The sequence below is a fragment of the Sunxiuqinia sp. A32 genome (genome assembly GCF_052690465.1).
This window is the reverse complement of sequence record NZ_JBQYLI010000020.1, coordinates 1-57,671: the sequence shown is the minus strand read 5'-3', so window position 1 is coordinate 57,671 and position 57,671 is coordinate 1. Positions and strand designations below refer to the sequence as shown.

46 protein-coding genes (1 of these 46 running past the window's edge) are annotated in these 57,671 nt (G+C 37.2%); 21 read left to right on the top strand and 25 right to left on the bottom strand.

Annotation, left to right across the window (positions count from 1 at the left end):
- Both ACUNWD_RS17485 and ACUNWD_RS17480 read left to right on the top strand, forming a co-directional pair.
- Positions 1–711: the 3' portion of a GNAT family N-acetyltransferase gene (locus ACUNWD_RS17485; protein WP_445589142.1), read on the top strand. The gene continues 117 nt to the left of window position 1, outside the view; the window shows 711 of its 828 coding nt (coding positions 118–828); its start codon lies off the left edge, out of view; its stop codon occupies positions 709–711.
- On the top strand, positions 692–1,129 hold the full coding sequence (locus ACUNWD_RS17480) for a GNAT family N-acetyltransferase (RefSeq protein ID WP_445589141.1): 438 nt from the start codon (positions 692–694) through the stop codon (positions 1,127–1,129). Before ACUNWD_RS17485 ends, ACUNWD_RS17480 begins: the two co-directional genes overlap by 20 nt.
- A gap of 6 nt (positions 1,130–1,135) precedes the next feature.
- Here ACUNWD_RS17480 and ACUNWD_RS17475 read toward each other — a convergent pair whose 3' ends face one another.
- Both ACUNWD_RS17475 and ACUNWD_RS17470 read right to left on the bottom strand, forming a co-directional pair.
- A complete protein-coding gene (locus ACUNWD_RS17475) occupies positions 1,136–2,020 on the bottom strand; it encodes a diacylglycerol/lipid kinase family protein (RefSeq protein ID WP_445589140.1) in 885 nt (294 codons plus the stop codon).
- A 115-nt stretch (positions 2,021–2,135) separates the two neighbouring features.
- Positions 2,136–3,479 carry an ammonium transporter gene (locus ACUNWD_RS17470; RefSeq protein ID WP_445589139.1) on the bottom strand — a complete coding sequence of 448 codons (1,344 nt, stop codon included), beginning with the start codon at positions 3,477–3,479 and terminating at the stop codon, positions 2,136–2,138.
- A 337-nt stretch (positions 3,480–3,816) separates the two neighbouring features.
- Here ACUNWD_RS17470 and ACUNWD_RS17465 point away from each other — a divergent pair, with 337 nt between their 5' ends.
- A complete protein-coding gene (locus tag ACUNWD_RS17465) occupies positions 3,817–4,284 on the top strand; it encodes an Lrp/AsnC family transcriptional regulator (protein WP_445589138.1) in 468 nt (155 codons plus the stop codon).
- Here ACUNWD_RS17465 and rlmB read toward each other — a convergent pair.
- Complete coding sequence (rlmB, locus tag ACUNWD_RS17460) at positions 4,275–5,042, bottom strand: 23S rRNA (guanosine(2251)-2'-O)-methyltransferase RlmB (protein ID WP_445589137.1); 768 nt, start codon at positions 5,040–5,042, stop codon at positions 4,275–4,277. The genes ACUNWD_RS17465 and rlmB overlap by 10 nt on opposite strands.
- Complete coding sequence (locus ACUNWD_RS17455; protein ID WP_445589136.1) at positions 5,043–6,989, bottom strand: ABC-F family ATP-binding cassette domain-containing protein; 1,947 nt, start codon at positions 6,987–6,989, stop codon at positions 5,043–5,045.
- Between the two features lie 109 nt (positions 6,990–7,098).
- Between ACUNWD_RS17455 and rlmD the strand changes: the two genes are divergently transcribed.
- The 3 genes from rlmD (at position 7,099) to yaaA (ending at position 10,505) form a co-directional block, all read left to right on the top strand.
- Positions 7,099–8,508 (top strand): 23S rRNA (uracil(1939)-C(5))-methyltransferase RlmD, encoded by a 1,410-nt coding sequence (rlmD, locus tag ACUNWD_RS17450; protein ID WP_445589135.1) that lies wholly within the window; start codon positions 7,099–7,101, stop codon positions 8,506–8,508.
- 94 nt (positions 8,509–8,602) lie between these two features.
- Entirely contained in the window at positions 8,603–9,604 is a 1,002-nt protein-coding gene (locus ACUNWD_RS17445; RefSeq protein ID WP_445589134.1) for an SMP-30/gluconolactonase/LRE family protein, read from the top strand.
- 127 nt (positions 9,605–9,731) lie between these two features.
- The gene (gene yaaA / locus ACUNWD_RS17440; RefSeq protein WP_445589133.1) at positions 9,732–10,505 is read left to right on the top strand and encodes a peroxide stress protein YaaA; all 774 of its coding nucleotides are present in this window, start codon (positions 9,732–9,734) and stop codon (positions 10,503–10,505) included.
- Positions 10,506–10,553: 48 nt separating this feature from the next.
- Here yaaA and ACUNWD_RS17435 read toward each other — a convergent pair whose 3' ends face one another.
- The 12 genes from ACUNWD_RS17435 to ACUNWD_RS17380 all read right to left on the bottom strand — a co-directional run bounded on the left by ACUNWD_RS17435 (position 10,554) and on the right by ACUNWD_RS17380 (position 31,406).
- The gene (locus ACUNWD_RS17435) at positions 10,554–11,978 is read right to left on the bottom strand and encodes a glycoside hydrolase family 125 protein (RefSeq protein WP_445589132.1); all 1,425 of its coding nucleotides are present in this window, start codon (positions 11,976–11,978) and stop codon (positions 10,554–10,556) included.
- A 43-nt stretch (positions 11,979–12,021) separates the two neighbouring features.
- Positions 12,022–14,172 (bottom strand): GH92 family glycosyl hydrolase, encoded by a 2,151-nt coding sequence (locus ACUNWD_RS17430; RefSeq protein ID WP_445589131.1) that lies wholly within the window; start codon positions 14,170–14,172, stop codon positions 12,022–12,024.
- Between the two features lie 10 nt (positions 14,173–14,182).
- The gene (locus ACUNWD_RS17425) at positions 14,183–16,171 is read right to left on the bottom strand and encodes a glycoside hydrolase family 97 protein (protein ID WP_445589130.1); all 1,989 of its coding nucleotides are present in this window, start codon (positions 16,169–16,171) and stop codon (positions 14,183–14,185) included.
- A 47-nt stretch (positions 16,172–16,218) separates the two neighbouring features.
- Complete coding sequence (locus ACUNWD_RS17420; protein ID WP_445589129.1) at positions 16,219–16,794, bottom strand: hypothetical protein; 576 nt, start codon at positions 16,792–16,794, stop codon at positions 16,219–16,221.
- 121 nt (positions 16,795–16,915) lie between these two features.
- Positions 16,916–18,058, bottom strand: coding sequence for a glycoside hydrolase family 76 protein (locus tag ACUNWD_RS17415; protein WP_445589128.1), 1,143 nt, complete (start codon positions 18,056–18,058; stop codon positions 16,916–16,918).
- Between the two features lie 72 nt (positions 18,059–18,130).
- The gene (locus tag ACUNWD_RS17410) at positions 18,131–19,270 is read right to left on the bottom strand and encodes a SusE domain-containing protein (RefSeq protein ID WP_445589127.1); all 1,140 of its coding nucleotides are present in this window, start codon (positions 19,268–19,270) and stop codon (positions 18,131–18,133) included.
- A 50-nt stretch (positions 19,271–19,320) separates the two neighbouring features.
- Positions 19,321–20,958 (bottom strand): RagB/SusD family nutrient uptake outer membrane protein, encoded by a 1,638-nt coding sequence (locus ACUNWD_RS17405; RefSeq protein WP_445589126.1) that lies wholly within the window; start codon positions 20,956–20,958, stop codon positions 19,321–19,323.
- An 11-nt stretch (positions 20,959–20,969) separates the two neighbouring features.
- A complete protein-coding gene (locus ACUNWD_RS17400; RefSeq protein ID WP_445589125.1) occupies positions 20,970–24,380 on the bottom strand; it encodes a TonB-dependent receptor in 3,411 nt (1,136 codons plus the stop codon).
- A gap of 105 nt (positions 24,381–24,485) precedes the next feature.
- A complete protein-coding gene (locus ACUNWD_RS17395) occupies positions 24,486–25,475 on the bottom strand; it encodes a FecR family protein (protein WP_445589124.1) in 990 nt (329 codons plus the stop codon).
- A gap of 76 nt (positions 25,476–25,551) precedes the next feature.
- Positions 25,552–26,136: an RNA polymerase sigma-70 factor gene (locus ACUNWD_RS17390; RefSeq protein WP_445589123.1), complete on the bottom strand. Its 585-nt coding sequence runs from the start codon at positions 26,134–26,136 to the stop codon at positions 25,552–25,554.
- A 107-nt stretch (positions 26,137–26,243) separates the two neighbouring features.
- Entirely contained in the window at positions 26,244–30,701 is a 4,458-nt protein-coding gene (locus ACUNWD_RS17385) for a lamin tail domain-containing protein (RefSeq protein ID WP_445589122.1), read from the bottom strand.
- Between the two features lie 276 nt (positions 30,702–30,977).
- A complete protein-coding gene (locus tag ACUNWD_RS17380; RefSeq protein ID WP_445589121.1) occupies positions 30,978–31,406 on the bottom strand; it encodes a hypothetical protein in 429 nt (142 codons plus the stop codon).
- Positions 31,407–31,682: 276 nt separating this feature from the next.
- Here ACUNWD_RS17380 and surE point away from each other — a divergent pair, with 276 nt between their 5' ends.
- From surE to ACUNWD_RS17345, 7 genes are all read left to right on the top strand, one after another.
- Positions 31,683–32,444, top strand: coding sequence for a 5'/3'-nucleotidase SurE (gene surE, locus ACUNWD_RS17375; protein ID WP_445589120.1), 762 nt, complete (start codon positions 31,683–31,685; stop codon positions 32,442–32,444).
- A complete protein-coding gene (locus tag ACUNWD_RS17370; protein WP_445589119.1) occupies positions 32,444–32,746 on the top strand; it encodes a hypothetical protein in 303 nt (100 codons plus the stop codon). Before surE ends, ACUNWD_RS17370 begins: the two co-directional genes overlap by 1 nt.
- Before the next feature lies 1 nt (position 32,747).
- Positions 32,748–33,878, top strand: a complete 1,131-nt coding sequence (lpxB, locus tag ACUNWD_RS17365; protein ID WP_445589118.1) for a lipid-A-disaccharide synthase — start codon at positions 32,748–32,750, stop codon at positions 33,876–33,878.
- Positions 33,879–33,919: 41 nt separating this feature from the next.
- Positions 33,920–36,334 (top strand): gliding motility-associated ABC transporter substrate-binding protein GldG, encoded by a 2,415-nt coding sequence (gldG, locus tag ACUNWD_RS17360; RefSeq protein ID WP_445589117.1) that lies wholly within the window; start codon positions 33,920–33,922, stop codon positions 36,332–36,334.
- A gap of 140 nt (positions 36,335–36,474) precedes the next feature.
- On the top strand, positions 36,475–37,605 hold the full coding sequence (gene dnaN / locus ACUNWD_RS17355; protein WP_445589116.1) for a DNA polymerase III subunit beta: 1,131 nt from the start codon (positions 36,475–36,477) through the stop codon (positions 37,603–37,605).
- A gap of 132 nt (positions 37,606–37,737) precedes the next feature.
- On the top strand, positions 37,738–38,544 hold the full coding sequence (locus tag ACUNWD_RS17350; protein WP_445589115.1) for an exonuclease domain-containing protein: 807 nt from the start codon (positions 37,738–37,740) through the stop codon (positions 38,542–38,544).
- A gap of 99 nt (positions 38,545–38,643) precedes the next feature.
- Positions 38,644–39,258 (top strand): fumarylacetoacetate hydrolase family protein, encoded by a 615-nt coding sequence (locus ACUNWD_RS17345; RefSeq protein ID WP_445589114.1) that lies wholly within the window; start codon positions 38,644–38,646, stop codon positions 39,256–39,258.
- A gap of 69 nt (positions 39,259–39,327) precedes the next feature.
- Here the strand turns inward: ACUNWD_RS17345 and ACUNWD_RS17340 are convergent, their stop codons facing one another.
- The 3 genes from ACUNWD_RS17340 to ACUNWD_RS17330 form a co-directional block, all read right to left on the bottom strand.
- The gene (locus ACUNWD_RS17340; protein WP_445589113.1) at positions 39,328–40,878 is read right to left on the bottom strand and encodes a beta-N-acetylhexosaminidase; all 1,551 of its coding nucleotides are present in this window, start codon (positions 40,876–40,878) and stop codon (positions 39,328–39,330) included.
- Between the two features lie 106 nt (positions 40,879–40,984).
- Positions 40,985–41,263 carry a hypothetical protein gene (locus tag ACUNWD_RS17335; RefSeq protein WP_445589112.1) on the bottom strand — a complete coding sequence of 93 codons (279 nt, stop codon included), beginning with the start codon at positions 41,261–41,263 and terminating at the stop codon, positions 40,985–40,987.
- An 11-nt stretch (positions 41,264–41,274) separates the two neighbouring features.
- Positions 41,275–42,276 carry a phosphotriesterase family protein gene (locus ACUNWD_RS17330; protein WP_445589111.1) on the bottom strand — a complete coding sequence of 334 codons (1,002 nt, stop codon included), beginning with the start codon at positions 42,274–42,276 and terminating at the stop codon, positions 41,275–41,277.
- A 171-nt stretch (positions 42,277–42,447) separates the two neighbouring features.
- On the opposite strand from ACUNWD_RS17330, the gene ACUNWD_RS17325 reads away from it, so the two are divergent.
- Complete coding sequence (locus ACUNWD_RS17325) at positions 42,448–44,406, top strand: alpha-L-arabinofuranosidase C-terminal domain-containing protein (protein WP_445589110.1); 1,959 nt, start codon at positions 42,448–42,450, stop codon at positions 44,404–44,406.
- Positions 44,407–44,600: 194 nt separating this feature from the next.
- Here ACUNWD_RS17325 and ACUNWD_RS17320 read toward each other — a convergent pair whose 3' ends face one another.
- The 6 genes from ACUNWD_RS17320 to ACUNWD_RS17295 all read right to left on the bottom strand — a co-directional run bounded on the left by ACUNWD_RS17320 (position 44,601) and on the right by ACUNWD_RS17295 (position 52,516).
- On the bottom strand, positions 44,601–45,509 hold the full coding sequence (locus tag ACUNWD_RS17320) for a DMT family transporter (protein WP_445589109.1): 909 nt from the start codon (positions 45,507–45,509) through the stop codon (positions 44,601–44,603).
- Between the two features lie 61 nt (positions 45,510–45,570).
- Positions 45,571–48,024, bottom strand: coding sequence for a phenylalanine--tRNA ligase subunit beta (pheT, locus tag ACUNWD_RS17315; protein WP_445589108.1), 2,454 nt, complete (start codon positions 48,022–48,024; stop codon positions 45,571–45,573).
- Positions 48,025–48,221: 197 nt separating this feature from the next.
- The gene (locus ACUNWD_RS17310; protein WP_445589107.1) at positions 48,222–48,788 is read right to left on the bottom strand and encodes a helix-turn-helix domain-containing protein; all 567 of its coding nucleotides are present in this window, start codon (positions 48,786–48,788) and stop codon (positions 48,222–48,224) included.
- A gap of 566 nt (positions 48,789–49,354) precedes the next feature.
- Entirely contained in the window at positions 49,355–49,801 is a 447-nt protein-coding gene (locus tag ACUNWD_RS17305; RefSeq protein ID WP_445589106.1) for a cold-shock protein, read from the bottom strand.
- A gap of 154 nt (positions 49,802–49,955) precedes the next feature.
- Complete coding sequence (locus ACUNWD_RS17300; RefSeq protein ID WP_445589105.1) at positions 49,956–51,467, bottom strand: alpha/beta fold hydrolase; 1,512 nt, start codon at positions 51,465–51,467, stop codon at positions 49,956–49,958.
- Positions 51,468–51,667: 200 nt separating this feature from the next.
- On the bottom strand, positions 51,668–52,516 hold the full coding sequence (locus tag ACUNWD_RS17295) for a lysostaphin resistance A-like protein (RefSeq protein ID WP_445589104.1): 849 nt from the start codon (positions 52,514–52,516) through the stop codon (positions 51,668–51,670).
- 185 nt (positions 52,517–52,701) lie between these two features.
- Here ACUNWD_RS17295 and ACUNWD_RS17290 point away from each other — a divergent pair, with 185 nt between their 5' ends.
- The 7 genes from ACUNWD_RS17290 (at position 52,702) to ACUNWD_RS17260 (ending at position 57,576) form a co-directional block, all read left to right on the top strand.
- Positions 52,702–53,400, top strand: a complete 699-nt coding sequence (locus ACUNWD_RS17290) for a hypothetical protein (protein ID WP_445589103.1) — start codon at positions 52,702–52,704, stop codon at positions 53,398–53,400.
- An 82-nt stretch (positions 53,401–53,482) separates the two neighbouring features.
- On the top strand, positions 53,483–53,893 hold the full coding sequence (locus tag ACUNWD_RS17285; protein ID WP_445589102.1) for a VOC family protein: 411 nt from the start codon (positions 53,483–53,485) through the stop codon (positions 53,891–53,893).
- Between the two features lie 123 nt (positions 53,894–54,016).
- Positions 54,017–54,907, top strand: coding sequence for a nitroreductase family protein (locus tag ACUNWD_RS17280; protein ID WP_445589101.1), 891 nt, complete (start codon positions 54,017–54,019; stop codon positions 54,905–54,907).
- Positions 54,908–54,968: 61 nt separating this feature from the next.
- The gene (locus ACUNWD_RS17275; protein ID WP_445589100.1) at positions 54,969–55,874 is read left to right on the top strand and encodes a hydroxypyruvate isomerase family protein; all 906 of its coding nucleotides are present in this window, start codon (positions 54,969–54,971) and stop codon (positions 55,872–55,874) included.
- A 157-nt stretch (positions 55,875–56,031) separates the two neighbouring features.
- Positions 56,032–56,574: an RNA polymerase sigma factor gene (locus ACUNWD_RS17270; RefSeq protein WP_445589099.1), complete on the top strand. Its 543-nt coding sequence runs from the start codon at positions 56,032–56,034 to the stop codon at positions 56,572–56,574.
- Positions 56,531–57,076: a hypothetical protein gene (locus tag ACUNWD_RS17265; RefSeq protein ID WP_445589098.1), complete on the top strand. Its 546-nt coding sequence runs from the start codon at positions 56,531–56,533 to the stop codon at positions 57,074–57,076. Before ACUNWD_RS17270 ends, ACUNWD_RS17265 begins: the two co-directional genes overlap by 44 nt.
- A gap of 2 nt (positions 57,077–57,078) precedes the next feature.
- Positions 57,079–57,576, top strand: coding sequence for a DUF4252 domain-containing protein (locus tag ACUNWD_RS17260; RefSeq protein ID WP_445589097.1), 498 nt, complete (start codon positions 57,079–57,081; stop codon positions 57,574–57,576).
- Positions 57,577–57,671 lie beyond the last annotated feature (95 nt).

Genomic DNA, 57,671 nt, shown 5'->3' with positions numbered 1-57,671 from the left:
GTTGATCAAATTGAAAAGCCAACTACTTTTTACGTAAAACATGCATATGGAATGTCATTATTGTTTGGAGATTGTCAAAACGAAAAATTCAATAACGAACTCACCTCATTTTTGCAAAACAAAGATAAAAAGAGAGAAATCCCAGAGTGGTTACAAGTATTCCCAACAAAATGGGATCAAGTACTTTCTGACCTCCTTAAGGAGCAAATAATTGACCTAAAAGATAAAACTGCTACCAACGAATCGCAAGTGATAAGAAATACACGGGTAAATTTTCGCTTTAATCGCGACAAATTTCAACCGATAAAAACAAACGGCCATGAAACTTTAAAACTGGTTAAACTAGATAAAAATCTTTTTGACCAAATACATGGAACTGTTGTTCCAAAATATTTTTGGCGAAACAAAGCTGAATTCGAAAAAATGGGTAGCGGACTTTGTCTGTTATTAGAAAACAAACCGATATCAACCGTATTTTCTGCATTTGTGCACCATCCAAAAATTGAACTCGGAATTGAAACTCTCTCCGAATATCAAGGAAATGGTTTTGCACAAATCACCTCCTCTGCAATGATAGAAGATTGTATTAAAAATGGTTTGGAACCAATATGGGCTTGTCGGTTTGACAACGTCGGATCGTTTAAACTCGCAGAAAAACTGGGATTCGAAGTAGAAAAAATGATTCCTTACTATGAATTACCAATCAATTAGCACCATATTTTTCGTATCAACTGATAAAGAACTACTGGATATCCCCTTGATCCATAATTTTTTAACCGAACAATCCTACTGGGCAAAAGGCAGAACATTGGAAATGGTAAAAAAGTCCATTAAAAACTCGCTTTGTTTCGGAGTATATGATAAATCGGATAACCAGATTGGATTTGCACGTGTAGTAACGGATTATGCTATTTTTGGCTGGCTGATGGATGTATTTGTTCTGGAAGAATTTCGAAGTAGAGGAATAAGTAAAATGCTCATGAAGGCAATTACTGCTCATCCGGATTTAAACGATTTAAAAAGGATGGGATTGGGAACGGATGATGCTCATGGACTTTACAATCAATACGGTTTTGCCGAATTGAAAAAACCGGAGAATATGATGGAATTAATTCGGGAACAACACTAATCCCAACTAATGAAACTTAACTTTTCCCGTATCCACTACGTTTAACTTTCCGGGCAAAACGCGAATCCTAACTGGCGATTTCAAGATAATAGGCTCTCCATCAATATGAAATTTAGTGGCAGACGTATTTAGAATAATTCCCTTCTGAAAAGAAATTACTCTGAGAGCTTTTGAAGGTTTTAAAATGCCGAGAAACAATTGCAAAGAGAAAACAGGAAAAAGCCACTTCGAAAATTCTTTTGTCAAAACTAATTCGCATTTTCCATCCGTTGGATTTGCCTCCGAAGCAATAATCGCATGATAACCAAACTGTCGATTATTGACAATATTAATCATAAAAAACTGGTCATGGATTGTCTCTTCATCCGTTTCAACTGTAACCTCAACCGGTTTGTAAGAAAAAATTATGCAGATAGTGCTTACCACATAATTCAAAAATCCACGCCCTTTCAAACGTGAGAAATAATGCGCTACTTTGCCATCATAACCCACCCCTGAAATATGTATGCTCAAATGTTCATTAATAAAAAGAGCATCAGTCTTTAGAATCTTTCCTCTTCTGATGGATTTCAACAAAAACGGGACATTCTTTTTAAATCCAAACTCACGAGCAAAACCATTACCTGATCCTGCCGGAAAAACAGCAAGTTTCTTATCCGTTCCAATCAATACAGATGCGATCTCATTTACCGTTCCATCGCCCCCAGCTGCAACAAACACCTCATAATTTGAGAATTCAGCTTTAACTATTTCTTTTCCATGACAAGGAGATTCACTCAGACGAAAATCAATTTTATCAGCATATTTATTGAGCTCTCGAATCAGCTTTCGGCTTTTACGCTTGCCAGCATTTGGATTAATAATGAATAGAATTTTAGGAGTGGTGTCCATAACCTACAACAAATTAGTTTATACAATTTAGTGAAAATTGAATGGATACAAACAAAAAAAACTCCCTTGGAGAAAGGGAGTTTTCGAGCATTAATAAGAGCGAGAACGCTAACGCTTATTCTTCGCTTTCATTACTTTTATATTCAAAATCGTATGATTCATTGTGTTGACTGATGTCCAATCCAATTTTTTCTGAATGAGCCGATACGCGCAATGGTACAATCCAGTTGGTAACTTTGTACATCAGGTAAGATCCTCCGAATGTAAACACACCAACTATAACAAGTGCAAGCAAGTGGTACAAGAATGTTGTCACTTCACCATAAATAAGGCCAACACCTTCAGCAAAAACTGCTGTTAAAATCATACCAACAATACCACCCATACCATGTGCTGGAAATACATCTAAGGTATCATCCAATCGTGCTTTTGAGCGCAATTCAATTGCATAATTACTTACAATTGCCGCTACAACACCAATAAAAATACTGGCTCCAACATTTACAAATCCGGCAGCCGGTGTAATAGCTACCAAACCAACAACTAAACCAATTGCAGCTCCCATTCCACTAGGCTTTTTACCTTTTGCCATATCATAAAATAAATAAGCGAGCATCGCCGCAGCAGAAGCGGTATTGGTATTCATCAAAGCAAGAGCAGCAGTTGAATTGGCTCCTAAGGCTGATCCGGCATTGAAACCAAACCATCCAAACCATAACATACCAGCTCCCAGCAATACAAAAGGAATATTTGCAGGTTTAAATTCTTTACCGAAATCTTTGCGTTTACCTAAGAAAAGAGCTCCGGCTAGAGCAGCAAAACCAGCGGACATATGCACTACTGTACCACCGGCAAAATCAAGAACTCCCCAATTACGAAGGAATCCATTTGGATGCCAGGTCCAGTGTGCTAACGGTGCATAAATAAAGATCGTGAATAATACCATGAACATCATGTAAGCACGAAATCTTACACGTCCGGCAAACGATCCAGTAATTAAAGCTGGAGTGATAATGGCAAATTTCAGTTGAAACATGGCAAAAAGTGCCAAAGGTACAGTCGGACTTAAATTAGCATCTGTTGCACCTGTTACCCCTTTAAACATGAAAAAGGTCCAGGGATTTCCAAACAGGCCATAACCCTCGGGCCCAATACTGTCTCCAAAAGCAAGACTAAATCCAAAAATAACCCAAATAACACTGATCACACCCATCGCAATAAAACTTTGCAACATGGTTGATAGAATGTTTTTAGGTTGAATCATCCCTCCGTAAAAGAAGGCTAAACCAGGAGTCATTAACAGAACTAATGCTGTTGCTGTTAACATCCAGGCTACATCACCAGGAACAATGTTTGGATCATCTGACCCACCAAATCCACTTGGAAAGAAAATGCCGACTACAGCCGCTACAATCAATAATAGAAGGATAAAAACCCAACTATAATTAGTATTTTTCATAATGTCAAAATATTTAAAATTACCTACAATTTTTAAATCAAAAAGTCAAAATGAATATCCTCAGCCTATATCAATTTGACATTATTACGGTGACAAAAATAGCATTTATTATTTATTTTCAAATATTATTTTTCATTTTGATAGTTTTTATTCGAATACACATTACAATATTTTAACAAAAAATATTCATCTTTACAATTAACCACTAATATACAACACTTTACAGTCAATTTACATTAATTTTAAATTGCAAATTGAAAGAACAACACTTATTATTTTAACTTTTTGCTAAAATTTGTGTAATTTCGTTTCAGTAACAACATATTAGAAAACAGAAATGACGCTTAGAAACAATTTAGATCAAATAGACCTTCACATCCTTGATATTATTACCAAAAATGCACGTATTCCATTTAAAGATGTTGCTGCAGAAGTAGGGGTATCAAGAGCTGCTGTTCATCAGCGAGTCAACCGGATGATTGAAATGAATGTAATCACCGGATCCGGCTACAACATTGACCCTAAGAAGGTTGACTACAAAACATGCACATATGTAGGTGTGTTTTTAGAAAAGGGTGGCTTTTATGAAAACGTTGCTGCGAAACTAATGGAAATTCCAGAAATTGTTGAATGCCACTACACCACAGGGCAATATGCTATTTTTGTAAAAGTATATGCACGTGACAATGAACACTTAAAAGAGATTTTGAGTGGAAAGGTTCAAAAAATTGGAGGAATCTCCAGTACAGAAACATTTATATCATTGGAGGAAACTTTTAAAAGACAAGTTCCAATTCATGAGTGATCAGCATCTCTTTGCCTGATCACTTCATATAGTAGTAAGCCTGCAGCCACTGAAACATTTAATGATTCAATTTTTCCAAGAATCGGAATCTGAACCTGCTCATTGGTCATTTTCAAAATTTCAGGAGCAATCCCGTATTCTTCAGATCCCATAATTATCGCAACCGGACCTGATAGATTTGTTTTTGTGAAATTTTCATTTGCTTTTTCAGTGGCAGCAACTAGTTTCAATCCACATTCCTGAAGATACTTAATACTTCTTTGCAAATCTTTTGTACGGCAAACAGGAACCAAATGTAAGGCACCTGCAGATGTTTTTACTGCATCTGCATTAATCCGTGCAGATCCCTTTTCTGGAATTAAAACAGCATCAACACCAGCACATTCAGCAGTTCGCACAATTGCACCAAAATTTCTCACATCGGTTACCTGGTCAAGTACTAATACAAAGGGATCTTTACCCGATTCAAAAACGGAGGGTAAAAAGTTTTCCAGATCATGAAAGACTATCGGAGAAACAAAAGCAATAACTCCCTGATGATTTTTTCTGGTAATTCGATTTATTTTTTCGAAAGGAACATATTGGAAAGGAATCCCATGCTCACGTATTAACTCAAAAAGCTCTTTGAACAAGTCTCCGCTTAGGCCCTTTTTAATGAGTACTTTTTCAATTTCTTTGCCAGAATTAACGGCTTCAATGACGGTACGGATACCAAAGATCAAGTCGTCATTATTTTGTTTGGGTCTGCGTTGATACATTTACCAGTTTTTCTTTAGTTTGAGTTCTTCATATTCTTCATGAGCTGTTTCCCAATCTGTCATCGCTTTTTCGAGATCAGCCTTCCTGCCATTGTATTTTTCAAAGATAGAGGAATCTGATAAGTTTTCCGGATTGACCATCAATTTATCCATCTCCTCTATTTCAATCTCCAGATTTGAAATATTCTCTTCAATTTGTCCAATGCTTTTTTCCAAACGTGACAAATTCCGATTCAATTCTTTTCGCTCCTCATAGCTAAGCTGCTCCTGTTTTGTTTCCTGAACAACTTCTTTACCATTTGGACGCTTTACTCGTTTCTTCTCCAGTTCTTTGAGCGACTCCATTTTCTTACGCTGAAGGAAATCATAAATTCCGCCCAGGTGTTGCTTCACCTTCTTATGACGAAACTCGTAAACAACATTTACCAAACCATCCAAAAACTCCCGATCGTGCGAAACGACTAATACAGTCCCAGGATATTCAGCCAAAGCTTGCTTCAACATTTCCTTAGATCGCATGTCCAGGTGGTTGGTCGGTTCATCCATTACCAGAAAATTTACTGGCTCCAACATCAGTCGAATCATGGCAAGCCTGGTTCGTTCACCTCCCGAAAGTACTTTCACTTTCTTATCTACATCTTCACCCGAGAACATAAAAGCACCTAGTATGTCGCGAATCTTTGTTCGGATATCTCCAACTGCAATTTGGTCAATAGTTTCCAAAACCGAAAGATTCTCATCCATCAGCTGGGCCTGGTTTTGAGCAAAATAACCAACCTTAACGTTGTGTCCGATTTTTAACTCACCAGAATACTCAAGCTCATTAAGAATAACTCTTGCCAAGGTAGTCTTGCCTTCACCATTCTTTCCAACAAAAGCGACCTTCTCCCCACGCTCAATGGTTAAGTCAATTTCGTCCAACACATTCAAACTACCATAACTTTTTGAAAGCTGTTTGCAATCCACCACAACAGTGCCAGAGCGCTCCGGTGGTTGAAATCGTATATTTAAACGTGAATTATCTTCTTCTTCAATTTCAATCCGATCCAGCTTGTCCAACATTTTAGAACGTGATTGAACCTGAACAGCCTTAGTAGCTTTATATCGAAAACGCTCAATAAACTTTTCAGTTTCTTCGATCAGCTTTTGCTGATTTTTAAATGCTGCCAATTGAGTTTCCCGCTGTTCTTGTCTCAATTCAAGATACCGTGAATAGTTAGCTTTATAATCATAAATCTTTCCTAATGAGATTTCAACCGTTCTGTTTGTAATTGCATCCAAAAATGCGCGGTCGTGTGAAACCAGCACAACAGATCCCGGATAGTTTTTCAAGAAATCTTCTAACCATTGTATAGATTCTATATCAAGGTGATTGGTTGGCTCATCTAAAAGAAAGATATCAGGCTTTTTCAATAATATTTTAGCCAATTCAATACGCATCCGCCATCCACCACTAAACTCATTGGTAGGACGAGTAAAATCACTCCTCTCAAAACCAAGCCCCATAAGTGTCTGCTCAATCTCAGCCTCAAAGTTACCTCCGCCAAGCATCTGATAGTGGTCATTCAATTCCGTAATCTGTGTAATTAACTTGAGGTACTCTTCAGATTCATAATCTTCGCGGGTCGCTATCTCATGATTGATCTTGTCAATTTGCTTTTTTAAATCCAGAATTTCGTCAAACGCTTTTTTGGTTTCTTCAAAAACTGAATGCTTATCGGCAACATTCATGTGCTGTGGTAAATATCCAATCCTCACATCTTTTGGAACAACAACATTACCTTCGGAAGGAGGCTGCAGACCAGAAATTATTTTGAGCAAAGTTGATTTACCAGCACCATTTTTCCCAACCAATCCGATACGATCCTTGGGTCCAATTAAAAATGAGACCTTCTTAAAAAGCTCAAATCCTCCAAAACTAACTACTAATTGGTCTACTGATATCATAAAAGAAAAATTGAGCTGCAAAGATAAAAGAATCAATGAATTTTATAAGGTTAGATTTTCAGTTATAGAGAACGCAATTATTTTCTACTTTTGCAGCAAAATCACAATCATGGGAAGAAGTCGCAAAAACAAACCATTTTACGAACAAGTAACCATTACCGACATCGGTGCCGAAGGTAAAGCAATTGCCAAAGTGAATGACGTAGTTGTATTTACAACACATGTCATACCTGGTGATATTGTGGATTTACAAGTTGTGAAAAAGCGAAAAAACTATCAGGAAGCACGAGTTACGAATGTGCATGAAAAATCTGCAGACCGAGTTGATGCATTTTGCGATTACTTTGGAGTTTGTGGTGGTTGTAAATGGCAATTCCTTCCTTATGAAAAACAATTGTTCTACAAGCAAAAACAGGTTGGTGATCAATTGAAACGACTGGGCAGGATTGAGCTACCTGAAATGGATCAGATCTTAGGATCAGCAAAAGATACTTTTTACAGGAATAAATTGGAGTTTAGTTTTTCCAATAAACGCTGGCTAGCTGTTGATGAAATGAATGATGGAATTGAACCCAAGCAAATGAATGCGCTTGGTTTTCATATTCCCGGAATGTTTGATAAAATTATCGACATTAAAAAATGTTGGCTTCAGCCATCCCCCTCCAATGAAATAAGGAATTTCATCCGTGATTACGCATTGACAAATAAACTGGATTTTTTCGATGTCAAGAAACAAGAAGGCTTGTTGCGAAATCTAATTATTCGCACTACATCTACGGGAGAAAGCATGGTAATTATTTCGTTCTACTATGAAGATAAAGAAATCCGTGAATCATTATTACAGGCAATCAGCAATGAATTTCCAGATTTAACTTCGCTGATGTATGTGATCAACACCAAAGGAAACGATACGATCACCGATCAGGAGATTGTTCTATTCAAAGGTCGTGATCATATTTTTGAGGGAATGGAAGGACTCAAATTTAAAATCGGACCAAAAAGTTTCTATCAGACTAATTCGGAGCAAGCTTACGAACTTTATAAAGTAGCTAGAAATTTTGCTGGTTTAACAGGTTCCGAAGTGGTCTATGACCTCTACACCGGAACCGGAACTATTGCAAATTTTGTAGCTGGGAAAGCCGTGAAAGTTGTTGGCATTGAATATGTACCGGAAGCCATTGAAGATGCCAAGGAGAACTCAAAATTGAATGAGATAGATAACACAATCTTTTTTGCCGGCGACATGAAAGATGTGCTGAATGCCGAGTTTATTGCTGAACATGGGAAACCGGATGTAATAATAACCGATCCACCACGTGCAGGAATGCATGAAGATGTAATTAAAACTATCCTGGAGGTTTCTCCGGAAAAAGTCGTATATGTTAGTTGCAATCCGGCCACTCAAGCACGAGATTTATCATTGATGGATGAGCAATACCGTGTTACAAAAATTCAGCCGGTAGATATGTTTCCACACACGCACCATGTTGAAAATGTGGTTCTTTTAGAAAAAAGATAGGCAACATTCATAAAACGAAAATAGAATAAACCTGCAACTGGATTAATATCTGTTTGCTTTTTCTTAATTTTAGATGAATTCAAAATCATCTATTATGAAATCAATTTCTATATCCATATTGTTTGTTTCGATATGTCTTTTTGGGTATTCGCAAAATATAAAACCAGACAGCAAAATTATAGTTGACGATCCGAAGTTACATCAGATCATTCCTGAAAATGCACAGATTGAAATACTGGCAGAAGGTTTTGAATGGAGTGAGGGGCCTCTTTGGCTTGCCTCTGAAAGCAAAGTCATCTTCTCTGACATTCCCAATAACGCAATTTTTGAATGGTCAGAAAAAGGAGGCAAAAAACTTTTCTTAAAAAATTCGGGCTATACTTCAGACAAAAAACGTGGCGGTGAAATAGGTTCCAATGCACTATTATTGGACAAAGATGGTAGGCTAATTCTTTGTCAACACGGAGATCGAAGAATTGCCAGAATGAACACGGATTTAAAAAATCCAAGTACAGACTTTACTACTATTATCGATAAATATCAGGGAAAAAGACTCAATAGTCCAAACGATGCGACCTTTCATAAAAATGGTGATATCTACTTTACAGACCCAGCCTACGGATTGGAATTCTACCTGGATGACCCAGCAAAGGAAATCGATTTCCAAGGAGTTTTTAAGGTTGATAAAAATGGAGAAATTACTCTTTTAACGAAGGAATTATCCTGTCCAAATGGGATCGCATTTTCTCCGGATTACACCAAATTGTATGTAGCCAATTCTGATCCTGAGAAAGCAATCTGGATGGTCTATGACGTAGCCAAAAATGGCTTATTGAAAAATGGGAAGGTATTTTTTGATGCAACTGAAAGAGCAAAACACCAGAAAGGACTTCCCGACGGGATGAAGGTGCATCCCAATGGTTGGATTTTTGCTAGCGGACCAGGCGGTATTTTAATTTTTACACCCGATGCTAAACTTCTGGGAACTATTTCTACGGGAGAAGAAACTGCCAATTGCGCATTCAATAGCGATTTCACGCAATTATATATTACAGCCGATAACTATCTGTTGCGCGTCAAACTAATCGAGAATTAGCCATCTATTCAGAAAAATATAAAATACAAAATTTTAAATATTACTATTTTTTCAAGGTGAAATGAGTAAATGAAAGTAAACCTTTCAAATTCAAACTTGTTTCGGTAATGAAAAAAATGAATCAATTATGATAGCAATAATATCGCCAGCAAAATCACTCGACTTTAAAACCAAACCAGTTATTGAAGATCACACCATTCCTATATACCTGAATGACGCAAAAAAGATTAATAAGCAACTAAAAACTCTTTCTCCTCAAGAACTGGTGAAATTGATGGGCATTTCGGCAAAACTTGCTGAACTTAACTTTGAACGAAATTTTCAGTGGAAGCCTCCTTTCACTCCAGAGAATGCCAAACAGGCTGCACTTGCTTTTAACGGAGATGTATACCTTGGCTTGGATGCAAATACGTTAACTGCGAACGAATTTAAAATTGCACAGGAAAGAATCCGTATCTTATCAGGATTGTATGGTTTGCTAAAACCTCTTGATTTAATTCAGGCATATCGCTTAGAGATGGGTACGCGACTTCAAATTGGTAAGTACAAAGATTTGTATGATTTTTGGCAATTAAAAATCACCAAAGAACTTAATAAAGAATTAGCAGCCAAAGGTGGAACATTAATCAACCTGGCGTCGATTGAATATTTTAAGGCAATAGATAAGAAAAAATTGAAAGGAGAAATTATCACTCCGGCGTTTAAAGAACATAAAAACGGTAAATATCAAATGATCTCCTTTTTTGCAAAAAAAGCTCGGGGTTTAATGTGCCGTTTCATGGTTAAAAACAACATACAAAACCCCGAGGATTTAAAAGCCTTTGATCTGGAAGGTTATTATTTTAACAACGAACTTTCCAAAGGCAATGATTGGGTTTTTACAAGAGATAAACAACTATAAAAGTATTTATCTCTTGCGTCCCAATTAGACATTTTAAAGAAGGAACGGTTATAATTTCATTCCTTTATTTACTAATTTAAGTATTAGCTCACCAAACAGCGTATTGGCCCAGGCAAACCACGAACGAGTGAAATTTGCAGGATCATCTTTGTGGAATGTTTCGTGCATAAATCCAGTATCTGCATCGGTATCACGAAGCGTTTTCACGCACCAAGCTATTTCCTTTTCATCAGAACTGGTCATTGCACGCATAATGATACTCATTGGCCAAACCATATCGTATCCTACGTGTGGGCCACCAATGCCTTCAGCTGCTTTTCCTTTAAAGAAATATGGATTGTCTTCACTCCATACCAGCTTGCGTGTATTTTGATAAATTTCATCATCCTTATCAACACATCCCAAGTATGGTAAAGCAAGCAAACTAGGTACATTTGCATCATCCATAAAGGTAGTGTTGCCAAAGCCATCTGCCTCAAATGCGTATACCTTTCCATATTTAGGATGTTCTACAATTGCATATTTTTTAACAGCGGCATCTACTTCTTCAGACAAAGCTGAACATTCTTTTGCAAAAGCTTTATCGCCTGTAACTTCATTACTGATTTCAGCAAGTTGTTTCAATGAAACAACTGCAAATAAGTTTGAAGGGATCAAAAAGCCATAAGTAGCTGCATCATCTGACGGACGGAAAGATGAGTTGATTAAGCCTACAGGCTTCAGCGGGCGACCGTATCCATGATTCGATACTGTATCTAATTGCTGAGGCGTTTCACGTTGGAATTTATACGGTCCTAAACCATCTTTGCGTTGTTGCTCCTTAAATGTTTTTACAATTAAAGCCGCAGCTTTTTGCCAGTCTGCATCAAAAACGCTTTTATCACCGGTAGTTTTCCAGTAATTGTATGCCAAGCGAACAGTATAGCATAACGAGTCAATTTCCCATTTGCGTTCGTGCAAACCTGGTTTCATATCAGTCAAGTCGCTCATCCAGTGCACTTCTTCTTCTTTCGTTTTATTGAAAGCGTTGGCATAACGATCCAACAATACACATTGTGTTTGACGATTCACCACACCAGCCAACAACGATTGCAATTCAGCATCATCGTTTGCCAATGGAAGATAAGGCCATACCTGGGCAGTAGAATCACGCAACCACATGGCATGAATATCACCTGTAATTACAAAAGTATCAGGCTTACCGTTTATCTTTTCATACTCTACAGTTGTATCCAGTGTGTTTGGGAAACAGTTTTCAAACATCCAGGCTAACTTAGGATCTTTCAGTTTTGCTTTGGTAGAAGCAATCACTTTATCAACAGTTTTCGAAGTAAAATTACGTTCTCCAACTGCCGGACGATTAGTTACATAACTCGCACGACTATTTCCTGCGAAAACACGACCACTACCTGCTACTGCTAATCCTGCAATAGTTAGGCTTCCCTTTTTAATAAAATCTCTTCTTGAATTCATTTTTATTTTCTTTCAAATTTGCACTTAATTTTTCTATCCTTTTTTATTTTGTTGATATCACTAATTTATTGCCGGTTTTTAATTGATCATGAGCAACGAAGTAACCATCAACTTTCGTTCCATCAATGGAAATATCAGTGATTTTTCTTCCATTATTATTTTTCACAACGGCAATTTCTGATTCACTTCCCAAATCCAGTTTTATAGAATCAAAAATTGGAACAGAAACAATATACTCAGCATCCGCAGGCGAATAAGGGTACAATCCCATTGCAGTAAATACATACCAGGAAGACATTTCGCCGGCATCATCCATTCCGCTAAGAGCGTTTCCAGACGCTCCCATTCCATAGAAATGATTCATTATACTATCCAGATACATCTGTGATTTTTCCTGCTTGTCTGCAAAGTAATACAAAAATGGGAAACTATGGTCTGGCTGATTGCCATGACAATACTGACCAATAAATGAAGAAACATTTCGAGCAATATAATTTCCATTCCATGGAATAGTAAACAGAGAGTCCAACATCGATTCAAAAACTTCCTTGCTATCATACAATTCCACTAATCCTTCGGTGTCATGTGGCGCAAAGAATGACGACTGCCATGCATTGGCTTCTCTGTACATGTATTCGTAATAAGGATACTGAGGATTAAAGTTATCAACCCAATCGCCATTCTCCAACCGACCACGCATCAGACCGGTGGATGGGTCAAATAGATTTTTGTAGTTGGACGTTCTTTTCATCAACATCTGATAATTGTCTTCGTCTCCAAATTCCTTTGCCAACAGTGCAACTGCATAATCATCATAGGCGTATTCCAATGTTTTGGTTACGCCAGCTTTTGCTTTTGACTCCACATGCGGATTTTCAACAACCGGAGTTGATATATAACCTTTCTCCATGTATTCAGCAATATGCGGACGAGTACCCCCGTCTAAAGTGGCATTGCGGAGAAGTAAGTTGTAAGCACTTTTTACATCATATCCTTGAATACCTCTTAAATAAGATCCGGAAACAAAAGCTGCAGCATGATCACCATGAAAAAAAGTTGGCATAAACCCTCTTTTCTCTCCCTTGTCAATCATTGATTGAATTACGTCGTTAGTAACGTCTGGTGATAATATTCCAAGCAAAACTAATTTATTGCGATAGGTATCCCAGATAGAAGGAGTTGTATAATATCGAAATCCTTTATTAACAACTGTTCTACTTGCATCGGTGAAATCTCCGTTCACATCACTTCGTAATGCCGGCCATAAAAATGAACGATATAGGGAGGAATAAAACAACTCTTTTTGACGATCCGTTCCACCGGTTACTTCAATTTTCGACAACAATTCCGACCAAGTTTCGTTCGCTTCATCTTTAACATCAGCAAAGCTCTTCGTTGCAATTTCTGCTTCCAGGTTTTCTTTGGCATTTTCCAGACTAACGAATGAAAGTGCCACCTTAATTTCCAAAGGTTTGCTGTTACCATCAAAACTAACCACTGAAATTTTGTTGCGGCCTTCACCCAACGAATCAATCGATGCAATCTGATGATTCGTCTTTGCATAAAAATAAATTTTATCGCCAGTTTGTTGAAAACCTTTAAAGACTGATTCACCTTCCTGCTCGATTGTCCAATCGCGCACGCGTTCGTTAGACCGGGATAAGTTTACAACCAGCTTTTTATCTACACCATCTTCATATGTGTATTTATGAAATCCACAACGCAAAGTTGAAGTTAGTTCAGCATTTACATCGTATCTATCAAGATACACCTGATAATAACCCGGTTTTGCAGATTCATTCTCATGACTAAAAGTTGAACTAAAGTCATCAGCATTCACCTCTCCGGAAACTGGCAAGAAAGGTATGTGACACAAATTCCAATGTCCTTTATTGGTGTGAGTAAAACCTAGAATTTTGGTATCCTCATATTCATAACCTGCTCCACTTCTCCATTCTGTAATCGGACTTAATTGTACCATGGCATTTGGAACTGAAGAACCTGGATAAGTTAATCCAGCCCAAACTCTCCAATTTTCAGGAGGAGTATATCCACAATCAATGCTGTCTTGCAGGGGCGCAGTTCCTAAAAAAGGATTGACGTAACTTGTTAGTTCTTCCGAACTTTTATTTTGAGTCGGGGTACAGCTTACCACCGCAAATATAATTGCGAAAACAAATATTATATATTTCATCAGTTTGGATTTATTCAATGACTGCAGCCCAACCTCCGTCGCGGGCCAGCTCAATTTTTAATACATCATCTTTCTTCACCTGGCCTTCAACTTTTTTATAGTCCACAGCTTGAACGCCCGCATTTATACCATCCTGAAATGATGTTATTTTATACACTTTGCCAGATTTTAGAAAACTTAAGTCCAATGTAATGTCGCGTGCTTCGGTATCAGTAATTGCTCCAATATACCATTTATCGTTACTCCGCTTTGCCACTACAAAGTATTTACCAGCTTTTGCATCCAAAACTTTTGTTTCGTCCCAAACAACCGGAACACTGGTGATAAACTCGGTACATTCACGTTCGCGATAATAATAATAATATGGATTGTCTGCCAACATCTGGATACCACTCTCCAAAACCACATACAATGCCAACTGATAGGCTCTTGTCCCAATACTAACGGTATTAGTTCGTGAAGGTCTGTAGTCTTCCGGATGCGTTGAGTTCATTGCCCCAGGAGTAAAATCAGCAGGACCAACAGCATTTCTGATAAATGGAAGATAAGCGTTATTTGTTGTTGTGGCTCTTCCACCCCAAATATTCTGCTCCATTCCCACAATACCTTCATATGCTAAAATATTAGGTAGGGCACGTTCCATACCTGCAGGTTTAAAGGCACCATGATAATCAACGAAAAGATTGTGTTTCGCAGCTTCTCTTGCTACACGCTCATAATATTTTACCATCCACTGATCACTGCGATCCATGAAATCAATCTTCACCCCTGCAATTCCCCAGTCACTAAATGTTTTGAAAAGCTCCATGTTATTTTCAACCGTCAGCCAGGTTAACCATAGAACAATTTTTACATTCTTTGATTTTCCATATTTAATCAATTCAAACAAATCGATAGTTGGATTTGGAGTATAAGGATCGCGGGTGCTTTTAGCCCAACCTTCATCCATAATAATATATGGAATACCAAATTCAGAAGCAAAATCAATGTAATACTTGTAAGATTCCAAATTATATCCGGACTTAAAATCGACTCCATACAAACGGGCATCATGCCACCATTCCCAACTAACTTGTCCGGGTTTAATCCAATCTGTATCACCTAATTCATTCGGGCGGGATAATTTAAATACCATCTCATTCTCAAAAATCTGCGTATCATCAGTACTGATCATGAAAACTCGCCAAGGGAAATTACGGTTTCCGGTAGTTTTTGCGATGTACTCAGCCTCTATCAGCAATTTGACACTTCGGTCACCATCGTCACCAAATTCTACTGGACATTTTGGAAACCTGCTATCCATGGCATTTCCATCAATAGTTTTCAAAAACAAACATGGGTAGTCAAATAAATCAGCTTCTGAAATCAAAATTTTAGTTTGCTGCTTGGTATCAATCAAAACAGGTAAAGTGCTTTTATCAAGTTCAATGGCATCAGTCGTATTGGTCTCCACATAAGTAATCTCATACGAGCTTTTAAATGAACCTGTCGGAGACCATACAGCGTCAAATTTTGCAGGAAAATTCAGATGAACATCTTCATTCAATACTTCAATATCATCTTTCCCTTTATTGGTAATAAACCGATAGGCAACACCATCGTTATATGCCCGAAATTCAACTGAATACTTATTCTTAAACTTCATTAAAAGCACGTTGCAATTATTTACAACTTTTGCATTTCGTAGGGGAATTTCTCTTTCTATTATTTCATCAATAACAGACACTTTTTGTGAAGCCGACTTTGGATTATCTCCCAGTACTTCATCTTTAAGACGCAATCCTAAATAACTATTCTCTAAAAGAATCTGATCATCCTGGTAAACAGAATAATAAATTTTATCATTCAGGTTAATCTCAACTTTTATACTTTTATCAGGTGAAAAAAGTTCTGTGCTTACATTTTTTGCATATCCAGAATAGGATACTATTAAAATAAGAACAATCAAAGAGCAGGTTCTCTTAAAGAATTTAATACCAATTAAAAACGTTTGATTCATAATAGTTTATTGAGTTAATATTTATTGTGTGTGTTAAAATTATTCAATCAACATATTTGCTCCCCAAACCGGAACGACTGACCAATCATCCCAACCAATTTACCCTCCAGACTTCCTATAAGACTTTCGTTCCTATTGAAATTTGAAAATTCGAAGACCTCCCGCAACTCGCTATTATTATTTCTTATGAAACAGAATTGCCAGCGAAAGCTATCATCAAACAACGAATTCATTGAATTGAATGACTTATCAAACTGAATCCGCTGATGATCAGCTTTATCGATTCGAAAATAATAATGAAAAAGATTATTGGCAAGTAAAGAGAATTCAAAAGGTACTGCACGAGTTACAGTATGAACAACTTTTGACCCCAAATGCTGCATATATCCGGGTGTCGGATTTATTCTTTCGATGAGATACTCCTTGTGTAATTGCTTTTTTACAACAAATGCACATTCTAAAGTACTATTAGATGTGCAATCATTGGCATAAGTTATTTCACTAGTAAAAGAGGTACTCACATTTTCAAAACGTTCGAAATTAAACAAGTTAAAATAAGGAAAATAACAAAAGCTAAAAGAGACAATTATGAATAAGAAAGATTTTAAGAAAAGATATTTCATTACCTAATTTTTTTTGGCCAATAGCCCTGTCTCTTTATATTTTAACCCGATGCAATATCTCCCTCCTCAAAACAGCATGCAATATACAACACGATTGAATGATATAAAACCCCAGAAAGAATTAAAAAATATTTTCATTTTCAAGTAATGCGGCCGCTTCAATTAACATAGCACCACTTGATTGAGTTGTTAGCTGAGTTGATGTCCCTGCCTTGGCTTTCCAATAAGTACCAAACAGTACAAAATTTTTATTAGTTCCTTCTTTCCATAAAGTTTCGGCATTGTGTCTCAAAAAGGTAACGTAACGTTTCCTTGTCGCTTCAGGAAGATCTGGAAGAAGAATCAATTGCGTAAAATAACGCACAAACACCCCTTTAAATAATCCACCGTCTCCATCACCTTCACTTTTCATTATCTGATCATTACTATTTATCAAATTATTGAGAGTATAATCAGCAGCCTTTATTGCATCATTTAAGTAACCTTTTTCCCCTGTAATATAGTATAATTCCAATGCAGAACCCAGAAATGTTCCCTGATTATAGGTGAAGATCCAGGCAGTTTGCGTCTCTCCTGTACGTGCATTTAGATTGTCATATACCGCCCCATTTGCAGGATTGAACAAATACTCTTTCTCCCAGTCGTAAATATCGAGCGCCCATTGTTTATCGGCTTCACTACCAAATTGTTGAAACAAACGAGCAGCAAGAATACACGCAGGCCCGTTAGAACAAGCATTTTTGCTGTACAATTGAGCTTTTCTCCAGGCGATGCCACCACCGCCTTGATCATTCCATCCAGTTTTTATATCGTTCCAAACGTCGATCGCCGCCGTTTTATATCTTTCCTGACTGGTTGCGTTATATGCACGAAGCATTGCCAAGGCATTCCACTCCATATCATCATAAAACTCATTATAGAATGAGTTTCCATTTTTAGCTTTTACGCCCTCGTACCAATCATTGATTGTTGTTAAATATAAATTATCACCGGTTCTTTCATAGGCGTCGATAGTAACATCCAAGGCATGAGCTTGTGGCCAATAATGAAAATCTGTATTACTATTGTTATCGTATTGGAAATAATTATCTGCTGCATTCCAATATGAATAAATGAACGATGAGCTACTACTGTCCGCAGCAGCTTCCCAGTTTATTTCAATATCAACGGTTTCGTTTCCGCCGTTATCAATTCCATCATCTTTACTACATGCCTGAAAAATACACAGAACAGTTATTAAAAAAATTAAGTTCTTAATCTTCATCTTATCCATCCGTATTAAAATGCAAATTGAGGCAGGAAAAACCTGCCTCAATGCTATTATTAATTAAATCTCTTATTGATCTCCTACTTTCTCAACATTATGAGTGTATGGTCCTTCAGCATTAAAGGAAGCAGTAACATCAACATATGCCATATCCATGATTCCATCAAATTTCCACTTATCATCCCACTGCGATTCAGGAACAACAGTCATATAATAATATTCTTCATTTCCGGTTGGGCGTCCATCTGTTTGATTTAAAGTACCCCACCATTCAACACTTTCATTACCTTCCATATCGCTAATTAGCATTGTAAATTTGTAACGCTCGTCACGTCCCCAACCTTCTTGTTTAAATTCAAGTGGTTGATTAGAAGCTTTAAAAATACCATTGCCAATATAATCCAATGTAAAAATATTTTCGCCTAGTGGGCTGAAATACAACCTGAACTCAAGTACCTTGGTTAGCACTGTTGAACCAACATTGAAATCTATATTAATGCGGTAAACACCTGTAGTTTCTACAGTAGAAGAAGAACTACCTTCTTTTAACACGTTATTTTCAATGTAGAATTGTCTTGGTGTTCCAGAATTTGAATCAACAAAATAGTATGGTTCACCTGCAGTAAGTTGAGTGTAAATTTCGAATTCACCAGGAGCAATTGCTTTCATAATTGAAGCATCAGCTACATCAGCTCCACCTTCTGAAGCTGCCCCAGAAACGTATACATCAACAGGAACTTCAGCAAAACCAGCCAAACGGGTAATTTCCATGGTACGAACTTCTTCTCCAGCTAATTCATTGATTCCCTTTGAAGAGAATACAGTCCAAATAAGCTTACCAGTTTCAGCAGCACCAATTCCGGCCATTGCACCAATTTTATTCAACTGCTTATGGGTAATTGTAGCATGGTTGTATCCACCATTGTTATCAGAAGCCAGTTTATAAATTGGCTCAGAAAAATCACCACCTTCAACATCAAAAGCTACTTCATAAAGTACCATACCGCTGTCTTCAGCTTTTGCAGGTTCCCATTCAAAATATACTGATGCAGATGCAGATGTTTGTAAAACAATTGCTTTATTATTCGCTGGTTCATATAGCGTTTTAACCGAGGTTACGCGGGTATCTCTAAGTCCTTCTTCTTCACATCCGAAAAATGCCAATAGAATAGAAGATAATATAGTAAGTCTGATTAACATTGTTTTCATAATCGATATATGTTTGTATTTTTTGTTCATTTTTACTTAACTCTTGTGTACTAATAATTTGGATTTTGTCCAAGATTTGGATTTAAGTCTTTTTGTGACTGAGGCACTGCCCACAAGTAATCTCTTTCAGAATTGAAAGATCTCTTGTCAAGCTTAATATATCCATTGTCGATACTTGGGTCACCATATTTTGCACCATGAGGATTGCCATTTAATACAACCTCCGCAGTTCTCCAACGACGTAAATCAAAGATTCTAAGTCCTTCCAATGCTAACTCAACACGACGTTCACGACGAATGATGTTTTGAAGGTCTGATTTGCTCCATGCACCATCAAAGTTTAAAGCACTAACATCAGAAAATCCAGCACGCTGACGCAAAGCCTTAATGGTCATATCCCAAGTGCTTTCATTCATTTCGTTTAACTCATTTTTAGCTTCAGCGTACATCAACAGTACATCTGCATAACGAATTAAAATCAAGTTCAATCCAGAAGTAAAAGATGCCAAAGATTCCGGATCATAATACTTACGCATGTAGTATCCAGTTCCTGTTGAGTTGGTTCCTTGTCCTTTGTACTCATCAACAGCAGCTGACTCGTCTGGAGCAGTTCCTGGCTGAATGTAAATCGTCTGAATAGTTCCATCAGGTAATCTCCATGGGAACTCGTGGTAAACAACGGTAGCTGTTAAACGTGGATCACGATTATTATATGGATCGTTTTCGTCGTAACCAGAATTTGAGTCACTAATCGGACGTCCGTTCATCATCAAATAATCATCAACCAACTCTTGTGTTGGAGACATTTGGTTCACCCTTGCACCTACAGAAAGAGGAGCATAGTCGAAATACTCACCCCATGTACGAAGTGAAGGCACATAACCAAGATCAAGAATTACTTCCTCATTATATTCATTCTCTGGCAAGAAAATACCTTCGTAAGATGGGAACAAACTATATGATCCGTATTGATCTGAGTTAATTAATTTTTCACAAGTGCTAACGACATTTGCCCAATCATTGCTATACAAATATGTTCTGGCTTTAAAGGCAATTACCGCGCCCGAAGTGATTCTTCCAAGGTCTGTGTCTGCATATTCTTCATTGGTAGGAAGATCATCAACAATTGCATCTAACTCACTTCTTACAAAAGCCAATACATCAGCTTGAGGAGTTCTTTCAATTACTTTTGTCTCATCAAGTGTTAAATCTGTTTCGAATAAAGGAATGTCTCCATACCAAGTAGTCAATCTGAAAAACAAATAAGCGCGAATAAAGCGGGCTTCAGCAATCATTCTTGCCTTTAACGTTTCATCCATACCTTCAATTCGATCCACATTTTCAAGGAAAGTATGACAGGTTTTTATTCCTTCATAACTATTTTTCCATTCGTCCTGAAAACGTCCATTAGAAGCATCCGCTTGTCCAGAAGAAATCATTTTCTCAGCACTTGCTCCTCTACCTTCGTAGATATTATCGCTTAAAGCTTCTGTTTTGAAAAAATAACTGGCGTTATACATTTGACTGTAGGCCATATTCAAAACCATATTGGCTTTTTCTGGAGAAGTCCAATAGTTTGCTTCTGTAAATTTATTTGTTGGAGCCAGATCCAACTCATTACAAGAGGTGAAAAGTATCAATATTACACTTGCAATGCCGGCACTATATTTTAGAAATTTCTTTTTCATGTAATTCATTTTTAAAATTCTAAATCTAAACCAAACCCGTAGTACTTAAGCGTAGGATAGTTCCGGCCACTGTTCGCACCAGTACCTCCTGTTCCTCCCATATTACTTCCAAACTCAGTCGATTCAGGATCGATGAACGAGACATTTGAAATAGTAAATAAGTTTTGTGCACTCACACTTAGACGTAGTTTTTGAATTCCCAATTTAGATGTTACCTGACCTGGCAAAGTATACCCCAGTTGAATATTTTTCAAACGGATATAAGATGCATTGAATAGGTAGATATCTGAGCTTTTTTGATAGTTATTTGTGTTTGAAGCAGATCCTGGAGCAGATAATCTGGGCCACTCTGCATCAGGATTAACCGGTGTCCAGAAATCCAATTGGTGATTATAAATTACGTATGAATAGTTGGCATGGAATGGCTCTACTAATTCACCACGCAGGAACATATCACGTTTTCCAACTCCTTGAATAAGCATGCTAAAATCGAATCCCTTCCAGGTCAAATCATAATTTAAACCGAAGGTATAGCGAGGGAATGCATTTCCTAAAACCTGGCGGTCTTTGTCATCAATCACTCCATCTTCATTTTTATCTACATACTTAACGTCTCCAGGTTCTACAGTTGCACCAATTGGTAAGGCACTATTGGCAATTTCTTCATAACTCTGGAATAAACCATCCGTTTTATATCCATAATACGAACCTAAAGCAACACCTTCACGAATCAACTTCTGCAGCTGGTCATTTGAATTGATTTGCTCATTTCCACCGAAATCAACAACCTCATTCTGAGAATCTGCAAGGTTCAGTCTAAAGCTATGGTCAAAATCTCCGGTTCTTGTATGATAATTCAGGGTTGCTTCCCAACCTCTGTTTCTCATGTCACCAGCATTTTCTTTTGCAACAGCTCCTCCAAACACAGAAGGAACAACTGGAGTCAATAGAATTTGAGAGGTAAGCTTGTTAAAGTAATCTAACGAAACTGAGAATTTATTACTGAAGAAAGTAGCATCTGCTCCAATATTAAAGTTTGCAGATTGTTCCCATTGCAATGAACTGTTTCCAAAATCAAAACCTGTTCCGGATACGGCAGCGTTGTTAAATCCGTATGAATTTGTATAAACGGTATATGTCGTAAAATATGAGTAATCATCAACATTCTGATTACCCAATACACCATAAGAACTTCTGATTTTCAGGTCACCAAAACGATCTTTGTAACCAGCCATAAAGTCCTCTTCTGAAAGTCTCCATGCAGCAGTAAAAGATGGAAAAAATCCCCAACGATAACCTTCCGCAAATTTTGAAGAACCATCATAACGGAAACTTACATCTCCATAGTATTTGTCTTTATAATTATAACTTCCCCTTCCAAATACAGAATAGATACTTCTTTCTTGTGTTTGTGCTGGCGTATTATAACTTGTCGGATCGATTTCAGTTTCAGTTTCAGGAAGACCCAAATCACGATCAGTGTATTTCATTTTTATCTCATTAGCTTGACGAGTATAAGATTCATTTGAAACACCAAGCAATCCAGAAACACTGTGATCTTTATTAAACGTACGATTATAATCCAATAAGAATTGAGTATTTAAAATGTACCTTTTCTCATTGAAATCTTCAGTATTCCTAGCATCATTCGCATAAGAGTTAGGCTTTGTAGCTGTTTCGCTAGAGTAATAAGGTACTTCCAAACTTCTGATAAATCGATGATTTGAACTCAAATCCAAACCAACCATTCCTTTGGCTGTAAGACCATTGGCAACTTCCATCTCAAGATTTAAACTTCCCAGGAAATTATCGTCATCTTTTTTCTGGTAGCCACCAGCTTCCAAAAGCCCAAGTGGGTTGAATTGAGAAAGAACGTCATTAATTAAATATTTTCCATTCTCACCTTTCAATTTGTAATTGTAATAGTTTGGAATCCTTGATCCATCAACCATCAATACTCCGGTACCTGCATTCGGTGCATTTTGCATGGTGCGGTTAAATGACATTAAAGCACTCACTTTCAATTTGCCATACTCGCTAACCATGTTCGTACGGAAGTTATAACGTTCAATGCCGAAATCCCCAACAAAGTTACTCTCCTGGTTATAGTACCCAGCAGAAATCATATAGGTTGAATTTTCGCTACCCCCAGAAATGCTTGCATTATAATTTTGTTGCAAGGCGCTTTGTAAAATTCCATCCAAAAACCATTGACCTTCTCCATTTTCCTGGAAATCCCGGATTTCAGAAGGTGTGTATTTGGGTGATGATCCGGCATTAATCAAGGCCTGATTTTTCAACAATGCATTCTCATATCCTTTTACCGGAGAAAACAATACATGCGGATCCTGATAACCAGTCATTGTGCTCAAACGTACAATTGGCTTATTATTTTTTGATCCTTTTTTGGTTGTAACCAATATTACACCGTTTGAAGAACGAGATCCATAAATAGCAGCACTACCTGCATCTTTCAATACTGAAATATTTTCAATATCTGCTGGATTCAGGTTGTTCAGACTACCCACTTCCGTAATCATTCCATCAATTACAATCAACGGATCATTGTTATTCATTGTACTGATACCTCGAATGTTAATATTCATGCTATTATCATTCGGGTTCATACTTTTTTGCTGGATAATGAGGTTTGCGGAAGCACCTTGTAACGCCTGCATCGTATTTCCAACCGGACGATCCTCAATTAAATCCGCATTGATTTGATCAACAGAACCAGTCAGGTTTTTCTTTTGCATGGTTCCATAACCAATAACCACAACTTCCTCAACACCGATCACATCCTCTTGCATCACCACATCGATAACGCTTCGGCCGGCTACTTCAACTTCCTGGGTAATCATACCAATAAATGAATACACCAAAACAGCATCTCCAGGAACATTTGACAAACTGTACATTCCATTAAAATCGGTGATCGTACCTTCCGATGTTCCTTTCACAACTACAGTAATTCCGGGAATAGGCTCACCTGACTCGCCTTTCACCACACCAGCGACGGCTTGTTGCTGAACCATTTGTTTGTCAAATGATGTCAAGTATTGATTTGAAGCACTTACAGCAATATACTTGTCAAATACCTTGTACGACAAGTTTGCTTTAGGCAACACTGCATCCAGCACTTCAAAAATGGTCCCATTGTCAATATCTATATCAATCTGCACATCCTTACTAAGCTCCTCACTACGATAGAAAAAGTGATAGTCAGTCTCATTTTCAATATGCTCGAAGATTGATTCGAGGGATGCTTTTTGCATCTTCAAATTCAATCTTGTGTTTTGCCCATATGATGAGCCAGCATAAGTTTGCATGAGACTCAGCAAGAGCAGGAAAATGGTTATTCGCATAGCTCTCAATAATTTACACAACCGATACCGGTTGCTACAATTAAACGATTTTTTCATAAATTTGTATTGTTTAGGATTAATACTAATCTTCCACCCGAAGATTTGATTCTAAAAATTTTACAGATCGGGAAATACGGCAAATATTTTCCGGTCTTTTTTTTATTACATAGGCATCTTTTTTAAGATAATTAAGTTTGGATTTTCATTTCTTATTTGAATTGAATAATCAACATTGGACGTAAATTTTAAAATGTCCATTATCTGATCTATTGGTTTATTTTTCAATATAGCACCTGTAAACTTCAAATCTCTGACTGATTCATCATCAAAAACAATTTCAACATTAAACCATCGCTCAAGTTTTTGTGCTATATATTCCAATTTTTCATCCCTAAAAAAGATGGTTCCATCTTTCCATGATGTGTAAAAACTGGTATTCACTTTTGTGATATTTATCTGATCATTGTCGGCTGAATACAATGCATTTTGATCTGGTTTTAAAACAGCCATCACTTTCCCCTCTAGGTTCTCAAGACGAACTTTTCCTTCAACCAAAGTCACATTAGCTTCAGCAGATTTCTCAAACGCTTCAACATTGAAACTTGTTCCCAAAACATTTATGGAAAGATGTGGGGTGAGTACGTGAAAAGGTTTCTTTTCATTATGGGTAACCTCAAAATAAGCTTCCCCGGTTAGTTTTACTTCCCGTAAATCTTTATTGAATTTTTGAGGATATTCTAATTTTGCTCCTGAATTCAGCCAAACATGGGTATTATCAGCCAAAATAACTTCTGCACTTTCGCCAAAAGGAACAATAACTTCATTATTCGCAATTCCGTTACTTCCAAGTTTATTTTGAATAAGATAGAAGGAAAAACCACCAATTAAAAAAGCCAACAAGAATATTGCCGCGTATTTGTATACCGCCAATTGAATCCTTTTAATTTGATTAGCTGGCTTTGTTTTCTTCCCAAAAACATCTTTTGCCAATTCATCAAAATTGGCAAACCCTGAATAAGAATACAGGTTTTTAATTTCATTAAATTCTTTTTGGTTGGCATTATCTTGTTCTATCCAATCTAATATAGATTCGATTTCTTCCTTATTCGTAATTGAATTTGATGCAAACCTATGTAGTTTTTCTTTGTCCATACATTTGGCTGTTTAGTAATATGTACTGATTAGATTAAAATACCCTATATGAAAAATTACTTTTTTTTTCAGGGAACTAGCGTAGTAAGAAAAGAACCAATGGTAGATAGTTCTTTAATGCTTTGCGAAAAACTTTTAATGATCTGGTAATGTGCGCCTCAACAGCTTTTAGTGAGATATTCAATTCATCGGCAATTTCCCGATTCTTCTTATTTTCAAACCGACTTAACTCAAAAACCAATCTGCTTTGGGGAGGAAGTTTCTCAAGCGTTTGATTGATAATTGTATTTATCTCATCGAAAATAAGAGGAGATGTTTCCAAATCGTTCAATGAAGACTGAAGCACAGTCAAAGTCCGATATTTCAAATTGTCACCATGAAGTTGCTTAACTTTTAAATGATCAAGCTTTTTAAGACACTGATTCTTTGTCAAAGTGTATAACCAGGAAGACAAATTATTGACTTCAGCTAGTTTACTTTTATCCTTCCAGATGATTGAGAATACGTCCTGAACAACATCTTTTGAAGATTCTTCATCATTCAAATATTGATTTGCAAATAAATACAATCGTTGGAAATAGATATTAAAAACCAGTCCAAAAGAGAATTGATCTCCTTTAGCTAGTTTTACTAAAATCTCTTTCTCGTTAATGCTATTCATTCACACAATTAATTGAAGTACAGAACTAGGATAATACCAAAGCTTTCGTTGCAAATATAGGAATGAATTTTAAAAGGGAAATAAAACAGGCATCATGATAAACGGGTCTAAATGTTAATGATTCTTATTGAAAATGAACCGCTGCTTAAAACATATATCCCCTTCGGCAAATCATTCAAATCGAGAACAGCTTCACCTCCCCTATCAACAACAATTTCTGTAACCTTAAGTCCGGAAAGATTATAAATGGTAACATGACTCTCCTCCGAAAAACCACTTAAATACAAGATCCCCGTTGTCGGGTTTGGATATACTTTTGGCTGATTTTCCAGAGCCACTTCGCTCGAAGTTATTAATTCATCCAGTGATGTAAGCTCCCAGTTTTGACCAAGATGATTCCCTAAAGTAACATCTTTAAGAATCAATGCCTGCCCGGCCTCAGTTATTATTGGCCATGGAGCAATATCTTCGTAATCAACCTGATCAATGATAATTCCATGTGAATCAATCAAATTAATTTTCTCTCCATTGTTATCCAGTTTTCCACTGCCCCACTCAAGTTTATGGCCATAAAAACTTTGTACAATGTCGAATGATTTATCGGCGGTTAGCACTAATTTTTCATCAACAGCCAGCGTAATATCATCCGGAAATAAATATTCAACCCCTTTACTTATTTTGTAGCCTGACAAATCAACGGACTTTGTTCCCGAATTAATTATTACAAACAATTCAGGCTGATTGATACTGGCTATATAATTAATCGCAAAAATCTGAACCATCGGAGGGGCTTCCACATCAATTTGCAAAGCACCGATATTACCATCAGTTCCAGAACCAATTGCAGGAGAATTACTTCTCAAACTAAAATCAAAATTATTAGGATCGGTGAATAATGGATCTTCAAAAAGATTATTTTGATTTAATTCCAAAGTATCTACATCCGACAAACTGTATGAGGTATTCATTTTAGAATATTTATCGCCAAAAGCCGAGTATTGATATGAATTGGACAAGATTGAGTTTTTAAGCCATATATTTCCTCCTGCTTTGCCTGGATTTTTTTCAAAAGCGTAAACAGCAATACCGCACCCATAATACGTGCAATTATTAATCTTCACGACACTTGAATCTTTTGCCACTGTTCCACTATTACAATTTACAATTATGGAGTTCTGAACATCTACTTTTGATTCCTGTCCAACGGAAACACCTTTATCGGTAATATTGTAAATAAAATTACTATCAATCAATACATTCTTAGACCCTTCACCAATATCTATTGCGTCCGAATTTTCACCATAAAAACCTTGAAAAACACAATCAGTTATTTCTGCACTAATACTGCCATCCAAATCAACCCCATCTGTATCCGGCTGATCATTCCCAACAAACTCACAATCCCGGATGACAGCCTCTCCATACTTCACATTTACAAGATCACCCGTCACCTTTGAATGGAAATAGCAACCTGTCAGTTCAACGTTGGAATACCTTGCGACAACCGGATTATCCCAAACATCTTCAATGATAATACTATCGAGTTTTACATCTGAATTATAGATGGAAACTGCAGCATTCTGCCGGGTTGGATTACTGCCAATTGAAGCATCTTCAATAATAGTATTCGCTAATTTTGATGTACTTGTAGCGTTCTCAATAACAATTGCCCCCCACTTCTTGATGGGTGAATTAAAATTCGATTTGAAAATCACCGGCTCTGTTTGTGTTCCATTACTTTCAATTGCTCCATTAACATACATACTCACCCCATCTTCCATTAAAATTTCCACACCTGCATCAATCGTTAATGTTGCTTCTGGCTGGATGACAATATCTCCAGTGGTGTAATAGGGAGAACAATCTTTATATAGATGCAAATCTTCAGTGACTATCTCGGGTATCAGACAATTATCATTTTGCTCAAAAACAGCAACTAAATTTGTGTTATCCTCCAAAGCCAGATTGTAAGTATTACCATACGAAATTATCGCATCATTTACTTTTGTAGCTGATAAACTGAGATCAAAACTAATATCACTACTTGATGGATACCCTTGATGCACTTCCACTGCAACTACATTGGTTCCATCTACAAGCCTAGAAGCATCAACGCTAAATGCTGAAAATTCGGTTTCTCTTGCCCCACTTAATGTTGCGCTAGCCATTGTTCCGGCTTCAATTATTCCACCCGGCATATTTGCACGTACAGTTTCTTCTCCATTCAAATAAACCACAGCACCATCATCGAACCTCAACCAAATCGTAAGATTGGAATAATCATCAGCATTCTCCACAGAGAATTCCTTCCGAAAATAAGTGGTGATATTCTTATGATCTGCATCCCCGGTATAACTAACCACTGTGTTCTCATCTCCATCACCATACCCCAATTCAGCCATACCTTCAGACCACGAAGAATCATCATATTCCTGTTGAATCCAATTCGCACCTAAATCCACTCCTTCATCGTTGTATTTCCAGGTATCTTCCTTCTCAATAAGATTATTAGAATCCCCGCTTTTCCAACCGATAAAATTATAGCCATTTATTGCATTTGCTTCAAAGGCAACTTCTCGACCAACAGGATACCTACCAAAGCAATTGGTTTCAGGAACGATTAAATCGTTAAGTTTTACAACTCCGGCTTTCGCAGGCTGCACTGCAACAGACAAATCAATCAAGTTTTCGCTGCCAAATAAATTATCCAAAATGATGCCAGGACGAACATTGGCAAAGTCCTTCATTTCTGAAACTTTTCCATTCCAATAGGCAACCGACTCTATTGGGTCTCCATAATTGGAACTGGTACCAGCCCATCTTTCAACATGCTTTGGTATCTCACTTTCAATATTGGATGCAAATTGATCGATTACCTGATGCATCCTTTGTGGACAAAATGTAGTAAATAGATGATCGGCAAATCGAAGTTTAAAACTTTCTGAAAAAGAAGAATTTACCATCAAATTACGAAACGGAAAAACTGTTTTCCCAATAAAAAAATCCAACAAATTACCGTTATCATCAATAAATCCTCGGTCAGTGTCAAACAACAACCACCTCCATTTCCCAAATCCCTGAGGTTTCCAGGCCATTACATTGTGACCAACGGAACTATTTGAGGCATACATTTCACTAATTATGTAATCGGTGAAATTTTCTATATCCATCTGAGTAGATACTAAGTCATAGTTAGCCTGATTACTTAAATCTTTTTCGTAAACACTTTTAAATGTGTCATATTGATAATAGCTACCTTCCTCAACGTTTTCACCGTTTTCAATCATATCAATATTATCAACTACGAGATCGTTTTCCTCTTTTATAAACTCTTCATTAACCTTCGAACGGATATTATGAATTCCCATGTATTGCCCGTTAATATAAACCACACAGGGCCTAAATCCTTGAATATCCAAATCCATATTTAATTGAGTTGAATACTGGATCATTCCATCGCGAAATAATGTATATGCCCAATCACTTCCGGAAGCCCTTAAAGAGAAAGACTCGAACGTGTGGTTCTTTCTATCAAAAAAAAGTGGATACTCTATATTATTAGAGCCATAACTCTTATCAAAATAAATCCCCAGCATCTTTTGCGGAAGCTGCCATGAATGGAGACCATTTATTTTGGCTCCGGCGCGCTCATTAAAACCAGCTCTATCACTCCCATCATTTTCAAACAATTCGATATTAATAGGTATTTCCCAATCCGGATGGAAATCCTGCGCATAAATACCGATAGTTGGATCCCAAAAATTTTCGGGAGCAGATGCTATTGAAATAACAGGTAGTTTCCCAATTGAACTATCGGAATCAATAAAATAAGAATGTGTGATTACTTCACCCGGAATATTATCCGATTTAAATATTCGGGCCCTTACAATGGTAGTCGCGCCAATATTTATCGGATTCTCATAAATTGGAGAATTATTATTTGGTTCCGATCCATCCAAGGTGTATCGGATGTAACCGTCAAATCGATTAGCTAAAGTCACAGAAATCGGACTGGAATAAATACCGCCACGAATCGAAAAATCTGGAATACTTCTTACGATTCCCTCAAAACTAGAATTTCCATTTGATGTCCCCGGAGTGGGTTCGTTGAAATATCGCCACTCACCAGTGCCATTTGGTACCCGCCCCATTGAAATATTGGATTGCTGCAAATCGTATATTAATGAATCTACTATTTCTCCGGATGGATCTGACAATGCAATCTCTTCTCCATCTGCAGAGAGTTTAAAACTTGCATGCAAACCAGTTCCAAAATCATCAAGCCAAATAACAACAAATTCTTTTGCCTTTAACTCATAGTCTATCGCAATCACATACTTCTGTGGATTAGAAATATTATCGCTAATACTATAACCGTTAAGATTTATCGAAGAAGTTCCAACATTATATAACTCCACCCAATCTCCAGATTCGTCATAATCAGGATCATTAACAAATCCGGTATTTGATGCCATAAATTCATTAATTATCACCTGTCCCCACGATTGTGAAAAAGCCAGTATGCAAAATGAAATGATGATATATTTTAAAAAGCGGGGTGTCATAATCCTAAATTAAATTTACCGATAATTAAAGAATGCCAAATTAATAATAATCCTGAATCCGGACTATTTTTAGAGCTATTTATAATTTCACCCAACTTCCTCGAACAAGAGCAATTTTGATGGAAAAACTGAACGAAATATCAACAAACAAAAGGAGGGATTGTTGTTTCGGTATAATGAGTAGAAAAATGAGGAAATCCATCGAGCCTTTCAGTTTTGGGAGGAGCTAAAAGAAACCCGATGGATTAAAAAATAAAGGGATAAGGGAAATTGATGCTAAAGATCTTTTCGGGCGAGATAACTGGTTGATTTAAATACCAGGCTCGAATACTCTTCCGAAAGTTTGTTGGCTGCTTCTTCTGAACCTTGCTGTTTTACAAATTCTTTCCACCATTTAACACCATCGGGTGACCATTTCCATTCATATTCGGATGGTCCGTCTTCCAATGTCCAAATAAGCATCATATCGTATTCACCAGTCATTAGCCAAAGCATTTTGGGTGGGGTGGTTTCAGCAGCTTGACCGGCCTTCTCATAAAGTTGAATAATTTCTTTGGCACGTTTTATCTTTCCAGGTTTAAAATCCACTAATACCACTTCGTGCCAGGTCGCATTTTCATACTTACTTGCTTTCATTTCTTCCTGTGCAATAGCACCTGAAACGATAAAAAGCATTAGCGCAACAAATAGGAATAAATTTTTCATACACCATCAATTTTAGTTAGTAATTATCTTGTAAGTAATCAGTAATCCTGCAAGAAAAATTGATTTTTGGTGTGTAAAGTGGACTTCTAACTCATTAAAGTCACACAAGTTAATTCTTATTTAGATTAAATCAAAATAATAAAAGTATTTTCGATAGCAAAAAATGAAAACCCTGTATTCGCAGTTGTTTGAATTGCAAAACGATGCTAATTTATACTTAGAATCGAATGGCGAATCCTTTGCTTTAATTTATATTTGTGATTCAATTAGTAAAAAATGAAGAACACTCCGCTGATTTTAGTTTCGAATGACGATGGTATTTATGCCAAAGGGTTAAAAGAACTTGTTGAAGTGATGCGCCTTTTTGGTGAAGTGGTTGTTATTGCACCGGAGAATCCGATGTCTGGCATGTCTGGAGCTATCTCCGTTGATAAACCATTGCGGGCAACTAAAGTACATGAAGAAGAAGGATACACAGCCTATAAATGCACTGGGACTCCCGTTGATTGTGTAAAATTAGGCTTTAACCAGTTAACAGATCGTCAACCTGATTTTGTGGTATCCGGAATCAATCATGGGGCCAATTCATCAATCAGTGTAATCTATTCAGGAACATTGGGAGCAGCCATTGAAGGGTGTTTACATGGTGTACCATCTATCGGCTTTTCTATTTGCGACTACGATCCGGAAGCTGATTTTTCGAAAGCTAAAATGTTGGTGGCGCGAATTTTTCAGACAGTGATAGAAGAAGGTTTGCCCCACTTTACCTGTCTCAATGTAAATATTCCACAAGGAAGCGTAAAAGGAATAAAAGTTTGTCGTCAAACCAAAGGAAAATGGGTTGAAGAGTTTGAGAAACGAACTGATCCCCACCAGCGTGATTATTATTGGCTGAGTGGTCATTTTAAGAATTTTGAACCGGATGCTGAAGATACCGATCTATATGCTCTGGATAATCAATATGTATCCGTTGTACCAATCAATGTCGATATGACCTGCCTTGAAACGTATCAACAAATGAAAAACTGGAACTTCTAATGAGTGAACAGCCTCCAAAAAATAAAAGTAAAATAAGAGAAGGTTTTCTCCCCGGAATAATTTTTCCAATCATCATTTTCTTTGTAATCTACATTGTACAGTACAAAGAAGTTAGCTTCTGGGACTATATGCAAAGTATGTGGCAATTTCAATTGATGTTCAAATTATTGTCATTATGCGTTGTTCCAAATCTGATCTTGTTTTTGTATTACTTCAAGCAGAAAAAAGACATGGCAGCTCGTGGCGTGCTAATGGCCACTTTTATTTACGCATTCATGGTACTAATTTCAAGCATACTATAATATGAAGTATTATTTCATTGCAGGCGAAGCCTCAGGTGATTTGCATGCTGCCAATCTAATTAAAGAACTGGTCAAAAAAGACTCCAATGCTGAATTGAAAGGTTTTGGAGGAGACCTGATGGAGCAGGCTGGAATGAAACTGACCAAGCATTACAAGGAAATGGCTTTCATGGGGTTTATTCCTGTGTTGATGAACTTGAGAACCATTAAAAAGAATTTCAAAACCTGTGAAGAAGACTTGCTGAATTTTAAGCCTGACGTGGTGGTTTTGGTAGATTATCCTGGATTTAATTTGCGCATGGCTGAATTTGCCAAAAAGCATGGAATCCGCGTTTACTATTATATCTCCCCTAAAATATGGGCATGGAAAAAACACCGCATCAAAAAAATACGAGCATTTGTAGATGAGCTATTCACCATCCTTCCATTTGAGACTGAGTTTTACAAAGGCCTGGGAGTGGAAGTTAACTATGTTGGGAACCCAGTATTAGATGCAATATTATCAAAACTGAAACCTGTCAATTTTGATTCGTTTGTACAAACGAATGCATTGGAGAAAAAGCCTGTTATTGCTTTATTGCCAGGAAGTCGGCTGCAAGAAATAAAAACCTTGCTGCCCATTATGCTAAAAGCTGCTGAGGATTTTAAAGATTATCAATTGGTTGTAACTGCAGCTCCCAATATCGATCAGACTGTTTATGATCAAATATTGAAAGGCTACCATGTTAAATTACTTAAAGGCGTAACGTATGAAGTGCTGCAACATGCCAAAGCTGCGATTCTTGCTTCTGGCACCGTTTCGTTGGAGGCTGGTGTAATTCGCACCCCTCAAATAGTTTGCTACAAAATGGCAGGCGGCTTTATTTTTCATTTAATTGGAAGACTGTTGATTAAAATCCAATGGGCATCGTTGGTTAACCTGATTTTAAACAGAGAAGCAGTGAAGGAATTCATTCAAATTTATTGTACTTCCACCAATATCAGGCAAGAATTAAAATTGATTTTGGAAGATAAAAATCATCGTAAAAATATATTAGCCAGTTATGATGAACTTCATGAAAAACTGGGGAAAACAGGTGCTTCGGAAAGAGCTGCCGTGGCAATGCTGAATAAGCTTTCCCAAAACTATTAATCTTTTCCTATCTTCGTTTGGGTAAAAACAAATACAGCGCAATGTTTAGTTTATTTCGAAAAGAAATTACCAGCTTTTTTGGATCGCTTACCGGGTATTTAATTGCCTTTGTATTTTTAATTGGCAATGGTTTGTTTCTATGGGTATTCCCCGGCAATTTCAACATACTGGATAATGGTTATTCAACCCTGGATACCTATTTCTCATTAGCTCCATGGATATTCCTGTTTTTGATACCTGCACTCACCATGCGCTTGTTTGCCGAAGAAAAAAGATTGGGGACTTTGGAGGTACTGGTGACACGACCACTTTCATTGTTTCAGCTGGTGTGGTCAAAATATATGGCAGGAGTTGTGCTGGTTTTAATTTGTCTTTTGCCCACTCTAATTTATTTCTATTCTGTTTATTCATTGGGAAACCCAGTTGGAAACTGGGATAGTGGCGCTGCCTGGGGATCGTTTATTGGTCTGTTTTTTCTGGCAGCTGTGTATGTTGCAATCGGTCTTTTTTCGTCTTCATTAACAGACAATCCTGTGTTTTCATTTATCCTCTCATTGTTTCTATCCTATTTATTTTATGTAGGAATCGAACAAGTAGCCTCTTTAAATTTATCGGTTGCATTAAATGAATTTTTCATACGGCTTGGCATCAACGAGCACTATCTTTCTATTAGTCGAGGCGTGGTTGATTCCCGGGATGTGATCTATTTTCTTTCACTAACTTTTTTCTTTTTGGTTTTGACTAGTATGACCTTACAACTGCGTCAAAAGAAATGGAAAAAGCAATTGCAAAAGTTAGTGACATTGATGGCTGGTTTAATAATACTTTCCTACTTATCAGGCTTTTTCTTTTTTCGGTTGGATCTGACTTCAGAAAAGCGTTACAGCCTTTCTGATCTTGCAAAGGAAATGGTTCAACAACTGGATGCTCCAGTAAAAATTGATTTATTTTTAGATGGAGAACTTCCTGCTGGATTCAGAAAATTGCAGGGTGCTGTAAAGGAAAAGATTCAGGATATGAATGCCTTTTCCAGAGAGCGAATTAGATTTGAATTGCACGATCCTTATAAAATGACAGAGAATCAAAAAGAGCGAGACCAACTTTTTGATCGCCTGATAACCCTTGGATTACAACCAACTGACCTTCGTTTGAAACAAGATGAAGGCACCGTGACCAAATTAATTTTCCCGGGAGCAGTTATTCGTTATAAAGATTATGAAATTGGTGTGAATTTATTGAGTAACAATCAAAATCTGCCTTCCGAAGTTAATTTGAATAATTCTATTGAAAAACTTGAATTTGAGTTTTCCAGAGCTTTCAAACAATTATTAAATGATGAAAGACCCGTCGTTGCTTTTCTCAAGGGACAGGACGAATTGAGTAATTCTGAAACGCAGGATATTCGCCAAAGCTTAATGGAAAATTACGAAGTAAAGGATTTGAAATCAACTCAATTAGTGAATGGCAAAACTATTCCAAAAGTGTTGATTGTAGCAGACCCTTCTCGACCTTTCGAAGAGCAGGATAAGTTTTACATCGATCAATATTTGATGCGTGGGGGAAATCTACTTTGGCTCATCGATCCTGTTCAGGTAAGCCTGGATAGCTTAAGCCGTGGTGAAACAACCCTGGCATTTCCTCGCGATTTAAATCTAATGGATCAGTTTTTCAAATATGGCATCCGTGTGAATCCTGATTTATTGCAGGATGTTGAATGTCTAATGATTCCTGTCAATACTTCGTTAGATGCTAACAATCCAAAATATACACCGGCTCCATGGTATTTTTCTCCCTTGCTTACTCCATCACAGGATCATGAAATTAGCCGTAATCTGAACCGCATCGAATCAGAATTTGTAAGTTCCATTGATACGGTGGGTAAAAATCCAAACCTTAAAAAGTCAGTTATTCTGCATACCTCCCTTTATTCGCGAAAATTGCGCACACCATTTGAGGTTAGTCTGCAAAGTATTAACAACCCGCCTGCGCGGAACTTATTCCAGGATAAGCTATTACCAGTGGGCGTATTAGTTGAAGGTATTTTTCCGTCCGTGTTTCAAAACCGGATGGTTGATCAATTTAACCTACAAGGGATCGATCTCTTGAGCGAATCAAAACCTGCCAAAATGATTGTTTTGGCTGACGGAAGTTTAATCGCAAACCAGGTTACTCACCGAAACGGGCAGATTCAAACCTTGCCACTTGGGTACGACCGATATTCAAGACAAACCTTTGGAAATAAGGAATTCATGGTGAATGCAATTAATTATTTGAGCGATGATCTTGGCATTATGTCTTTGCGTTCCCAAGTGTTCAAAATCCGCCTGCTAGACAAAGTAAAAATACGCGAACAACGTTTGTTCTGGCAAACATTAAATATCGTTTTACCTTTGGTGTTAATTTCTTTATTTGGGCTGATTTTCAACCTTGTCCGAAGATATAAGTACCATCGTTAATTCTTTTGTATAAAATCTATTCACGAAGCATAGGTAAAAAAAAGCAAAGTTTGTATATTCGTATAATTCAGACGGCGGGCTCTTGCAGCTTTCGTCAATTTTGTAAATAACCGATAGACAAAAACTTAAAAGCAATATCAATGAAATTTGTTGTTTCCAGTACCGAGTTACTAAGTCATCTGAATGCCATAAGTAAGGTGATTAGTTCTAAAAATACCTTACCTATTCTGGATAATTATTTATTTCAATTGGAAGATAATCTGCTTACGATTACTGCTTCTGATCTGGAGTCAACTTTAATTACCAGCATTGAGTTGGATAACACAGAAGGAAATGGTGATATTGCTGTACCAGCGAAATTACTGAATGACACTCTGAAAGAGTTCCCGGAACAGCCACTTACATTTCAGATTAATGATGACACATTTGCGATTGACATCTTCTCTGAAAATGGAAAGTTTAGTATTGTTGGCCAAAACGGCGAAGATTTCCCTCAACTACCAACGTTGAACGAAGAAGCTGCAGCATCTATTGATATTAACCATGATGTTCTGCTACATGGTATTACAAAAACATTATTTGCCACTGCTGATGATGAACTTCGTCCGGTGATGAATGGTATCTACATTGAACTTGGGTTGGATGATGTAACGTTTGTTGCTTCAGATGCTCACAAACTGGTTCGATATAAAAGAAGCGATGCAAAGGCTGAAGTTGAATCATCTTTTATTCTTCCTAAAAAACCTGCAGGCTTATTGAAAAGCTTACTTCCAAAAGAAGAGTTTGACGTAAAACTGCAATTCGATGATAAAAATGCATTTTTCACGCTTAGCAATTTTAAATTGATTTGTCGATTGGTTGAAGGTAATTATCCAAGTTATAATTCAGTAATTCCAACCAATAACCCGAACAAACTAATTGTTGACCGACTTGAATTGTACAACACCATCAAACGGGTATCCGTATTTGCAAATCAAGCCAGTAATTTGATCAAATTACACATTGATGATAGCCAATTGGTAGTTTCGGCTCAGGATGTAGATTTCTCAATTTCTGCTGTTGAACGCTTAAAGTGTCAATATGAAGGCGATGAAATTGAGATTGGTTTTAAATCAACCTTCTTAGTGGAAATACTATCCAACCTTTCTTCGTCAGAAGTGAAAGTTGAATTGTCTGATCCAACAAGAGCTGGCCTATTGCTACCTGCAGAAAAGGAATTTGATGAAGAAGATGTGCTCATGCTGCTCATGCCAATGATGATCAATGCCTAAAGAAAAAATTCAATAATATAGAACTAAACCTAACAGGAAATGTCTTGTTAGGTTTTTTAATTTTAAATAATTTTTATCAGAATTTCATGGAATTGATTTCATGGAAATATTCAAGCTTTAAATTTCGAAAAAATGAAGTTAAACTTAAAAAACCCATTGGTATTTCTAGATTTGGAAACAACCGGAATTAATATTGTAACCGATCGAATTGTTGAGATTGCGTTTCTTAAAATTAATCCGGATGGTACAGAAGAGGAAAAGGAGATGCGCATCAATCCTGAAATGTCAATTCCCGAGCATGTGAGCTTGATTCATGGAATTTACGATGAAGATGTTAAAGATTCTCCAACTTTTAAGGAGGTTGCAAAATCGCTTGCAAAATTCCTGGAAGGATGTGATTTGGCAGGATTCAATTCCAATCGATTTGACATTCCACTCTTGGCCGAAGAGTTCCTTCGAGTTGGCGTGGATGTTGATTTCAAAAAGCGAAAATTCATTGATGTGCAAGCAATTTTCCATAAAATGGAAAAACGCACATTGGCTGCAGCCTACAAATTTTACTGTCAACAGGAGTTGATTGATGCACACAGTGCAATGGCAGATACCAAAGCAACCTATGAGGTGTTAAAATCCCAATTAGACTTGTATGAAGAAGTCGAGCATCAGGACAATAAAGGGGTAAAAACCAAACCGATTCAAAACGATGTCAATAAATTGAGTGACTTCTCTTCCTACGACCGGAATGTTGATTTTGTTGGTAGAATCGTTTATGATGAGAATGGAGTGGAAGTCTTTAACTTTGGAAAAAATAAAGGAATCCCCGTAGAGAAGGTTTTACGGGAACAACCAGGTTATTTTGGCTGGATCATAAATAGTGAATTCCCTCTTTACACAAAAAAAGTGCTGACAGCTATAAAACTTAGAATGAAGGATATCTAGAACAGTTTTAAAAGCTATAATTCAAAATTGAATTCTCGGGTTTTACTGGAACATAGAGAAACGGAAAATCCTTAACATGTAACTTGAAACGCATAAAATATGAAAATCATTTGCATTGGACGAAATTATAGAGATCATGCCAGGGAATTAAATAATGAAATTCCTGAAGAACCTGTCATCTTCATGAAACCTGATTCTGCTCTACTTAGAAATAATGAGCCCTTTTACATCCCCGATTTTAGTAATGATTTGCATTACGAATGTGAATTGATTGTAAGAATCAATCGACTGGGGAAAAATATTGAAACGCGCTTTGCACACCGCTATTTTGACGAGTTGGGATTAGGCATTGATTTTACGGCTCGAGACCTTCAAAATCAACTAAAAGCAAAAGGTCTTCCTTGGGAAAAAGCAAAAGGATTTGATCGCTCTGCTGTAATTAGTTCTGAATTTATTCCGGTTGAAGACTTGAGCGATCGTGAATCGATTAAATTTCAATTGAAAAAGAATGGAGAGGTTGTTCAGCAAGGTGATACCGCGAATATGCTTTTCTCAATAGAAGAACTGATCGGCGAAATTTCAAAATTTTTCACCCTAAAAATTGGTGATTTAATTTACACTGGTACTCCTGCAGGTGTTGGCCCTGTTGCTATTGGTGACAGATTGGAAGGTTTTTTGGAAGACAAAAAAATGTTTGACTTCGAAATAAAATAATATTGTATGGATTCAAATAAAGCGCAGTTGCCTTAACCGCTGCGCTTTATTTATTTTGTATTTTTTTTACTAATCTCCCCATGGGACTAGTTTAGATCGATAATAATTTAATCCCCAAATGTCATATTGCATTCCATGAGAAGCCAGGCGTAATTTGTATTCGTCCCAATTTTTACTTTCAGCAGGCGACCAACCAATCTCTGCGTAACCAGCAAGGCGGGGAAAAACCAAAAACTCCAAATCAGCGCGATTCGTCACCGTTTCGGACCAAAGCGGAGCCTCGATGCCTAAAATATTCTCGCGTCCGATTTCCTTTTCCAGCTTTACAGGATCCCAGTTATAACCAGTATCGACTTCAATGTATCCAGCCCAATGCAATCCAAGCGGACTGATTGAATCATACTGCATATCAAGATAAGCTTTTTTTGCAGGAGACATGATTACCTTAATTCCTTGTTGAACTGCATTTTTAGCGTTTTCAGCACTTGCCCAATATTGTGCAATACTTCGATTGTCAAGCTTAGCCAATGTTATTTCGTCCCAGCCAATCATCGTCTTTCCATGCGAATACACAATGTCCTGAACGCGCTCAATAAATGGAATATAATCTTCTTTTTTAGTGACATGCGATTCGTCTCCGCCAATATGAATATATGGTCCCGGAGTAAGTTCCGCTAACTCTCCAACAACATCGTCGATAAATTCATAAGTAATTTCCTTGTCCGTACAAAGAGTGCTAAAACCAACATCCGTACCAGTGTATAAATCAGTTGCTTTTCCATTACAATTCAATTCTGCATATGAAGCCAAAGCCGCATTTGTATGTCCGGGCATGTCAATTTCAGGAATAATAGTTATAAAACGGTCTGCAGCAAATTTCACAATATCCTTGTATTGTTCCTGTGTAAAGAAACCTCCCTCTCCTCCACCAACTTCGGTAGCGCTTCCAATTTCTGTTAATCTGGGCCACGACTTAATTTCAATTCGCCACCCCTGATCATCCGATAAATGCAAGTGCATTACATTGAATTTATAATATGCCATCAAATCGAGATAATGCTTTACATCATCAACCCCTAAAAAATGACGGGCTACATCAAGCATAGTTCCCCGATGTTCATACTCCGGATAATCCCTGACTATCCCAGTTGGAATTGCCCAGTCTATTTGCTGAACAGATGTGTTTTCAATTTCTGAAGGCAAAAGCTGGCGGATAGTTTGAATTCCTCTGAAAATCCCTTCAGGCTTGTTTGCTTTTAGGGTAAGTAATTTTTTCTCAATCGACAATTCATAACCTTCACTCCCCAAATCTGAATCTTCCGAAAGTACCAGATAAATTCCTTTTGATGGTGCTTCTTCTGTTACTTTGACTGCTAACTCAAAGCCCGTTGCAAGTTTCAGTTTTTCACTTAAATAGTTTGCGGTATTTGCTAATTGCTCTGAATCTACTTCAACATAAATTGATGTCTTCTCATTTAGTTTAAATGATTTTCCAGTAGTTGTCACTGAGACTGGTCGAGGAATTATATTGTTTTCTGCAAGGTTAGTTGGTTCTTCTGGAGTGCAGGACCAAGCTAGGGAAATTACAAACAATAAAAGAATTGGCTTTGAAATTTTCATGGTATAATTTAGATTGATTCAGGTTGAAAAAGATGTTTGATTTTGCGTAAAGTATCGTTACAGTTTCAAAATAATGAAAGTAGTTCTTGTTGAATAATTTCAGGAACTATTTTCTCTTTTTCTTGGCACTTGCTCCACCTCCTCCAAAGAAAAACGTGACACCCAACAAAAAGCCGAAGTTATACCACCCACCTGCGTTGGGAAATGCATAAATTTCATAATCGGTAAACAAGCTAATTATAAAGCTAAAAAGGATTATGAAACCATGGAGCAGGCCGTAAAAGAAACCCGGGGGATCTATTACATTTCCAACTGATTGCGTTGCACAAGCCGATAAAGTAAGAATGCCTATAAAAACAATTGCATAGCGTATAGTCTTTTTCATACGATCTTATATTAATTGATTAACAACCTTGTCTTAACAGTAAAAGCATTTGCCGGGTTTGATACTAAAAGCATTTCAATGTCACCATCTGTAAATCCTTTGGATTTCAGATTGGGAATTAGTTTTTCAAATATCAACGTGTAGCCCTTATATTCCCGATCTGGTTTTACGGGATCAACCCAGCCAGCATCATGCGAAATCAGAATTTTGTTTAGAACACCTTGTTCTTTTAGATACGCTAAGGTTTCCCCTTTTAATGCTTCCTCACTCCATCCGTACTTGTCGAGAGAAACCCAACAGCCCATTTTAGCTGCTTCCACTAATTTTGACCAATCTTCTTCGTTACTGGCATGTGTCCAGATAAACGCCTCAGGAGAAACACCTTCCCCCTTCAAAATCTCTAATTGCTGAAAAGCTCCCAGTGCTGGGCCGGTATGCGACATGATTGTCAAACCAGTTGCTTTGTGTGCAATCGCAGCAGCTTTGGCAAGTGTTGCGTGAAATTCCGACAATGGTTTTCGATCAACAGCCATTTTGATAAAACCAGGTTTTATTCCTGTTCCTTCAATGCCTTGCTCATATTCGGCAATCCAAAATTGAGCAATATCTTCGGCGGGCATTTCCAATACATGTTTTGGAATAAACTTATTATTTTGAGCGCCATAAAATCCAGTATTGGTAAGAATGTTAATTCCTGATTCTGAAGATAGTTTTTGCAACAATTTTACGTCACGCCCAAGGTAATTGGGTGTACATTCAACCAGTGTTTTCACTCCGTGAGCTTTCACCTCCATTAAATATGGAAGAATTTTTTGAAAAGCGTCTTCCGAATCATATCGGCCAGGCGTTATGGAATCAGCCCCAATAAAATCGACCAGAACATGCTCATGCTCCAACGTAATTCCCATTTCAGATGAATCAATTTCACCATCTACGGTTATAATTTTATTTTGAGTATTTGATACACAAGACGTAAAGAAGATGACAATCAGTCCCCATATAAATTTTCTCATAGAACTTTTTCTTATAAAGTTAGTAATATTTGATATCCATGAGAATAGAAAATTTTCAAACATACAAGAAATTTAAAAAGTATTTTGTACTTTTATACAATATTTTGCAACACGTTGTAATTCTATACTAATTGAAAAGGTAATAATTAATCTACTAAACGAATTGTCATCATGAAAAAGATTGTACTAATTTTTGGCCTAATAAGTATCCTTTTTAGCGCATCAGTAAATGCTCAGAAAAAAATTGAAGTTCTGGTAGGTCAAGCTAATATTGCAATTCAACCCACAATGTGGGGCGTCTTTTTCGAAGACATTAATTTTGCTGCTGATGGTGGTCTTTATGCTGAATTAGTTATAAACCGTTCTTTTAAGTTTCCAAATCCATTAGAAGGTTGGAAAGTACCTTTCCGCGATTCCGTTTTTGTTATAAACGAAAAAATTGAAGGACAGAATCATCGTTATATACAGCTACAACCTTTAAGTTCCGGTCAAACCAATTTTATTCAAAACGTTGGATTTCGAGGAATGGGTATTCAAAAAGGTGAGGAATACCGATTGAAATTACGGTCAAAATTCGTAGAAAATAATGATCTTTCATTAAATATTGATTTGTTGGATATGGATGGCGAATCAATTGGTCATTCAATAATTAAGACGCTCAATAATAATTGGGAAATGAATGAGTTGATATTGAAAGCCACCAAAACTTGCGAGAAAGCTAATTTGAAGATTTCAATGATTGGAGATGGAATCGTTGATATTGACTATGTATCCTTGTTTCCTGTTCATACTTTCAAAAACAGAGAAAACGGCATGCGTGCTGATTTGGCTCAAATGCTGGCTGATTTACAGCCTGGATTTGTCCGCTTCCCTGGAGGTTGTATTGTTGAAGGTCATCATTTGGATTTACGTTACCAATGGAAAAAGACAGTTGGTGACATTGATGATCGTGAACTGATAATTAACCGTTGGAATACGGAATTTATGCACCGCCATACTCCTGACTATTACCAATCATTTGGCCTTGGATTTTACGAGTATTTTGTTCTTGCTGAAGATCTGAATGCAGAACCACTTCCCATCTTAAACTGCGGAATGGCCTGCCAGTACAATACAGGAGAGCTCGTACCTCTGGATGAAATGGATCCATATATTCAGGATGCAATCGACCTTATTGAATTTGCAAACGCCCCTGTCGACAACAAATGGGGAAAGCTTAGAGCAGAAATGGGGCATCCTGAACCATTCAACTTAAAATATTTAGGTATTGGTAACGAACAATGGGGAATCCAATATCTGGAACGATATCAGTTAATCGCGGAAAAAGTTCATGCAAAATATCCTGATGTTAAGCTTGTGTCAGGTTCTGGCCCAAGTTCAGATGGGGATCGTTTTGAATATTTGTGGAAAGAATTGAAAGGAAAGCAGGCTGACTTAGTTGATGAACATTACTATCGTGATCCTGAATGGTTTTTTAACGGAGCCACCCGTTACGATTCCTATGATCGGGATGGACTTAAGGTGTTTGCCGGAGAATTTGCAAGTCATACCCGCGTGAATGATGAATATCCATCATCCAATAACAATTGGCTAAGTGCTCTTTCTGAAGCTGCTTTTATGACTGGATTGGAGCGTAACGCAGATGTTGTATACATGGCATCCTATGCCCCACTACTTGCACACAAAGATGCATGGCAATGGCGTCCTGATTTAATCTGGTTCGATAACTTAAATGCAGTAGCTACACCGAACTATTACGTGCAGAAAATGTATTCAACCCACCGAGGAACTCACATGGTTCCTGTGTTAAGTGAAAAGGAAATTTTAGCTGGCGATAATGGACTTTATTCCAGTGCTTCGATCGATAAAAACAGTGGGCATATCTATTTGAAATTAGTGAATTCAAAACCTGAAGCAGAGCAGGTTACTATTCAATTTAAAGGAAGAAAAATTGCCAGTGACCAAGTAAAAGTAACTGAGCTATATTCCGACCAATTAATGAAATACAACACGCTCGAGAAGGAAGACGTAATTGTGCCAGTAGAAAAATCAATGTCTCTTACGAAGGATAAACTGACCTTGGAATTAAAACCTCAGTCCTTTATACTGGTTGATGTTTCATGTAAATAGGAAGGTTATCATATTTTCAAAAGTCGATCATTATTTATACCTATAAATCACAGAGAACCGGGCTAATTGACTCGTAGAGGCAGGAATTACATCCAACGATCATATTCGTTCGCAAACTGGCAGGCTTGCCTGGCTTCTCTATTTCAAAGCCAATAAAGCATGATAAAAGGAATTAAGTTTTGGTTATTGGACAATCAAGAAATCTTTTTTGACTTTCTTCCAACCACCAAAATCGCAGCTACCAATACTAACGCGGCACCAAGTAATGAATAAACTGAAAATCTCTCCGGGTCGATCCATGAAACTTCCATGTGGGTCAGTAAACCCATTACCAGAAAAGTAATCATTGGGTTGAGAATGATAATAACACTCACCTTGTTGGCTTCGGTATATTTTAATGCCTGCGAAAGGCTTCCATAAGCAATGAGCGTATTCAAGCCCAGGAACAATAGCAGGAGCCACCAAATCCAACTCAAAGATAACAGCGGAGTAAAATCGACGAATGGAAGATAGACCAATGTTGGAAAACCAAACAGAAATAAATTGAGAGTCGTGGTTGCATGTTTTTGCACCAATCTTTTTTGAATAATTGCATAGGTTGCCCATGCCATCGCCCCGCTAAAAGTAAAAAGCACTCCCATATTGTATTGGCTTTCCTGACCAATCATCACTTTAATTTGCTGACTGTAGAAAAAGAAAAATCCTGTTAATGCCAGGACAAACCCCAGTATCTGCCTGATTTTTATTTTCTCTTTGAAAAAGATAATGCCAGCCAATGCTAAAGTTATAGGTCCTGTTTGAATAACCAGTTGCGCATTACTTGGACTGGTGTAGTGAATTCCCTGCATAAAGCCCATGTAATTCCACGATAGAGCAATAGCTGCAATAACCAATAGCAAGGGAGGCTTTATAAGAATCTTGAGGGACGATGGTCTTTTTACCGATTGCCAGAGTGCCAAAAAATTAAACGCAATGGTAAACCGAAACCATACAATAGTGACTGGTGCTACTTCTCTGGCAGCTACTTTCAACGCAATCGCCAGGAATCCCCAAAGAAATGCAGTGAGTATAGCGTATAAGATTCCTTTTTGGTTATTGCTCATAAAGTGTCTTTAAAAAGTAAGCGGGTGATCTAAAATCACCCGCTTGTTAACTTAGTATATTTTATCGGAGTGTTGCTCCTATCTCTCGTTCAAAGCTGCTAATGAGTCGTTGCATGATCTTATCAATTTGCTTGTCTTTAAGCGTCTTCTCATCATCACGCAAGGTAAAACTTACAGCATACGATTTTTTGCCATCCGGAACACCTTTTCCCTCATAAACATCAAACAGATCGACATTCCGCAACAATTTTCTTTCTGTTTTTTCTGCCAGTTCACGAATTTGTCCGAAGGTGACTTGTTTATCCAGCAGTAAAGCCAGATCGCGGCGAACTTCAGGATATTTAGATAATTCAGAAAACATTACTTTGGTATTTTTCTGTTCCAGAATGATATTGTCCATCATCAGGTCTGCATAGTATACCGGGCTTTCAATTTCAGATTTCTTCAATTGCTGCTTACTAACAATACCCAATTCTGCAATTAATCTTCCCGATGGAGTTTTATAAGCAATACCTTCAGCAATTAATTCATTATTGAAACTTTCACCTTTTAACTGATCTGGTTTAATTCCAACACGGTTGAGCAAATTTTCAACAAAGCTTTTCAATTGGAAGAAAGAACTCTCAGTTTCTGCCATTGCCCAGCTTTCCTTTTCCTTTTTGCCAGTTATGAAGATACCCAAATGCTCTTCTTCACGATAGTTTTTCAAAACGGCTTCAGTGAGTTCCGAACCATTATGAAAATAGCAGTTTCCAAATTCGTATAAGCGAAGGTCTGCATTTCTACGGTTGGCATTGTAAGCAATTGCTTCGAGCCCGCCAAATAACAACGTTTGACGCATTACCCCCAAATCGTTACTTAATGGGTTGAAAAGTTTGACCGTATGTTCGTCTTTATAAGTTTCTCCGTTTTCGTAGTAACTGGCCTTGGTCAATGAGTTTGACCATATTTCATTGAATCCTTGCGAAGTCAGTGTTTCTGCCATCAAATTACGAATTTTCACAGGATCAGGCTTCACAGAATATTGCAACGAAGCATTTATGCTGGTTGGAATTTCAACATTATTGTACCCATAAATACGTAAGATTTCTTCAATTACATCGGATTCCCTTTTTACATCAACACGATATGGAGGTACAGAAAGAGACAGGCCGGTTTCAGTTTCGGCATCCACTTTAATTTCCAGTCCTTCCAAAATCAATTTGATACGCTCGGCTCCCAAATCTTTACCAATAAGTCGTTTAATATTGGCATAGCTAACTTCCACTTTGAAGTCTTCAACCGGTTCGGGATATATATCTAAAATTTCTGTTGAAATTTTTCCACCAGCTATTTCTTTCATCAATAAAGCAGCACGTTTCAATGCGTAAAGTGTTCCGTTTGGATCGGTACCACGTTCAAAACGGAAAGATGCATCCGTATTCAATCCATGTCTGCGAGCTGTTTTACGAATAAACACTGGATCAAAACAAGCAGACTCAAGGAAAATATTTTTGGTGCTTTCTTTCACACCCGATTTAATTCCGCCAAACACACCACCTATACACATTCCTTCTTCAGCGTTGCAAATCATCAAGTCGTTTTCGTTCAACTCTCGCTCTTCTTCATCCAGTGTGGTAAATTTTGTTCCGGCAGGCATTGTTTTAACAATTACTTTCCCCCCAGTAATTTCGTCAGCATCAAAAGCGTGAAGTGGTTGCCCGGTCTCAAACAAGACGTAATTAGTAATGTCAACTAAATTATTAATTGGATTTAGGCCAATTGCTTTCAAACGATTCTGCAGCCATTCGGGTGACTCTTTTACTTCAACGCCAGTAATGGTCACTGCAGAATACCTTGGACAAGCTTCCGGATTTGCCACCTCAACAGGAATCTCCAAATCATGGTTATCAACTTGAAAATCATCAACCGATGGTTTGGTGTAAGAAATATCTTTTTGCTGTTTCAGATATGCTGCCAGGTCGCGGGCAACACCAACATGCGAAGCGCCGTCAATTCGGTTTGGAGTTAAGTCAACTTCAATTGCATAGTCCGATTCCACGTTGAAATATTCACTCGCAGGGGTGCCAACTTTCGCATCCGCAGGCAAAACCATAATGCCATCATGACTGGCTCCCAAACCAATTTCATCTTCGGCACAAATCATTCCCTGTGAAACTTCACCACGTATTTTTGATTTCTTAATTTGAAATTCGTTGTCTCCATCGTAAAGGATCGTACCAATGGTGGCGACCACCACTTTTTGTCCGGCTGCTACATTTGGAGCACCACAAACGATCGGCAAAATTTCGCCCGTACCTACGTCAACAGTAGTTTTACTCAGGTGATCCGAATTCGGATGCTTCTCGCAAGTAACAACTTCACCAATGACCAATCCTCGCAGGCCTCCTTTAATACTTTCAACTTCTTCAATGCCACCTATCTCAAGGCCAGTTTGTGTTAATACATCCTCCAGATCTTTTGGAGTCAGGTCGGTATCAATATAGTCTTTCAACCATTTATAGGAAATCTTCATAATTTAATACGCTTTATTCGCTGAATTTCAGAGTCCGACAAAAGTAAGCATTTTTTAGGCTGAGGCAAAGAGCGAAGCAGGGAATTATTGATGGGCGGGATGCGAGTTTCAAGTTGTGGGTTTCGGACTAGGGACACCCCTTTAAAACTGGATTATTTTCAGCCGGCCAATCCAGCTCAGAGTTCCGATTTTTTGTTTTATCCGATTTCTTTAAGTGCTTTTAAAATATTTTTAATTTCATAATTGTCATGCAATCCCTTTAGAAAAACAACAAGCACTAAGACATTTAAAACCAAAATAATTGTAATATGCTCTGCTAAGTATAAAGACACAAAAAGAACAATAACAGAAATACTAACCATTATTACTAATACTATGGATAACGTAAGCACTTTATTATGTTTTTCTATAATATCCTCAATTGGGATGGTTTCGAGTTTAGTTTTTAATTTATCAACTGACGAATTGCTTAATAAAGCGTATCTCTTAATTAAAATGGCTCTAGCTTTGTCTAAATTAATTATATCGTCGGATTTACTTGCTTTCGAATTATGATCAGAATCATTTTGAGATAGGCTGAAAAAATCAAAATCAAGAACTTTAGAAATTAATCTTAAGGTATATCCTCTTGGCTCCACTTCGCCGGATTCAATACGTTGTAAAGTCCTTACACTTATATTGCATTGTTTTACCAACTCCTCTTGAGTTAATCCTTTGGTTTGTCTTAACTCAATAATCTTGAATCCTAAATCAGGTTGTTTCATAATCATAGTATTGTCCGCAATATTGCAAATAACTTAAAAACCAAGAGTCATTTTAACGTGAATTTATCCTGTCATTTTAATGACATTTGACGCCACTCTCCCGAACTTAACACGTGCAATATTCTCATATTCTATTTATTATACAATCACCCAGAGGCAGATTTATGCACAACGCATGTGTATGTTCACTAAATATTACATCCCGCTTTAGTATGTATTTTGTGCATTTTATGTTTCCGAAGTTACATAAATCATCATAATCATTGATTTTGCTTTTGAATAAAGTTTCAACAGGGGACACTCTTGTATATTGTTGCCCCACTACGCTGTTCCTACGAGTAGGGAGCCTAATCCGCCAATTGACGGATTAGGAGGCCAATAAAATATTATTCATCCCTGAGATATCCCAGGTGATATTTATTAGAAAGCTTTTTTGAATTCTGTTGGAGATGGCCATCGGTTAGATTTACCAAACCGATGGAATAATCATCAAAACGAGGCTGTCATAGTCGCTTACAACAATTAGTAATCGAATGCAGGTGAATTAGAGTTCGCGCCGTCCGTTGTTAAATCTTCTTTACGCGAACAGCATTTAATCCTCTTAACCCTTGTTCTAATTCAAAGCTGACCTTGTCTCTTTCCTGTACTTCTTCCGTTAGTCCATTTACATGGACAAAATATCTTTCATTTGTTTGATGATCTATAATAAAACCAAATCCTTTTGAATGATCAAAAAAGTCGACCTTCCCATTTCTTATTGGGTCAAACACAACTTCTTCTTTTTTGGGGATACTAATTTCAATGCTCTCTGCATTTATTTTCTTCTTTTTTGTCGGATCTGGTGGAGTCTCTGTGAAATTTCCATATTCGTCGACATACACGATCATATCATCAAGGCTTGAGCTTTTAGAATTCGCCTTGCGCTCTTCCTGTTTCTGCAGCTTGTCTTGTCTTTTCTTTAAACGTTTTTTCTCTTTTTCTTTTTTGCTAAATGTTTGTTGCGATTTCGCCATATATAAATTGATTTTGTCTACGCACAAAAGTAACAATTCCCCAACCATATAAAGCAAGTATTGGATATTAATCCTGTTTTTGCAAGAAATGATGTTTTTAAATGTCAACAAATTCGGTTTTGAACTGAATTATTCTGAACATGGTAGGGCATATTTACTTCACATTATATTTTTGCTTAAAATTATTCATACAGTCACTATTCGGCGCTTTTATGGGGTTATTTAAAAATTCAAGAATCATGGGTAATGCACATGATGTTGCATTATCAAAGGCAGAATGGGGCACACCATCAAAACGATAAATATAACAATTCGTATATTGTTTTTTTAGAACCTCGTCATATTGAACTGGAATTACAGGATCGTACTTCCCATTTAAAACTAATAAAGGTGTATCAAATGATTCGTGAATTATTTCTTTTGATGCTTGTGCGCACTTAATTTTCCATTGCTTCTGAACTTCCAATAAATATCTCCCCCCCAATCCGGACAATGTAATTCCATCTGCAAATGTTTGGTATTTAGGATCAATGTCAATGTCAGAAAGTTCATAATACCCTGCTTCATTTATAAAAACAGTATAACCTAGTCCATCGGCAAAGAATTTGGGGCTTAATTTTCCTATTGCAAAATCGGCAAACGAACTGTAATCTCCATCAAGAATATTGCCAATAAAGACTGGAATTTGAGTAGAATAGAACATATGAAGTAAAACATGCTCGGCTAGCCGATATCCATTAATCAGAACTGAAACTTCATTACCTGATTCAGGATCTTTCACGCGCACCTCTTTAGGTTCTTTGTTTAAGTGGTCCATGAGTTTCAGGAAACGTTCTTCCATATTTGGAAATGAATTCTGACACAGTGAATCTTCTTGACATTCCTTGAAATAGTTTTTTAAACTGTTTATTATAATTGGCACATAGTTGAAAAGTATTGTTGAATCAATGGGCAACCCTGCATCAAGGATTGCACAACGCACACGATCCGGTTTTTCTCGGATGACATGATGGGCAACTAAAGTGCCTGCAGAAGAACCAACTAAGTTGAATTTATTGTATCCAAGTGCATCCATAACCATATGGATATCTTTTGCTGTTTCTAAATTATTGTAGGCAGAGAGATTGATATTTTCACGTTCAAATCGTTGCTTGGCATTTCTCAAAGCATGTCCCAATCGAAACATTGTTTCTTCTACGCTCAAATTTTCATCCAACATATCCTTATTTGCTTCGAATACCTCACCACATGCTAAAAAAGATGAAGAGTATCGCAATCCTCGAAGTTCAATTATTACAATGTCCCTGTTTGGCAAAAGGTAGTTTCCAAGACCACCAGCAATTTGTGGAATAAAATTATCTAGATTGGACTTCCCCGGACCACTTGTATTCATAACAATTGGCTCCTCCGCTATCGAGGGATTGCTACAAGGGAATATTGCAACTGCCAAGCGTATGCTATTCAAACTTGAACGATCATGAAACTCCGGAACGTCAATATAACCAAACTTAAAATTTTCACCTAAGTTTAGACCATCGGGCAAACTAAAAGGACAGGTTGGCGATTCAATAAAGGTTCCAATAGGGTTTGATTGCCCGTAAACTTGATATTGAAATGAAAGTAAAAATAGAAATACAAATAATGGCAAAGTTCGTATAAGGCTCATCATTTCATGTTTTAGATTTATATCTAATATTGAAAAGTTTATTATGCCAGCAAATACTTCTGATTTTCAGTTACTGTTATCGAATGAATCTCATTCATAAAATCACCTTTTTCCTATTTCGTTACCCAAATTACGAAATTGGTCAGGTATCTATCGCATGTTTTTACAATTTAAATTGATTTTTAACATGTCACCAAGTTCTAATCCAAAGTGACAACTTGCGATTTTCGTTGATAATAGATCCCTAATCCAACAATGACCACACATTGAAAAATGGAAGCCAGTATGGAAGCTTCAAAACCAAACTCACCTCCACTAAACAGGTTGTTCTGATTAACAGAAATTTCAAGAATTGAATAGCTGTCTTGTCCGCTTACATTAAAACCTAACCAGGTTTGGAAGAGGTTCCAACTAAAATGCAATCCCAATGGAAACCACAGATTTTTTGTATGAATGTAGGTGATTCCTAATAATATCCCGGCCAGGAAAATATTTACCAACCCAATGGTGCTAACGTTTGGATTAAAAGCATGCATCAACGAAAAAAGGATTGATGAAACCAGTAGTGCTACATACTTATTAAATGAGATCATCAGGTTTCGAAGAACATATCCCCGGAGTAAAAGTTCCTCGGAAAAAGAGACAATCATGAAAAGAATAATTGTGAGAAAAATGTTTAACAGATTAAAATTGATTGATTGATAAGATATTTGATTAGTTGCCAGTAGGGAAACAAACCCCAACAGCATAATCATAATACCAATCGCAATACCACGGTTAAGCTCTTTGCTTTGTCCCTTAAAATTCAAACCGAGAGTTATTAGCTTGTTCTTCTCAATAAATCGAACAAAAAGCCATATTACTAAAAGAGTGCCTATCAATGAAAAAGCGGAAAGAATAACCAGTTGCATGGGGCTTTTGTCGTCAACTGGATTCATTAAATCAATACCTATCACTAAGGAACCAAGATATTGAAATACTCCAACTACAAGAATGTAAGGAATAATGATCAGTAAAATTCGTTGCCAACCTCTGTGTCTACTTTTCATTTCTGCTTTTTTGGGTGAATGTGTTAAGTTATTTGTGGCTCAATTTAGTTAAATAATTTTTGAGTGGAGACTGAAATTGTACCAATCAAAATATTACGTTTCAATCAACCACTTATTTGGGATGAAATTTACTAAATTCATAGTCTCTTTTAAGGTTTCAACATTCAATCACAAGAAATTCAGGAATGGCTATAAATAGTGAAATTCAAGCGGAATTAGAAAATCACAAGGTTGATTTTGTCCATTTCATAGATATTTCACAATTGGCAAAGGAGCAAAACAAAGGCTTCGCCAGCGCAATCTTGTTTGGAATTGTATTATCTCCAGCATATTTGCAGGAAATAATCAATACTCCTGATTTTGTTGCCCGGATGATTCGCAACAAACAAGTCCAAAACGACGAATTTCACAAAACTGAGTTAAAAACAGACAGGATTGCTGACCAATTGGCATCTTTCCTTATTGAGAAAGGATATTCAGCTTATTCTCAATCGGAAGATCATATCGCTAAAACCGGATTCTATAATGAAAATACAAAGACCACTCCCCTTCCTCATAAAACAATTGCATTAATGGCTGGTATTGGGTGGATAGGTAAGCACGACTTATTGGTAAACCCTAAATTTGGAAGCGCCATTTCGATGTGCTCCGTGCTAACGGATGCGCCCTTAAAAACTATTAGACAACCGTATTCTCCACCTAAATGTGGAGATTGCAAAGTCTGCCAGGAGGTGTGTAATTCAAACGCTATCCATGGCACACAATGGAACATTGGCAAATCAAGAGATGACATTGTGAATGTTTATAAATGTACTACCTGTTTGAGATGTTTGGCCGTTTGTCCATGGACTCAGGCTTATGCAGAAAAACACATGGTAGTTTAAAAGCTGCTTCAGAATACCTGAAATAATCATTATTACTCTGAAATTCTGGCTATTTTTAAAGGACCGTTAAAAACAGATATACATGAGCATAAAAATTAATCACCTGCAGCACATCGGAATTCCGATAAGCAATATTGAAAGATCACGAGAATTTTACGAACGTCTCGGTTTTAAACCTGTCATGAGATCAACTTTTGACCATGAAGGAGCAGAAGGCAAAGTCGCAATGATGAAACATGGGAAGGTAATTGTTGAACTTTATCAAATGCCGGAGCCCGAATTAAGCGAAGTAAAAAAACGTAAGGACGGAAGAATTGATCATGTTGCTTTTGACGTCTCAGATATTGATGAAACTTTTACAACGCTTAAAAGTAAAGGTTTTGAGATTTTAGAAGATAGTCCTGTATTTTTAAATTTCTGGAAAAAGGGTTGTCGATATTTTAATATTTCAGGTCCGGATGGTGAACGGCTTGAGTTTTGTCAGATCTTATAACAACCATCGTTTAAATTTACATTTCGACGAAGGCTCTTCTTATAATGCACTAATTATGAATAGAATATAAAATTCTATTTCTATTCACTTTTTAAAAGAAGACTTAATTTAAGTGTATAACCAATGAATAGTATTTCTGAAAATTATATTGACCATAGCTTATGTCTTAATTGCAAATTATGCATTGAAATATGCCCTACCAATATAATTGGAACCACCGAAAATGATCAAACCTACTTTATTGAAGCGCGTGAATCCATTTGTTTGAAATGTGGGCAATGTATGGCTATTTGTAAATCGAAAGCAATTCATGTTGATGGATTTTCATATGAAAATGATTTATTTGACCTGCCTGCAAATATAATCGAGTATGATCAATTTATGGACTTTTTGGCAACTCGCCGATCGATTAGAAACTTTAAGAAAAAACCAGTCTCCAATAAACTAATCTCCCAAATTATTGATTCAATTTCATTTGCGCCATTTGGATCAGACCCGCAAGAAATTAATATTACAGTGGTTAACAATCGTGAGAAAATTGAGTCTGCCCTTCCTCATATCGAAAGGTTTCTAGATCAAATAGTCAAATGGATTGAAAACCCGATTTCACGATTTTTAATGAGAAAACGGAATAGCGTTGAAAAATTCAATACGGTCCTGCATCATTTATATCCAATGGCAAAATTGGAAAACTATAAACTAAAATATGGAGACCGAATTACCAGAGGAGCACCTGTAATTATTATTTTTCATGCGAATAGAAACACAGCTGAGCACACGAATAACTCGTTAATTAATGCAACTTATGCCATGCTAACGGCACATTCGCTTGGACTTGGTGCAACAATGATTGAGATTGTTCCTGCATCAATAAATAAAGTGGATAAAGTCAGAGAAATTTTCCAGATTCCAGCCAACCATGAAGCTATTATGTCGGTTATTGTTGGGCATCCAAAATACAAATATCAAAGTGGCATCAAACGATCCGTGCAGGAAAAACACTGGATAAATTGAAATTTAACAGAGTTTTCATATTTATCCGTATTTTTAAGGTTCAAACCATATAACTAATCCCATGAAAGAACGTCAAAGCCGAAGAAATTTCCTAAAAACTGGCAGTTTTGCGGTAACTGCAGGTGCATTATCTGCCACTTCACTAAGTAGTTGTTGTAACGACGATAAAAAGAAAGTGGCAAAGCCAGGGCAAACTCCCAACACCAAATTTGCTGTTAACATCGAAATCTGGTGGAGCGATCTTCCGGTGCTAGAGCGAATTGACAAGACTGCTGAATTAGGATTTCCTGCCATCGAATTTTGGAGTACCGATGGAAAGGATTTAGATGCCATGGCTGCTAAGTGCAAAGAACTTGGATTGACGATTTGCCAATTTACAGCCTGGGGATTTAATCCGGGAATGAATAATCCTGAAAACCACGATCTTTTTGAAGAAAAGATAAAAGAAACTATTGCGATTGCTAAAAAGCTAAACTGCAAAAAAGCAACGGTTGTTGGTGGAGACGATCAGGAAAGCATGACTCAGGAAGAAATGCATGCTAACATCATTACGGCTCTTAAACGTGTAAAACCGCTGATTGAAGAAGCTGGTTTAATGTTGATTTTGGAACCAATGAATATTCGGGTCGATCATAAAGGACACTGCCTGTATGGAAGCGAACCTGCTTTGAGAATTTGCAGAGAAGTAGATTCTCCAATGGTAAAAATTAACTGGGACCTTTATCACATGCACATTACAGAAGGAGACCTTTGCGGACATCTCAACGAAGGGTTTGATCAGGTTGGTTATATTCAGGTTGCTGATCATCCCGGACGAAAAGAACCGGGAACTGGCGAGATTTACTATCCACGAGTGCTTAAAGAATTAAAAAAGTTAGGATATACTGGCTGTGTTGGGTTGGAATGCTGGCCCCTTGAAGATGAACTAACAGCCGCACAAAGAGTTTTTGAAGCTGATAACTGGTAAACCAAAACTTCTTTATAAATCAACAGGCACTGAATTTACGGATTTGGTGCTTTTTTATAAAAAAAGCTTTGCTACTTATTTTTTTACATTCCCATGTAATGAAACTAAACGGCTACCGTCTTACCTTTGAAAGCAGATTGATAACGAGTTTAATTGCATGTTAGCCAAAGAATTTAAGACATCGGTTTTACCATTAAGCAGCAAATTACTGCGCTTCGCCATCCAATTCACAAAAAATGAAGAGGAGGCCAGAGATATCATTCAGGATGTGTTTCTAAAACTTTGGCAAAAAAGGCATTCACTCGAGAAAGTGGAGAACATAGAAGCTTTTGCGATGCGAATGACTCGTAACAAATGCCTGGACATGTATCGGGCAAAACGTTCTTTTCCTGCTGAAGAAGAAGAGATTAAGAGACACAAGGAAGAACAACAAGATCTTCAACAGGAAGTGGAATTGTCGGAAACGGCAATCATATTGAGAAACTTGATAGATAAATTACCGGACTTGCAGCAAACAGTGATGCGAATGAGGGACATTGAACAGTTGGAATATGACGAAATTGCAGAACGAACAGAGCTCAACATCAATGCAATTCGGGTAAACTTATCAAGGGCACGAAAAAAAGTAAGAGATGAATTTTTAAAAACGCAAGCATATGGACTTGAAGGACATCAAACAAAAGCTGCACGATTATTTTGAAGGGAATAGCAGTAGTCAGGATGAAGAAATTCTGAGGGCTTATTTCTCTTCGGGGGAAGTTGATGAAGAACTTCAACCTTACAGCGAGTTTTTTGGAGGACTTAGCCTGCTTTCAAAAACCAAGGATGGGCAGCTGGAAGAAGACATCATGGATTTCATCCTGGAAAGCGAACATAAAGAAAAAAATAAATATCGCTGGCTGTGGCAATCTGTAACAGCTGTTGCTGCCGCCCTGATGATTGCTTTATTAGTTGTGAATTTCAATCAAAATCAATATAAATGGGAAGATACTTATTCAGATCCGGACCAGGCTTACGTCGAAGCTAGAAGAACCCTTGAATATGTTGCCGGCAAGTACCAAAAAGGGTTAGTGCAGCTTCAACCGGTAAAAAAATTGAACACAGCTTCCCAACCATTAACAGAAGGAATGGACATTCTTGAGAAAGGTTTCCAAGAGGTTCAAACCAGTAAAAAAATAAGTGAAAAACTAAAAAAACAATAGCTATGAAACGATTTGTAATTCTATTAATTCTGCTAATCCCTCTATTTGGGATGGCCCAAAAAAGCCCGGTTGACAAGCTTTTTGATAAATATGCCAACAAAGAAGGAATGACCACAGTAAATATTAGTGGTGCACTGCTTGGTTTTGCAAGCAAGATAGACAGCGGTCCGGAAGCTGATATACTATCGGGATTGGAAGGTGTTAGAATACTTGCTGTTGATGATGATGAACTGAATAAATCGCTTGACTTCTATAAGGAACTCGACGATGACGGTTTTTTCAAAAATCATGACTATGAAGTATTAATGGAAGTTACCGAAAAAGACGAAGTCGTACGTTTTTATGCACGGAATGCCGGAGGTGGCAAATTTTCAGAGTTGTTATTGGTAGTTGGAGGTGATGACAACGCACTTATCAGTATTCGGGGAATCATTGATCCGGAGAATATTGGAAAGATTACTGGAGCACTTGATATTGATGTACTTCCCACAAAAAAATAAATAAAACTCTCAAATAATAAAGAGGCTGTCTCAAAAGAGATGGCCTCTTTTTATTTTCAGCGAAGAGTGGGAAAAAGATTGAAAGTTATCAATCT

Bases quoted from the DNA above. Each gene is read 5' to 3' on its own strand.
- ACUNWD_RS17480 (WP_445589141.1), top strand. From the start codon at position 692: ATGAATTACCAATCAATTAGCACCATATTTTTCGTATCAACTGATAAA.
- ACUNWD_RS17475 (WP_445589140.1), bottom strand. From the start codon at position 2,020: ATGGACACCACTCCTAAAATTCTATTCATTATTAATCCAAATGCTGGC.
- ACUNWD_RS17470 (WP_445589139.1), bottom strand. From the start codon at position 3,479: ATGAAAAATACTAATTATAGTTGGGTTTTTATCCTTCTATTATTGATT.
- ACUNWD_RS17465 (WP_445589138.1), top strand. From the start codon at position 3,817: ATGACGCTTAGAAACAATTTAGATCAAATAGACCTTCACATCCTTGAT.
- rlmB (WP_445589137.1), bottom strand. From the start codon at position 5,042: ATGTATCAACGCAGACCCAAACAAAATAATGACGACTTGATCTTTGGT.
- ACUNWD_RS17455 (WP_445589136.1), bottom strand. From the start codon at position 6,989: ATGATATCAGTAGACCAATTAGTAGTTAGTTTTGGAGGATTTGAGCTT.
- rlmD (WP_445589135.1), top strand. From the start codon at position 7,099: ATGGGAAGAAGTCGCAAAAACAAACCATTTTACGAACAAGTAACCATT.
- ACUNWD_RS17445 (WP_445589134.1), top strand. From the start codon at position 8,603: ATGAAATCAATTTCTATATCCATATTGTTTGTTTCGATATGTCTTTTT.
- yaaA (WP_445589133.1), top strand. From the start codon at position 9,732: ATGATAGCAATAATATCGCCAGCAAAATCACTCGACTTTAAAACCAAA.
- ACUNWD_RS17435 (WP_445589132.1), bottom strand. From the start codon at position 11,978: ATGAATTCAAGAAGAGATTTTATTAAAAAGGGAAGCCTAACTATTGCA.
- ACUNWD_RS17430 (WP_445589131.1), bottom strand. From the start codon at position 14,172: ATGAAATATATAATATTTGTTTTCGCAATTATATTTGCGGTGGTAAGC.
- ACUNWD_RS17425 (WP_445589130.1), bottom strand. From the start codon at position 16,171: ATGAATCAAACGTTTTTAATTGGTATTAAATTCTTTAAGAGAACCTGC.
- ACUNWD_RS17420 (WP_445589129.1), bottom strand. From the start codon at position 16,794: ATGAAATATCTTTTCTTAAAATCTTTCTTATTCATAATTGTCTCTTTT.
- ACUNWD_RS17415 (WP_445589128.1), bottom strand. From the start codon at position 18,058: ATGAAGATTAAGAACTTAATTTTTTTAATAACTGTTCTGTGTATTTTT.
- ACUNWD_RS17410 (WP_445589127.1), bottom strand. From the start codon at position 19,270: ATGAAAACAATGTTAATCAGACTTACTATATTATCTTCTATTCTATTG.
- ACUNWD_RS17405 (WP_445589126.1), bottom strand. From the start codon at position 20,958: ATGAAAAAGAAATTTCTAAAATATAGTGCCGGCATTGCAAGTGTAATA.
- ACUNWD_RS17400 (WP_445589125.1), bottom strand. From the start codon at position 24,380: ATGAAAAAATCGTTTAATTGTAGCAACCGGTATCGGTTGTGTAAATTA.
- ACUNWD_RS17395 (WP_445589124.1), bottom strand. From the start codon at position 25,475: ATGGACAAAGAAAAACTACATAGGTTTGCATCAAATTCAATTACGAAT.
- ACUNWD_RS17390 (WP_445589123.1), bottom strand. From the start codon at position 26,136: ATGAATAGCATTAACGAGAAAGAGATTTTAGTAAAACTAGCTAAAGGA.
- ACUNWD_RS17385 (WP_445589122.1), bottom strand. From the start codon at position 30,701: ATGACACCCCGCTTTTTAAAATATATCATCATTTCATTTTGCATACTG.
- ACUNWD_RS17380 (WP_445589121.1), bottom strand. From the start codon at position 31,406: ATGAAAAATTTATTCCTATTTGTTGCGCTAATGCTTTTTATCGTTTCA.
- surE (WP_445589120.1), top strand. From the start codon at position 31,683: ATGAAGAACACTCCGCTGATTTTAGTTTCGAATGACGATGGTATTTAT.
- ACUNWD_RS17370 (WP_445589119.1), top strand. From the start codon at position 32,444: ATGAGTGAACAGCCTCCAAAAAATAAAAGTAAAATAAGAGAAGGTTTT.
- lpxB (WP_445589118.1), top strand. From the start codon at position 32,748: ATGAAGTATTATTTCATTGCAGGCGAAGCCTCAGGTGATTTGCATGCT.
- gldG (WP_445589117.1), top strand. From the start codon at position 33,920: ATGTTTAGTTTATTTCGAAAAGAAATTACCAGCTTTTTTGGATCGCTT.
- dnaN (WP_445589116.1), top strand. From the start codon at position 36,475: ATGAAATTTGTTGTTTCCAGTACCGAGTTACTAAGTCATCTGAATGCC.
- ACUNWD_RS17350 (WP_445589115.1), top strand. From the start codon at position 37,738: ATGAAGTTAAACTTAAAAAACCCATTGGTATTTCTAGATTTGGAAACA.
- ACUNWD_RS17345 (WP_445589114.1), top strand. From the start codon at position 38,644: ATGAAAATCATTTGCATTGGACGAAATTATAGAGATCATGCCAGGGAA.
- ACUNWD_RS17340 (WP_445589113.1), bottom strand. From the start codon at position 40,878: ATGAAAATTTCAAAGCCAATTCTTTTATTGTTTGTAATTTCCCTAGCT.
- ACUNWD_RS17335 (WP_445589112.1), bottom strand. From the start codon at position 41,263: ATGAAAAAGACTATACGCTATGCAATTGTTTTTATAGGCATTCTTACT.
- ACUNWD_RS17330 (WP_445589111.1), bottom strand. From the start codon at position 42,276: ATGAGAAAATTTATATGGGGACTGATTGTCATCTTCTTTACGTCTTGT.
- ACUNWD_RS17325 (WP_445589110.1), top strand. From the start codon at position 42,448: ATGAAAAAGATTGTACTAATTTTTGGCCTAATAAGTATCCTTTTTAGC.
- ACUNWD_RS17320 (WP_445589109.1), bottom strand. From the start codon at position 45,509: ATGAGCAATAACCAAAAAGGAATCTTATACGCTATACTCACTGCATTT.
- pheT (WP_445589108.1), bottom strand. From the start codon at position 48,024: ATGAAGATTTCCTATAAATGGTTGAAAGACTATATTGATACCGACCTG.
- ACUNWD_RS17310 (WP_445589107.1), bottom strand. From the start codon at position 48,788: ATGAAACAACCTGATTTAGGATTCAAGATTATTGAGTTAAGACAAACC.
- ACUNWD_RS17305 (WP_445589106.1), bottom strand. From the start codon at position 49,801: ATGGCGAAATCGCAACAAACATTTAGCAAAAAAGAAAAAGAGAAAAAA.
- ACUNWD_RS17300 (WP_445589105.1), bottom strand. From the start codon at position 51,467: ATGAGCCTTATACGAACTTTGCCATTATTTGTATTTCTATTTTTACTT.
- ACUNWD_RS17295 (WP_445589104.1), bottom strand. From the start codon at position 52,516: ATGAAAAGTAGACACAGAGGTTGGCAACGAATTTTACTGATCATTATT.
- ACUNWD_RS17290 (WP_445589103.1), top strand. From the start codon at position 52,702: ATGGCTATAAATAGTGAAATTCAAGCGGAATTAGAAAATCACAAGGTT.
- ACUNWD_RS17285 (WP_445589102.1), top strand. From the start codon at position 53,483: ATGAGCATAAAAATTAATCACCTGCAGCACATCGGAATTCCGATAAGC.
- ACUNWD_RS17280 (WP_445589101.1), top strand. From the start codon at position 54,017: ATGAATAGTATTTCTGAAAATTATATTGACCATAGCTTATGTCTTAAT.
- ACUNWD_RS17275 (WP_445589100.1), top strand. From the start codon at position 54,969: ATGAAAGAACGTCAAAGCCGAAGAAATTTCCTAAAAACTGGCAGTTTT.
- ACUNWD_RS17270 (WP_445589099.1), top strand. From the start codon at position 56,032: ATGTTAGCCAAAGAATTTAAGACATCGGTTTTACCATTAAGCAGCAAA.
- ACUNWD_RS17265 (WP_445589098.1), top strand. From the start codon at position 56,531: ATGGACTTGAAGGACATCAAACAAAAGCTGCACGATTATTTTGAAGGG.
- ACUNWD_RS17260 (WP_445589097.1), top strand. From the start codon at position 57,079: ATGAAACGATTTGTAATTCTATTAATTCTGCTAATCCCTCTATTTGGG.